The organism is Bartonella sp. AP30XZML, from assembly GCF_042195945.1.
Classification (GTDB): Bacteria; Pseudomonadota; Alphaproteobacteria; order Rhizobiales; family Rhizobiaceae; genus Bartonella.
Genome location: NZ_JBHIPJ010000077.1, coordinates 1 through 57671, shown reverse-complemented (window position 1 = coordinate 57671; position 57671 = coordinate 1). Strand labels below are relative to the sequence as shown.

Genomic DNA, 57671 nt, shown 5'->3' with positions numbered 1-57671 from the left:
GTGTAATAGTCGCATCTGGAGCAATATAACGCTCAACAGATGAATGGGAAATATCACGTTCATGCCAAAGAGCTACATTTTCCATGGCTGGGAGTGCAAATGCACGTACCATACGGGCTAATCCAGTTAAATTTTCTGTTAAAACTGGATTACGTTTATGAGGCATTGCCGATGAACCTTTTTGCCCAGGTGAGAAATGTTCCTCTGCTTCAAGAACTTCTGTTCGTTGTAAATGGCGTATTTCTATTGCTAGCCTTTCAATAGAGGAAGCAATAACACCAAGTGTTGCAAAAAACATAGCATGACGATCTCTTGGTATTACTTGGGTGGAAACCGGTTCAGCACGCATCCTCAAGGCTTTTGCTACATGTGCTTCAACGCGTGGATCGATATTTGCAAAAGTTCCTACAGCTCCTGAAATCGCGCAAGTAGAAATTTCTTCTCGTGCGGCAAGAAGACGTTTGCGACAACGGGAAAATTCAGCGTATGCAAGAGCAAACTTGATTCCAAATGTTGTCGGTTCGGCATGAATGCCATGACTCCGCCCAATGGTGATTGTCTCTTTATGCTCAAAAGCCCGTCTTTTTAATGCTTCAAGAAGTTGATCTATATCCTCTAGCAAAATATCACTCGCACGCATCAATTGAATGTTCAGCGTTGTATCGAGAACATCAGATGATGTCATGCCTTGGTGGATAAAACGTGCTTCTGGTCCAATGAATTCAGCTAGGTGGGTTAGAAATGCGATAACATCATGTTTGGTAATTGCTTCAATTTCATCAATGCGATTGATATCAAATTTAGCTGCTGCCCCTTTTTCCCAAATGACTTTGGCGGCTTCTTTCGGAATAATCCCTAATTGAGCAAGGGCATCACAGGCATGGGCTTCAATTTCAAACCAAATACGATATTTTGTTTCAGGAGACCAAATTGTTACCATTGCAGGGCGGGAATAACGTGCGATCATCATTTTTTTCCTTGTTGTGAGAGGATTGCGGCTTGCCGCAATGCATTAATACGTGTTTTGTAAAGCTCTTTATTTCCATCTTTATAAATTGCAGAGCCTGCGACAAATACATTTGCACCAGCTTTTGCAGCTATCCCAATTGTATCAACGGTGATACCACCATCAACTTCAAGATCAATAGGGCGGTTTGCAATCATGCTTTTAACGCGCTTAATTTTATCTTTTATTTCTGGAATAAAACTTTGTCCACCAAAACCGGGATTGACCGTCATGATGAGAATGAGATCTAATTGATCAAGCAAATATTCAAGGATATGTTCAGGGGTGCTTGGATTGAGTGCGATTCCTACTTTTTTCCCCATTTTTTTGATTGTTTGTAATGAACGATGAAGATGTGGACCTGCTTCAGCATGAATAGTTATAATATCTGAACCTGCTTTTGCAAAAGCTTCTAAATAAGGGTCTACTGGTGCGATCATCAGGTGGACATCAAATATTGCTTTTGTTAATGGGCGCAGAGCTTTGACAATTTCAGGACCAAAGGTGATGTTAGGAACAAAGTGCCCATCCATAATATCAAGATGAAGCCAATCTGCACCAGCATCAACAACATCTAACATTTCTTGTCCAAGTTTAGAAAAATCAGAAGCCAAGAGAGAAGGCGAAATGAGATGTGCATGGGGCATTAAAATCTCCTTAGATTGGCAGTTTTTATCATATCGCTGTGTATACACAAATATTTTTTGTGTTATGACGGAAAAGAAAAAATATGTATTATAGGTCTTTTTATGGAAAGATTGCTTAAAATTTTAAAGCTTTATAAGTGAAAGATATGTCGAATCATAAAACATATTTGATGCCTGAACTTCAACATAAACATACTATTGCGGTTTCTTCCCAAGAATATCGAGATGCCATGAGTCTTTTTGCAGGAGCTGTGCATATTGTGACAACAAATGGTATTAAGGGAAGACGTGGGGTGACTGTTTCGGCGTGTTGTTCTTTATCTGATAATCCTCCAACCCTTCTTGTTTGTCTCATGCGTCATAATTTAAAGAATCAGGTGTTTATGGAGAATGGAAATTTTTGTGTTAATAGCTTGGCAGGAAAACATCGCTCATTAGCGGATGTTTTTTCGAGGCGTTGCAATTCTACACAAAATGAGCGTTTTGATGTTGCTCAATGGGGAGCTTTGCAAACGGGGGCGCCCAGTCTTTCAGACGCTCTAGCGTCGTTTGATTGTCGTTTGATTTGTTGGCACGAACACGCAACTCATTGTGTTTTGATTGGTGAGGTTGTTGCAATTAACTGTAATAAAGAAAAAGATGCTTTGATGTATTTGAAACGTGAATATCACACTTTGCCTTTATAAAGATTTTATTTTTTTGCATTGATGAAATGATTTATTGTTGCTTCATTTAGATTTTAAACAATGTAGAGAGTAGGGGAGGGATGGCTCTGATATCTGATTTCCTTCTTTTTAAGGTTTTTCAATAAGCGAGAAAAATGATTCTGGATGAGATTTGATCAAGAATCCAATCTACATAAAAAAGCGATCAAACCTAAACAGTGCATTTAGATATATTCGTCGATTGTTATGAAAAAACATTTTACTCTTGTGTTGATGGGTATTGCACAATATATAGACCGCACATAGCATATGTGGAGGTTTTTTATTGCATGAGCGAAGAGATTGATGGTCAATATCGCCCTAGTGAAGATGAGCCTTTTATGAATGAGCGGCAAAAGGCGTATTTTCGTGCTAAATTGGTTTCTTGGAAGAACGATATATTAAAAGAAGCTCGTGAGACTTTGGAAAATTTGCAGGAAGAGAATGTTGGTCAGCCCGATTTGACTGATCGGGCTTCTTGTGAAACTGATCGTACAATCGAATTACGTGCTCGTGATCGTCAGAGGAAACTTATTTCAAAAATAGATGCTGCTTTAGAGCGCATTGATAATGGGACATACGGTTTTTGTGAAGAAACCGGCGAACCCATTAGTATAAAGCGTCTTGAGGCTCGGCCGATAGCCGTTTTGTCATTGGAAGCGCAAGAACGTCATGAACGACGTGAAAGAGTTTATCGCGATGATTAAGGTTATTGAGATGATAAACAAACGAAATTCGTGGTGATAAAATTGTATATTTTATTTTTGAGGGGTAGGAATGAATAAAGATGGTTCTTGCCGCCCCTCAATTTCGGCGGTGATGGCTGAATCTTTTACTGCTTGATTCGTAAAAGGAGAGGGACTTTTATCCGATATATCGTTTCTTTCTGGAAGGGCGGAATTTAGATGTGTGTGTGTTTCTCTTTTTTGTATTTTTGATGTACCAGTAATATCAGATTCTACAACCACATCTGTTAATCCGCCAATAAGGAGCAAATGTTCTTTATTATCGCAACGGACTAAAACAAGGCGGCGTGCCCGATCTATAGAAATTACTTCACATAATGCTAATCGTGATAGACTTTTTTTTCTATTAATGCTGTATCTTCCCGTACCTAAGCGACGTAAAAACACGATAATTACGGTAATAGCTGCGATTGTTATTATAAAAAGCAAAAAGCTTATCGTTATGTTTGCAGCAGATACACCTATTTGCTCTGATAACCAGATATACATAGATTTTCTCCCATTTTGGATGGAAATATTATTTTTTATTGAGATAAATTTATAAACATACCCTCAAAAGGTTCACTTATAATGGTAAGAAATAAACTTTTGAATATTAAGCGAGCTTATCTTAGATAATATCATAGTATATACTTTATAACAACATAACAACGAATATAAAGGAAGTTTTGTGACATAAGAAATAGCTATAAGCTAAGGCAAAGAGAGATGGATAAAGATTTTGAGAATAATGAAAGATCAGCGTCTTCGTTTCATCGGAGAGTTGTGATTTTTGGTGTTGTTTTTGTATTAGGTTTTCTTTTCATTGTGGGTATTTTAGGTTTTTTTTATACACAAAACTATTTGCAACAGGCGATATCAATATCTTTTTTGATTCTAGCAATGATCGGTGTTGCAACACTCGTTTTGTGTGGAATGGGAATTTTAAGATATCATGTGTGGTCGCATGAAGATTTTGATTTTAGCATCTTTAATAGGAGCGATGATACAATTGTAATCTCTGATCTTTCTGGTTTTGTTTATTATTCTAATAAAAACTATCGAAAAATTCTGACCTATAAGCCTGAAGTGTCTTGTTATAGGGTTATTGCGGATCTTCCAGGAGCTGGTGCACTCTCGTACCGCTTAAAGGTTGCAGCCTGTAATAATCTTGCAGCGCAAGAGGAATTAAGAGTAGAACAGCCAATTTTTACTGATTCTACACCAAAAAAATCTGTTTGGTATAATATTTCCGTTCAACCTATCACAAAACAGAAAAAAAAGCTTTTATTTTGGCGTATTACTGATATTTCGCACTTACAACAAACGCGAGAAGTTTTTTTCTCGAACCTTCAAGAGGCTATCAATCACTTGGATCAAGCTTCTATTGGTTTTGTATCCGTTAATAGACAAGGAACTATTCTTTATGCCAATGCGCCTTTTGCAGAATGGTTCTCAATTGATTTAGCGAATTTCTCAATTGGTCAACATAATTTTGATTCGTTATTTGATAGCGTTGGCGCTAAGAGCTCATGGAGTGATATCTGTTTGCAAACCAACAGATATCAAAGTTCAGGTTACTCTTTACCTTATAGGTTTTCGTTATGTTTAAATTCACACACGACTTGTGAGAAAATATTCCATTGTCTTATATCTGTTTCTTCTCTCTTAGAAGAGGAGGCCATTTATCGTATTGTGATCATTCCACAACAAATACAAAAAGAAGAAGATGATCAATTAAAATTACCCAGTATATTAGGAGAATATTTTGATGCTAGTCCTTTTGCAATAGCTGTGGTGGATCATGCAGGGCAATTGGTTCATATGAATAAAGCTTTTTCATCACTTACGGGATGTATGGACAAAGCTGTCAATTTTTATGATGTTATTTCTCGTCGTGATTGTGTGCAGTTAGAGCGTTCTTTTCAGAGAATTGCGACAAATAAAAATTATTTTGTTTCTCTAGAAACTGTTTTAGAAAAAAATGAAGAATGCCATTTACGGCTCCATATTATGTCTGTACCGCCCTATCACGGTGATGCATTGCAAGATTTGCTTATTATCTCTGTGATTGAAACAACCGAACAAAAAACTCTTGAAGATAAAATGATGCAAAGTCAGAAGATGCAAGCTGTAGGACAATTGGCTGGCGGCATTGCTCATGATTTTAATAATGTTTTAACAGCAATTTTAATGTCGTGTGATCTTCTTTTAAATACGCATCGTAGTTCTGATCCTGCTCATGCTGATCTGATCAATATTAAAAACAATGCTAATCGTGCAGCTGCTCTTGTCCAGCAATTATTAGCTTTTTCTAGAAAGCAAACACTTCGACCTGAAGAAGTTGATTTTACTGAATTTTTATCAGATATCCGCAATCTTATTTTACCACTTTTGGGGAATAATATTCAGTTAAAAATTATCCATGGAAGAGATTTGTGGAGCGTTGAAGTTGATCAAGCATCTTTTCAGCGTGTTATTATGAATTTGGTTATTAATGCGCGTGATGCCATGTTAGATGGAGGTATTGTTACGATTGCGACAAATAATATTACAAAGCAACAAAGTGCTGAACTTAATCATCTTGGATTAGCAATTGGCGAGTATGTGCAATTGACTATTTCAGATACAGGGGCTGGTATATCTGCTGCTATACAAGAAAAAATGTTTGAGCCATTTTTTACAACAAAAGAAGTTGGAAAAGGAACAGGACTTGGTTTATCAATGGTTTATGGAATTATCAAGCAGAGCGGTGGGTATATTTATTGTGAAAGTAAAGAAGGTGAAGGAGCAACATTTCATATTTTTCTTCCCCGTTATATCCCCAATATAAAAGGAGAAATTTCTCAAAAGATTGAAAAAGATGAAGAGAAAGATAAAAATATAGACTTAACAGGATCTGCGACTGTTTTATTGGTTGAAGATGAAGATGCGGTCAGAATGGGGGGGGTAAGAGCTCTTCAAATGAGAGGATATACGGTTTTAGAGGCAGCAAGTGGGGTGGAAGCACTCTCTATTCTTGAGGAACAAAAAGGAGATGTTGATATTATTGTTTCCGATGTGGTGATGCCAGAAATGGATGGACCCACTTTATTGAAGGAAGTCCGTAAAAACTATCCTGGTATCAAATTTCTTTTCGTTTCTGGATATGCAAAAGATGCTTTTGCTAAAAATCTTCCACAAGATGCTGTTTTTGGTTTTTTATCTAAACCTTTTACACTCAAACAGTTAGCTCTAACAGTTAAAGAAACACTTTCGTCATGAGCAAAAAATTATGCAATAGAAAATTGCGTATTTTAAGATTTTTTAGGCGAAATACGAGAGTATTTTGATAAATAGTGTTTATGATAATGTCATAGAACTGAATAAAGAAGAATTTTGAAAATGAACTAAAATTCAAAAACACCACATATTTTGTGCAAAAATTTATGAAGAGATGGACTCTATTATGTCAACATTTCATAGAGATTTTCAATTGTAGAAACTGAGCAAAAACTATGTGTAAAGCATTGAAATATGCTGATTAATAGATTGTTGATACACTCAAAAAGATAAAAGCTGTTGTTGCGTATCTATCATTTTGCTCTTTCCTTCAATAAATGCTTTTAAAGCTTCGGGGTAGAGTTTATGCTCTACTTTAAGAACTCTTTGTGCTAAGCACTCAGCAGTATCATGGGGATAGACTGGAACGGCTGCTTGGGCAAGGATTTTTCCTGCATCCATGTCTTCTGTAACAAGATGAACAGTGCAACCCGTGATTTTTACACCTGCTTGTAAAGCTTTTTCATGTGTGTTTAAGCCTTTAAATGAAGGCAAAAGAGAAGGATGAATGTTTAAAATTCGTCCTTCATAAAGTTTTACAAAACGTGGTGAGATAAGACGCATATACCCTGCAAAGCAGAGAAAATCCGGTTTATATTGATCTAAAATCGTAAAAATATTTTCTTCATGCTCTTCTTTTGTTTTGTAAATTTTACGATCAACAATATGAATAGGTAAGTTATGGTTTTGCGCCTTTTCAATACCGTTTGCGCGCGGATTATCGCAAATAACCGCGACGATTTCAGCAGGATATTCTTTTTGTTGACTAGCTTGAGCAAGGGCGACCATATTGGACCCATTACCAGAAATAAAAACGACAATTTTTTTTTTCATAAATGCAGTACCCCTTTATAAAGTATTCCTTTATTTTGATCTTGGCATTTTGTTAAAATGCCAAGGGGAGTTACAGTTTCTCCTTTTCTTTCAAGAGCTTGTGTAATTGTTTCAGCTGCATGCTGTGCTACGATAATGATCATGCCAATACCACAATTGAATGTTCTTAACATTTCTCTTTCTTCTATTTTACCTTGTTTGGCAATCCATGAAAATACTGCTGGAACATTGATGGTAGAAAGATTAATTTCAGCGCAGAGAGAAGATGGAAGGACACGTGGAATATTTTCAGGAAAGCCTCCACCCGTAATATGAGCAAGAGCTTTAATCCCTTCATATTTTCGCATGATGGGAAGAAGCGATTTTACATAAATGCGTGTTGGTGTAAGAAGTGCTATACCAAGGCTGTTTTCGGGAGAAAAAGGGGCAGGGTTATTCCATTTGAGATAATTTTGCTGGATGATTCGTCGAACAAGCGAAAAGCCATTGGAATGAATTCCAGAGGAGCTTAGACCTAATATAACATCACCTTCTATCAAATCTTTTGAAGGGAGTAGCTTGCTGCGTTCGCATGCTCCTACAGCAAAACCGGCTAGATCATAATCTCCCTCTGCATACATTCCTGGCATTTCTGCAGTTTCTCCTCCAATAAGAGCAGCACCGGCTTGTTTACATCCTTCTGCAATACCAGAAACAATCGCAGCACCTTGTTCAGGGTCGAGCTTTCCAGTTGCAAAATAATCCAGAAAAAAGAGAGGTTCAGCTCCTTGTACGAGTAAATCATTGACACACATAGCTACAAGGTCAATACCTACAGTGTTATGGTGCCCCACTTCAATGGCAATTTTTAATTTTGTTCCCACACCATCATTGGCTGCTACTAGGATAGGATCTGTAAAGCCAGCTGCTTTTAAATCAAAAAGGCCACCAAACCCGCCAATTTCTGCATCTGCTCCGGCTCGTTTTGTCGCGCGTATAAAGGGTTTAATTTTTTCTACCATAGCATTACCCATATCGATGTTTACACCGGCTTTTGCGTAGGTAAGACCAGCTTTGGATTTATCCCCAGCCTTGGATTTATTATTTGTAAGATCTTGATTGCTCATTGGAGCCTTCCTTTAATGGAAAATCAGGTTTTGATATTATGCAATGCCATGATAGAGTTCTCTCTGCAAGAGATATTGATAAGAAAATAAGCAACTTTTCTTGTACCTTATTTTGAAGTTGTTTATAATTTTTTGTGAAGATTTTTTTAGGATATTTTATGAGCAAGATATCAGATAATCACGAACAGTCTTCTTGGCAACTTATGAGAAAGAAAGTGAGTGAGAATACATCTCGTGATCGTTATAAGACTTATGTGCCAGCGTATACTCAATTACCGTTGCCGAATAATATGAAAAGACAAATCTTTTTTTGGCTTGGTACGCTGATTTTTTTCATTCTTTTTATGTTTGTTTTTGGATCGATTTTGCTTCCTTTTGTGGCAGGGATTGTGTTGGCTTATTTTCTCAATCCCATTGTTCAATTACTTGAAAAATTTGGTATTCGTCGTGTGTTTGGGACTGTCCTTATTACCTTATTTATTGTTATTACCTTTGTTGCTGCTTTAGTTATTTTGATTCCTGTTATTAGTTGGCAAATACAGCAATTTATGAGTGATGGTTTACCTGTTTATATTAATCGTATTCAAACCTTTTTTGTTGAGCATGATTTTGATTGGTTAAGGCGCTATTTTGGAAGTGATCCAAATGAATTACGGAATAATATTAAAGGATTTTTGGGCGAAGGTTCGGATTTTATTACGTCTCTTTTGAATTCACTTTTAAAGTCAGGAAAGTCAATCGTTAATATCGTTAGCCTATTTGTTGTGGCACCTGTGGTGGCATTTTATATGTTATTAGATTGGCCACGTATGGTAACAGCAATCGATTCGTTAATACCGCGTGATCATCTTGAAACCGTCCGTAGTATTTTTCATGAAATGGATAGAGCTATTGCAGGCTTTGTTCGTGGACAAGGAACAGTTTGTCTCATATTGGGAGGCTATTATGCTATTGGTTTAACGATTGCAGGACTCAATTTTAGTCTTTTGATTGGTATGTTTATTGGTCTTATTAGCTTTATTCCTTATATCGGCACAATGAGTGGTTTGGTCCTTTCTGTTGGTATTGCATGGGTCCAGTTTTATCCCAATAATTGGGGGGGAATCATTGTTGTGATGGCACTTTTTTTAATTGGTCAATTTATTGAAGGTTATATTCTTCAACCCAAGCTTGTAGGTTCATCAGTGGGATTACATCCTGTATGGTTGATGTTTTCACTTTTTGCTTTTTCTTCACTCTTTGGTTTTACTGGTATGCTTGTTGCTGTTCCTGCGGCAGCGGCTGTTGGCGTTTTAGTTCGTTTTGCTCTTCATACTTATCTGAGTTCTCAGATGTATTCGCGAAGCGGAAATTCGGAGCCGCTAAAATGAATGGGCGTGAAACGCAATTATCTTTAAATTTTCCTTATGATCCGATTTTTCAATTTGAGGATTTAGTGGTAACGGAAAGCAATCGTATGGCTTTTCAGCTTATTGATCACTGGCCCAATTGGAGCTTACCTATTGCAGTTTTGGTTGGTAAAGAAGGATCTGGAAAAACGCATTTTTCTAATATATGGCTCCAAAAAGCAGATGCTTTCAGGATTCAGCACAATGAACTTGATCAGGCTGTTACTATGGCTTCTTTAGGCAGATCATTTTTAATAGAGGATATTGATACAGGTGAAATCAATGAGACAGAACTTTTTCATTTAATTAACAGTATTAAGCAAGCAAATCTTGATGCACGACAAGCTACTTTATTGATGACGGCACAAACACTTCCTTCCGCTTGGAATTTAATGTTAAATGATCTAAAAAGTCGTCTTAATTCGGTGATGTTCGTTGAAATTAATCAGCCTGATGATGCATTGTTAACAGCTGTTGCATTTAAGCTTTTTTCCGATAGGCAACTTATTGTACATCCAGATACGGTTTATTATCTTGTAAGCCGTTGTGAACGTTCTTTATTTTCATTGAAGCGTGTTATTGATTCTGTTGATCAGTTGGCATTACAAAGAAAAAGAAAAATAACACGTGCTGTTATTGCTGAAGTTTTAAATAGAAGAAATCCGTAAATACTCCTTATCATGGCTTACTTATTCTGTCCTTCTATTATCGTTTCAATATGTGGAAGACAAGTCATTTAAATTTTTTCTTTTTGGATATCTATATAAGAGTAAAAAATAGTATTTTTTACTCTTATCGTGTTTTTATTTTAAATAGCTTTGAGATTTTATTGTATGATGTTGAATTCTTACCATCTTCGTATTTGAAAATTTTTCTAAAAAGAGCGCTGTATTTTATTTATAATAAAACCTTTGTGCTTTGAAAAAATGTTTGTTGTTTATGGATTTGGATTGTAGAAGATTCTAGAATTTTTAATAAAAGAGTCTTTGGGAAGATAGAAAAAGAGGGGAAAAAAGCTTAATACAGCTGAATTTTTTGGCTTATGTTCTCTTTGGGAAAGTTTTTCTATAATATTTAAGTCATTTTTTTCTAAAATTGTATCTGTGGAATGTGTTTTGATACAATGAGAGCTTGCTTAAAACAGGATAAAAATTATGAAATCCTTATAGAGAAATTCGTTATTTTTTAATATAGATTGGATTTTCTTACGGAAGTTATTTTCTACTATTTGTCAATAAATTTGTTATTGAGTAGAGGGAAAAATTAAAAAATGTGCTTTTTTGTAAAGAAATACAACAAAATTAAAAAAAAGTGTGTTTTTCTCTTGCACTTCTGTTGTGAAAATTTTAGGAAATGTGCATCAAGTAAATGTAAATGGCGGAGCGTAGCGCAGCCTGGTAGCGCACCTGATTTGGGATCAGGGGGTCGTAGGTTCGAATCCTATCGCTCCGACCATATTTGATTGAGTGTGTGAGAATGACCCAATTGGGTACGTGTGGTGAAAACTATCATCCAAGCGTTGTGTAATCTGAAGGAAAAAGGCATGATCGCACGTATTTATAGTCCTGCTAAGACAGCTATGCAGTCAGGTAAGGGGAATACAGGTTTTTGGATTCTAGAGTATGAGCCAATGAAAGCAAAAATGCTTGAACCTCTTATGGGCTACACAGCAACGTCTGATATGAATAATCAGGTAAGGATTCGATTTAATAGGAAGGAAGAAGCGATTGCTTTTGCACGTAAGAATGCTATCTCTTACCGTGTAGAAAAGAAACATACATCGATTCGACGTGCTATTTCTTATTCTGATAATTTTCGCAGTGATCGGCAGCATTCTTGGACACATTGAATTGAAGATGCTATTTTGAATTGAGAAAATAATCAGTTGGGTCCCGTAGCTCAGCTGGATAGAGCAACGGCCTTCTAAGCCGTGGGTCACAGGTTCGAATCCTGTCGGGATCACCATGTTTAAATGATATTTATAGGCTATAAAAAGTTAGAGAGTTTTCCTTTTATTCTATTAGCTTATTTTTCTGTATAATCCCGAATCTTTTTGATGTTTTTTGGTTTATTTTGTTGCTAAACGTTTTCTGTTGACTGTTTTAGTATAAAATGATGCTGTTTTCTCTTTTTTCAGTAAAAATTGCTTTTGATTGCTGAAACTTTAGCATTGCATATTCTTGCCGCGTGTTGCTACTATATCACATGCTTTAGGAAACAGATTACAAAAACTCTTTTTTATGAGCTTCTTTTCATCTTTCTGAAAATGAATATTTTATTTCTTAGATTAGATTTAAGCATTGCGGCTAATGCTGGTGAAATTGCCCAAAAACATCTATTGTGATTTTTTTATTTTTTATGAATAATATTATTACGTTTTTTAGCATGATCTTTGGTAAGATCGATTTTGATTAGATACAAGGCATGATGGATTCGATTTAGAACAGTTTATGAAACATTGAAGAATAAAAACGATATCTGTTTATGATGAGAATTTACAGATGGCACAAGAGGTGGAAAATATCTTCTTGTCTTGGAAGCTGTGATTCATAACGAATTACTTCTTTATAGTTTTTTCGTATAAAAAGATGTTATATGTGCCGTCCAGATAAGATATTGTTTTTTTCAATGAGAGACACTTGCGGACAATTTGATTTAACATGATTGTCACTGTTTCTCAGGTAGGGTTATAGGTTTCATCAATGTTTAGGTTTTCTTAGTCTTATAGGTTTAAGAATGTATACTGTATATTTATATGAATGAAGATAGATTGTATCTTAGAGTTAAATTTTAGATTTCATATTTACATTTTCAAATGTTTTTTCTTATTTCTTTATAGTTTGTACATCATGTTAGAAGTATTTTAATATTGGATAACAATCACATTAAAATGTTATACAGATGAGCTCTGAAGATCTAAACTCGCACGGTTCAAGGTGATCATTATTTCAATAGGAATACAGTGTGAGGAGAATGCCATTTTACAGGCTTTGTTTTAAGAGATATCTCTTAAAGCTCACTTCACTCTGGCGCTCGTGAATGGTACAATGATAAATCCATTGAGCTCCATCATCTTTACACTTATGAAGAAATAAGCTGACATTATCATACACTTTGCCTATTTGTCAGCCTCCGATGTTGCAATAGATCTCAGCACTTGAGGCATTTATCGGCATTTTTGTGCTTTTTTATACAATTTTTACTTAATACTAATTCCTCTTATGACGTGTAAGAGAGACGGTTTTGTTTGATTCAATATAAATAGGTTTGAAATGAGAAAACATTACGATATTCGGATTTCTCATTCAACATGGCAAACAATAAAACATGATTATAAATCAATGTATTTTTAGAATGAAAAAATTTGCTTTTACCGTGTTTTTTACTCTTTTTAATATTTTATTATAATCTGTAATTGGTAAACTCAAAATACAGCTCTAAGGTTAAGTGTTTTATATCTATCGAAGTGACTGTTGTTATATCTAACTGTTTAGACAACAAGTGTATACCAATAGACATGAAAGAATTAAGAAAAACAGAGGATAGATCAGGAAATAAACAATATTTTTTAGAACGGAAGCCTATGCTTGTGGAAAGAATTTTAAAATCAAACTTCTAATCTGTTGAAAAATGAGGCTGTTATTACGTTTGTGATACTTTTTCCCCCAAGAGGCGCTATCAGAACGTAAAAAATATTAGAAACACTCCGTAAAGTATGCCCTTTGTAGAGGCATGTTGCAAAATCTTATTTCCGAATCTTTATTTACGCATCCCGTACCTTGGAAGAATACGATAATTCGATAATTTATTTATACTATAAAGTTGAATGGTGGGCGTGACAGGGATTGAACCTGTGACCCCTACGATGTCAACGTAGTGCTCTCCCGCTGAGCTACACGCCCATTCATTGATGTTGCATACACCATATAGAATGCCAAACGTCAATGCCTAATTTTATTTTCTCTTTCAACAGATGCAAATAACTTTAAAAAAATACTTTTTAAGCAGCGATAAGGATCTTTTCAACTTCATTGACAAGTTCACGTAAGTGAAATGGCTTAGAGAGAACCTTTGCATCAGGAGGGGCATCACTATTTGAATTGAGTGCTACCGCTGCAAAACCCGTAATGAACATTACTCGTAAATCGGGGTCAATCTCAGTCGCACGTCGTGCAAGTTCGATTCCGTCCATCTCTGGCATCACAATATCAGTCAGGAGAAGGGAAAATGGCTCTTCTTGTAAACGTTCATATGCGCTAATACCATTATCGAAATCGGCGACTTCGTAGCCTGCACGTTCTAGGGCTTTTACGAGAAAGCGACGCATATCGTTATCATCTTCTGCGAGCAGGATTCGTTTCATGATTATATTCCAATGGCTCCATTTGTCAGAGTTTTGCCGCATCAATTATACAATATAGAGTATTTATAAAAAAGATGGTAAAATGCTCATAATTGAAATGAATGGCAAAATGGTTAATTCTTACATTCTGATTCAAAATACAGCATATTCGTTGTGAGTTGGTTAAATTCGAAATATATGTGATTTTGAAAAAAGAAGGGGTTCTCTAAAACTACTAAGATGATTCATTACTATCTTTTCTTTTAAAGTTACTGATTATTATCAGAATTCCATTAAAAAACTTATGAAAACCGTTATTGTAGGGTTTTCATATATCGAGAAATTAGAAGAATATTATGTTAATTTATTGTTTTTTAAAAGTTCTCCTAAGAAATAGAAATTTTATAGTTATTTGTTTTTATAGAGATTTGTAATAAATATTATAAATGCGCTTTATTTCAATTTTTTTCTTAAATAGATGAAAACTATTGTTTTCCTAGATATAATATTAAATTATCACTTAATAAAAGATCAAAAATAGTATTTTGATGATTTATTTGTAAATATGTATCATGTTACATTAAGATATATTTATTATTTTTATTTATATAAATAGTTTTTTTATTAAGTTATTTTTTATGATGTAAAATAATATTATTTAATGTAATGATATACTTTGTATATTAGTTTTTTATTAGAATGCGTGGTGAATATTTAGGTCATGGCTTGCCTGTAAAGGCTAGAAAACGAATCATATGAGTGGTTGGAAAGAAAAATCTATTATATTTATAAAGTGTTTGTAGATCCAATGCTCGTAGAAATTTTCTTTTTTGATGGGGTGGAGCGGAAATTAAGGTTTAGTGTTATTTTACAGATACATTATCGGGAATAAAGGCATCAAATACAGCCCAAAATTGTTTTTTATAATCTTCGTTAACCATAATTGTATCCAGTTCAGCGCCTGTAATAGTAATACTTTCTGTTAGACGTGTGTGTTGGCATAATTGCCGCACTTCAATGTTGTTTGCAATATTGTTTTGATTGGCAAGAATAAAGAGTGTTGGGATTCGTAAATTTCCATGAAGTACATTTCTCTTCATAGAATCAATCGCATTAAATACTGAAGCCATCCATTGGGATGTTGGGGGCTTAATGGAAGGGAGCGGCACTTTATGTATGTGTCCCAATTGTATATTTTTTTGTTTTGTCTTGTTTAATTTTTTCCCATCTTTCACTGGTATAAAGCCAAGACCTATATCAGAAAGAAATTGTGTTAATTTATGTTGAAAACTATTCGTTTTATTGCCGAATGGAGCAAAAAGAGGAGAAACACAGAGCAATCTATTAAACTGATGATTAATGAGATCTAATCCGCTAAGTGCTATCAATCCACCTATGCCATAGGTGAGCATAGAGTAAGGCGGCGGATAATTAGGATAAACAATATTTTTAAGAAATTTATATAAGTCATTAATATCATTATTTATATCAAAACAATGATGTCGACTTTGTTTTCTTATCTTGAAGGATATTTTTTCTTGATCAAAGCAGTCAAGTATTGCTGTATGAAAACCGCGTTTAGAAATTTCATTCATTAATAAAAAATATTTTTCTAAAGTATTTGCGTAGCTTTTGAGAATAACAATTGTTCCCTTAGATTTTTCCACCTCAGGATATGTTATAGCAAAACGAATTTCGTGATCTATTGCTATTTTAAGAGTATCATGATGGATATTAAGAGAAGTGGAACCCCAGTCTATGGGATAAAGAGGTGTTTCCAATTGAAATCCTTTACAGTGTATTTGCCGTTTAGTGCTTTGACATTTATGTAATGAAGAAAGAGGATTAAAAAAGGGGTATATTGCTTTTTAGATAGTTTTTATCAATTTAGGTCCCAAAGAGTTGAAATAAAGAAAAACAATTACTAGATAATTAGTGCGGTTGCCATGATGGGGCCGCAGGTTCACAAGTAAGTTTGCCATGTGGGAACTTTGTGAATTAATTATAAATTATAGTCGCTCTAGAGGAGGGCAATATTATGCGTCAAGTAGATTTTTCACCATTTTATCGTTCCACAGTAGGTTTTGATCATCTTTTTAACTGGTTTGATTCTAGAACACAACCAGACGAAGTTTCTTCTTATCCCCCTTATAATATCGAGCGTTTAACTGAAGATTCTTATAGAATTTCTATGGCTGTTGCTGGTTTTTCTCAAGATGAAATTGATATTGAAACGCATTGTAACCAGCTGATCGTTAAGGGAGACAGAAAGTCTAAAAATGATGATGAAGAGCGAGAATTCCTTTATCGAGGTATTGCTTCGCGTGCTTTTGAACGGCGTTTTCATTTGGCTGATCATGTTAAGGTTATTGGGGCAGAACTTGGAGATGGGCTTCTTCATATTCAGCTTAAAAGGGAAATGCCAGCTGAATTAAAACCCAAAAAGATAACCGTACAGATGTCACCATCCATTACAAAAAATGATAACAGCGACGTTATCGTGTAAAGAAAATTTAGAAAATATGAGATCGGATAATTATAAATTTTTCTGAAGAATAAAAAACGCGAGGCAAAAGGTCTCGCGTTTCGTATGTGTTTTCCTAAGAGCGAAGCGCATTTTAATAAAACAGCTTATCTCGAATTTATGATAAAATATCATTGCACATTATTCTACGTTGAAGAAAAAAATCATGTGTGTGCAATTGAAATGCATAATAATTCACTTTTTAAGTAAGCTTATTTTATAGCATTTTAAAAATGGTCGGAGCGGCGGGATTTGAACCCACGACCCCTTGACCCCCAGTCAAGTGCGCTACCAAGCTGCGCTACGCTCCGAGTTCGTGTAAAACGATTAAATGACTGTTTCTTTAAAGGCAAGAGAAAAAATAAACAGAATAAAATCTAAAATGCTTTTGCACTTAGAGCTTTTGAAAGTAAAAATTTTGGACATCAATATTTTGTTGTTAATTCAAGATAAATAACGAATTTGTAAAATTCTTTGTGATCATTAAATTTTTAGCTTTATAGTTAATAGATGTATGCATTTAATTACTTTTGAGATTGTGAGGAGGGGGGTAAGATTGGTGACTTTAGGGGTATGAATTGGAGCAAATGAGTGCGGAAGGTATATTGTTTTCTTACCTAATCGTTACTTTTCTAAAAAGATAAGGATTTTCAAAAGAAGAGGAGTGAATGTATGGTTTTGAAAAGTTTCGTTTTTTTAGAGTTTTATAGATGAGGTATTTTGCATTTTATGTGGATAAAAAATTGTAAGTTCTGGATTGTATAATTACAAATCTCATTTTACGGGTATGTATTTTTATCCAAATAAACAAGGTCAGAATGCTTTAATTTATGTTTCGTTTTTTTTCTAAAAGATCAGATAAAATATTATAGAGGAAAAACTTTCAAAGTGTCTATTGAACTAAGAAAAGAGTAAACTATGAGCCGTTTTTCGGTAATAAATTTGACGCAAGCAGCAGTGGATCGTGTTAAAGCGATTATGGATGCAAAAGATGCACAGGGTATTCTTGTTGGTATCAAAAAAGGTGGTTGTGCAGGGATGGAGTATACAATTACTCTTGTCAAAGAAAAGGGGATAGCTGCGGATGTTGTTGAAGTGAATGGTGCCCGTGTTTTTGTAGCACATGATGCGGTATTATTTTTATTAGGAACGCAGATGGATTATGAAGTGACAACGTTGCGGTCTGGTTTTGTCTTTAAAAATCCTAATCAAGTTTCAGCATGCGGGTGTGGCGAATCGGTGGAACTTCGTCCTGCTACGCAGGATCAATATAAAACAAATTGAGCTGAGCTAAATTATAATTTAGTAATTTTAGAGGGGCTTGTTCTTTTAGGTAGAAGAAATCTACTATTTTTTATCGTTCATTTTTAGCTTGCTTCCAAAGTGCTTCCATTTCATTCAAGGATGCGTCAGTGAGTGTTTTAGATTGAGTGGATAGCTTTTCTTCAATATAGGCGAAACGATTTCGAAATTTTATATTCGTTTTTTTTAATGCTTTTTGTGAATCAATCGCTAAGTGGCGCGCGAGATTAAGAAGTATAAAGTAGAGATCTCCAAACTCTGCTTCTATTTCTGAGTTTTGTTTACTTTTGATGGCTTCTTTGAGCTCTTCCAGTTCTTCTTCTATTTTTTCAAAAACTTTATCACTTTTTTGCCAATCAAAACCTACTTTAGCTGCTGCTTCTTGTAAAGCAAGTGCCTCTTGGTTTGCTGGCTGGATTTGTTTTACTGTTGCGAGTATGCTTGTGGAGGAATTGTTGTTTTTTTCTTCGCACATTCTTTTTTGTTCAACCTGTTCTCTTTTTTTTATATATTCCCACTCCTCTTTTATAAATCCTCGTTTTTTTTGCTCGGCATTTCCAAAAACATGAGGATGGCGTCGAATCATTTTTTCCGTGATTGCATAAACAACATCTTCAAAAGTAAAGCTGCCTTCTTCTTGTGCTATGGTAGCATGATAGACAACTTGTAAAAGAAGATCCCCAAGTTCTTCACAGAGATCCTTTCGATTTTTTCGTTCAATGGCATCGATGACTTCGTAAACTTCTTCGAGCATATAGGGTATGAGGGATTCAAAAGTTTGTTTTTTATGCCAGATACAACCATTATCAGAGTTTCGTAATGCAGTGATAATTGTAGTGAGATCTCTGATATCTTTTGAGGCTAACATTTTGCACTTCCTTTGTAAGCAATAGAGCTTATGTTAGATGTCCCAACGTCTATGTAACCACATCCATTGTCCAGGATATTCACGGACCCAAGATTCAACAATATCATTTAATTTTTGCGTAGAAGCAGCTATATCGATATCATTTTTTTCATCACGTGGAAGTTCTACATGTTCATATAACTCTAAACGATGACGTCCACTAGGCAAACGAATACAACGTGCTGGATAAATATCACAGTCATATTGTCGAGCAAGTTTTATAATTAAGGGGTTTGTTTTAAGAGGTCTGTTAAAAAATGTTCCCATGATACCGCGGCGAAATTTTTGATCAACGAGCATACCAACATTTTCACCTTCTTCTAATTTGGCTGCTAATGCCCATGCTGCACCGGCCTTGGAGGGAACAAGATGTCCCATAGAAGTTTGTCGTGCTTTAAGGATTCGTTTGGCAACATAGGGATTATTGGGTGGTCTAAATAATACCGTAACATTAAGATCAAAACTTTGTGCACAAATAGGCAGAAGTTCAAAATTGCCAGTATGTGCGGTGAAAAAAATATGTGGTTTTTTTTCATTTTTTAATCGCTCAAATATTTCAATGCCTTTAACCTCAATGAAACCTGGCTCGTCTGCATGAGGATCAAAATCAAAAATTTTATCAAGAAAAATATATTCAGCTAGGAAACGTCCTATATTTTCCCACATTTCTATTGCAATCGCACGGAGTTCTTGCTCTGTTTTTTCTGGATATGCACTCCTAAGGTTTGCAAGTGTGATTTGATGACGATGTACAAGGGGACCAATTTTTTTTGCTAACCAAGCAAAAAAAGAAATTCCCATTTTGGCTGGAAAACATTTTAGAATAAATAAAGAACCAAAGAGTAGATATGCCCATAACAAGTAGGATATTTTTTTAGCTATAATTTTAATACGATATATGAGATTTTTAAGAGAAAGCTTCATCATGATTTAATCGATTTTAAGGATAATTTTACCAAAAACATCACGACTCTCCATTCGTTTTAAAGCTGTATCAATTTCATCCAGCCCAACGATTGTATCAATGACAGGGTGTACGGCTTTTTGTGCCATTTTTTGCATGGCATTTTTCATATTTTCCATACGGCAGCCAAATGAACCGAATATCTTGAGCTGTTGCTGGAATAATTGCATGAGATTTATTGGTGCTGAAACACCAGAGGTAGAACCGCAAGTCACTAAGCGTGCTCCTTTTTTCATACATAACAGAGAACCGTTCCATGTATCGACACCAACATGCTCAAAAACAACATCAACACCTTTTTTTTGGGTTAATTTACGCACTACACCTTCAAAACGATCTTTACGATAATTAATCACATGATCTGCCCCAAGAGAGTGCGCTTTTGCAATTTTTTCATCTGAACCTACAGTTGTGATAACTGTACAGCCCATGTGTTTTGCAAGTTGAATGGCTGCAGAACCAATACCTGAGCCACCAGCCTGTACCAGGATTGTTTCTCCTGCTTGTAGTTTTGCGTTATCGAAAAGCATATGTTCTACGGTACCAAAAGTAATTGGAGCAACTGCTGCTTGCAATTCATCACATTGGGGAGGTGATGGAACTAATAAACGTGCTGGCAAATTGACAAGCTCACACGCAAATCCATCAAGGTGAAAACCATAGACTCCCTTTACATTACTGCAAAGATTATCCCGTCCTTCATGACAAGCTTGGCATACTCCGCAGGTTTGTGCACCATAAATTGAGACAATCTGTCCAAGTTGGAGATGTTCAACGCCATCTCCTATTTGTATAACCTCACCAGAGGCTTCTGCACCAATGATGAGTGGCATTTTTCTTTTCGCAAAAGCCATGCCACGCCATCCCCATACATCAATATGATTAAGAGCAACGGCTTTTATCCGCACAGTTACTTCACCTATACTAGGTGAAGATGGCGGGGAAATATTGGTGATTTCAAGCCGACGATCATCGAAGAGTTTCAGTGCACGCATTATCATCCCCCTTAAATATATTATTGGTTAGCGTTATAAAATTTTATTATTAAAGGATTATCCTTTATATGCAGTGATAACAAGACTCATATTTTGACCACCAAATCCAAATGAGTTTGACAAAACCGCATTGACACAGGACTTACGGCTATGATGAGGAACAACATCTAAAGGGATAGTAGGGTCAGGATTATCATAATTTATTGTCGGTGGAAGTATTCCCGATTGAATGGTTAAAAGCGAAAAAACCGCTTCTATTGCACCAGCAGCAGTTAATGTATGCCCAATCATTGATTTATTAGAAGAGACAGGAATATGCTCTAAAAGATCACCGAATACTGTTGATAATGCAAGATATTCCATTTTCTCATTTTCAGGTGTTGAAGTTCCGTGGGCATTAATATAGTCAATTTCATTGATGGTTATTTTTGCATCGTCTAAAGCTTTGCGAACGGATTCAATTGCTGGTGATGCATCGGGTTTTGAACGTGTACGGTGAAAGTCATCGGCGGTTTCTCCACAGCCAGCTAAAATTCCTAAAACTGTAGCATTACGGTTTAATGCGCTTTGAAGAGATTCAAGAACAAGAGCGCCTGAGCCTTCTGCCATAACAAAACCATCTCGATCACGGCTAAAGGGTTTTGCTGCTTTTTCTGGAGGCTCATTCTGAGTTGAAAGAGCAGATAGTAGCGAAAAACGAATAAGAGATTCTGCTGAAACTGATCCATCTGTCGCAATTATGAGAGCTCTATTTGTCTCTCTCCGTCTAATAGACTCAACACCTAATTGAATTGCTGTTGCACCAGATGCACAGGCAGTGGAAAGTGTAACAGGAAGTCCTTTTGTGCCAAATGTTTTTTGAAGTTTTTCTGCAATTGCACCAAATTGTGTGGATTCAAAAAGCGTCTCATGGAGTTTATCCTTACAGACTTTAAGAAGATGTGCATAAGAAGGCTCATTATTGAATTCTTCCTCTTGATCAAGACTAAAACGTGCTTTCCATTCAAGTTCAACAGGAGGAGCAGCTAGAAAGAGTGGTCCATTAAAATTTTTTTTATCAATAGTAGCTTGTTCTAAAGCTTCTTCAGCAGAAAGATGTGCAAGCTTCTCAGAGAGAGCTGAAGCACCAAGTGTACTTTCTTTAAGAAAATCAATTGTTCCAGCAATATATGTATTTAATCCCTCAACGGGAAAACGTGTTATTTTGTGGATACCACTTACACCGCTAGTTAATTTTTGCCAATTTTCATGTTTCCCTTGTCCCAGTGATGTGACAATGCCTGCACCAGTTATTGCTACAAGTGGACGCCCAAAATGATCATGATATTTCACTATAGAAATTCCCCTTCAAACAGCAGTAAGACGCACAATACCTTCAGCTCTTTTTATACCAATCGTTGTAACAAATATTTCACGTACTTCTTTAGAAAAAGGTTTTTCATGAGGACTTAACACTGGAAAACCGCGTTTTTTTTCAATTGAAAGTGCTGCAAGAGCTAGAGCTAGAGGAAATTGTGCTTCCCGCATATAACCAAATAATGTTGTAATGCCACGGTAAAATAGATCAGCATTATCAAGAGCATTTTGTTCTGCTTTTGTTGCTTCGTGAGCTCCTGAGGCTGCTGAAATGGCTAAGGCAGATTTAGCGCCCGCAGTTTTTAACATTGTTGCAATTGAATCTCTAAGTGGAATTTTGGTTCTATCTGTTTGGTCTGTAATAATTTGGCTAATTTCAGCATAAGCACGTGCGTTGCGTTTTTTGGCATGTTCTCCACTTTCAATAACTAGGAAGATCCCACCAGAACCTGCTATGACACCGCCGCCTGGATAGATTCCACGATCCCACACTGGGCTCCATCCATTATGGGTTAAAAGACCACCAAGCTCATGCGCCAACAACATATCATAACTTTGTGCATTATAGGAACTTCCTACAAGAGCATGGGTACTTTGACCTGATTTAATACGAGCTACAGCAATTTGAAGTGCAGAAAGACCACTGCCTTCTTCTCCCATAAATGTACGAGATGATCCAGTGACTTTATGAACAATTGAAATGTTTCCTGCCAAAAGGTTTGAAAGTTGTGCCAAAAATAATGTTGGACGAAGTTCAGTTGAAAGAGCAACATTTAACATAGAAGCATGATCGGCAACTGCGCGCGCTTTAGAAAGAATCTGTGTATCAACAGTAATATCACGTTCTCCCCCACTTGCCGCTACGATCATATCCATTGTTGAAGTGAGTTGTTCATTATTTTTTATGCCGGCATCATCAAGAGCAAGACCAGCCGCATAGGTACCAAGACGCTGCCATGTTCCCATTTGCCGTTGATCACTTTTTTTAGGAATTTGTAAACTCCAATCAATTTCGGGCAATTTATGAACCGTGTAAGGTGAAAAAGTTGTATAATCTAGGTTTGGTGTACGGATTGGATCATTTAAGAGATTCCAATGTTGATCAGTTCCTGCCCCCAGAGAGCTTATGAGACCTATACCAGTAATGAATACAGATTGATCAAGCATGGCGAAAAAACTACTCCGCCTGTTTTAAGGCAACGAGATCATCAATTTTTGCACAAAGGTTTTTAAGAACAAAGTATTCTTCTGTTGCAACGGTACCTTCGTTGACTTCTTGTGTCCATTGTTCTAGAGGGACTTTTATTCCGAAAGCTTTATCAATAGCGAAAACAATATCAAGAAAATCAAGACTGTCGATTCCTAAATCGTCAATTGTATGACTCTCAGGTGTAATTGTATTGCGATCAATTTCACTGATTTCTGCAATGATATCAGCAACTTTATCAAACGTGGAAGGCAATGTACGGATTCCTTATTATAGAGTTAGTAAATTCAAAATACATTTAATATTGTTCTTCTAGCCTTTTTTCTCTTTAAAAAAAAGACTTAATCCAGAATATAGCTGTCTTTATCTATAGAGAAAAGAGGTTTACAGTACATGAAATACTATATCTCAATATTTAAAAAACTTTGAAATTTTATTGCGCATTTATTTTACAAGACTATTTTTTCTATTGGCAGCAAGGACAGCAAGGGCTGTTATATTAACAACTCCCCGGGAAGTTACTGAAGGCGTTAAGATATGGGCGGGACGTGCTGCCCCGATTAGAATAGGACCAACATGGAGTGCATTTGTGAGGCTTTTAACAGTGTTGAGCGTGATATTGGCTGAATCAAGTGTTGGAAAGACAAGCAAATTAGCTTCACTTTTAAGACGAGAATTAGGAAAAACACGATCACGAAAAACTTTGGAAAGGGCAGCATCAGCATGCATTTCACCATCTGCTTCTAAATCAGGGTGTAATTTGGCAAGAATTTCTGTTGCACGTCGCATTTTACGCGCACTTTCTGTGTTTTTAGAACCAAAGTTTGAGTGTGATAATAAGGCTGCTTTTGGTGTTATTCCAAATGCTTCAACTTCTTGAGCTGCCAACACAGTCATTTCAGCGATTTCTTCTGCAGAAGGATTTTCATTGACGTAAGTATCTGTGAGGAAAAGAGTACGTTGTTGAGAGATAAGCAAACTCATAGCAGAAAAACGGTGAACATGAGGATCAAGACCGATAATTTGTTCAATCAATTCAAGTTGACGTTCAAAGCGTCCTTCTAAGCCGCAAATCATTGCATCTGCTTCTTCACGCATAACGGCAAGGGCAGCAATAGCCGTTGTTGATGTTCTCACTACTGTTTTTGCCATTTCAGGCGTAACACCACGCCTCCCTGTATAATGAAAAAATAAATTAACATAATCACGAAAACGTGGATCATCTTCAGGGTTTGTTAATTCAAAATCTATACCAGGACGAATTCTTAAACCAAAGCGTTTTAATCTTGCTTCTACGACATGTGGACGGCCGATAAGGAGGGGCGTTGCTGTTTGTTCTTCAATGACAACTTGTGCTGCACGAAGGACGCGTTCATCTTCACCATTGGCATAGATGACGCGTTTACGTTTTGCTGTTTTTGCTGCAGCAAAAACAGGTTTCATTGTTAAACCAGAAAGAAAGACAAATCGATTGAGGATATCATAGTAGGCCTCCATATCTTCAATGGGACGAATGGCGACACCAGTTGTCATTGCTGCTTTAGCAACAGCGGGAGCAATACGCAGTATTAAACGCGGATCAAAAGGAGAGGGGATCAGATAGTCTGGTCCAAAATTGGGTGGTTCTTTCGAGTATGCACGTGCTACAACATCTGAAGTTTCTTCACGTGCAAGGGCAGCAATCGCATGAACAGCGGCCATTTTCATTTCTTCATTAATTGCACTAGCACCTACGTCTAATGCACCACGGAAGATATAGGGAAAACAAAGGACATTATTAACTTGATTGGGATAATCAGAGCGTCCTGTGCAGATCATTGCATCTGGTCGTATAGAGCGTGCTTCTTCAGGCATAATTTCTGGTACTGGATTAGCCAGTGCTAAAATGAGTGGATTTTGAGCCATTCTTTTAAGATATTCAGGCTTTAAAACACCACCCGCAGATAGGCCTAGAAAAATATCCGCATCATCAATAATATCAGATAAAGTTCGTGCGTCCGTTTTTTGTGCGTAATTGATTTTCCAACGATCCATAAGGGTCTTGCGACCTTCATAAACAACTCCCTCTAAGTCACTAAGCCAAATATTTTCAACTTTTGCCCCAAGACGAACCAAAAGATTAAGGCAAGCGAGGGCAGCAGCACCTGCACCTGAGGTAACTATTTTTGCATTTTCAATTTTTTTTCCTGAAAGATTTAAGGCATTTAATACAGCCGCAGAAACGATAATGGCAGTTCCATGTTGGTCATCATGAAAAACTGGAATTTTCATTTTAGCACGAAGTTTTTCTTCGATGTCAAAACATTCAGGAGCCTTAATGTCTTCAAGATTAATACCACCAAATGTAGGTTCTAAGGTCGATATTGTTTGTACCATTTGTTCTATATCGGATGCATCAATTTCAATATCAAAAACATCAATATTCGCAAATTTTTTAAATAAAACGGCCTTGCCTTCCATAACTGGCTTGGAAGCGAGTGGACCAATGTTCCCTAAACCAAGAACAGCAGTTCCATTGGATATAACAGCGACTAAATTAGCACGGGAGGTATATTGAGCAGCAAGATTGGGATCTTCATGAATCGCAAGACATGGTGCTGCAACGCCTGGAGAATAAGCAAGAGCTAAATCACGTTGATTATCAAGAGGTTTTGTTGCTTGTATTTCCAATTTTCCAGGTTTTGGGTGTTGGTGATAAAAAAGTGCGGCACTGTCAAGTTCAGCTTTTGGTGAACTGAAATCACTATTTTGTTCTCTAGACATTTTTATGATATCCAAGTTAGCGTATGTGTATATGAGATGTTCCATCTACGATAAGGTTTTGTCCACTAATAAATCCTCATTTCTCTGAATATCAAAATGTATGAGTATGAGAAAACTCTTCTGGATCGTAAAACCAGTTTGATAATTCTTTTTGTTTGTGTGCATGAATAATTTCATTGATAGCAGCACGATTAGTTTTTTCTTTCCTTAATAAAACCCGTAAAAATTGATTAGTCTACAAACGAATAAAATATTACTAATAATTACATTACCAAGCCATTATTTTTTTTGCAATGCTTACAACTTAAGGAAAGAAAAGAAGAGTGCTTTCTATTAACTTCATCTTCTTTATTTAAATTTCTATAGGGAGGTAGAAGAAATTTTAAATAACAATTTGCAATTTATAAATTATTTTTGCAGCTATTTAAAAGGAAATTGGAACTTTAAAAATGGGAGTTGTTTTATTTATTATTCAATTGAACTCTTAATAATGCGAACTTTATAATTTATAATGAATCATCTCGTATGTTGAATGAGAAATTTGAATACAATAAGATTCTTTTAGCTCAAATTCACCTAATATAATAAAAAATATTTACTTAGATAATTCAACGAGAGTAATATGTGGATAAAAAACATTAAAAAAAATAAATAGAAGTGTTTCTATGAGCTATTTTAATACAAAAGCATGAATTTTTTTCACAATTAATAAAAATAATTATTACCGATTTTGTACCTTTATGAAACTATGAAAAATAAAGGAGTTAAGAAAAAGATAAGGAAATAGAAGACATGCTTTATCATTCTTAGAATGATACGTTGTTTGATAAGCCATTACGCTTCTTTAGGGTTATTGCTTAGGATGTCAAAGAAAACCGCATGCCAATTATCCCAACCTTTGAAGTACAAAGCTACAGTTGAAAAAAAAGCATTCTATGATGAGCCATTAAAACAACTGGAGAGAGAAAGTGGAAAAATATCTTTTTCCACTTTCTTATTTGTTATTGGATTCGACCACTTGCATGAGCAAGCATAGTATAAACTTTTCCGGTATCTGATATCAAGTACTTGCGAACTGAGTTGGAAGAGCCAGAACTGCGCGATATATCACGTAAGAGCTTTTCGAAATCCGTAACATATTGATTCACTGAACGTTTAAACCCAAAATCGCTCATATATTTTTTCTTAATCATTTCAAATATTTTTTGTCCATTTAAGGTATAAAGGCGTTCTGTTACGATGTTTTTTTGTCCACGTTGATAATGATCCCATAGCTCAACAATGGCATTGTGATTAATAGCTTGCACTATACCAGAAGCTAATGAATTAAGAGAGCAGTTTGCAGGAGATGGTTTTGTTTGCACTGATGTTAAAACATCATCACTAGGGGGAGCATCATAAAATGTTTCTTCACGTGAAGCTCTTTCTAAGAGATTTGATACCCATTTATTTGGTCTTTTTTTGCTTTGATCTTGTTGCAAAATAGGCTTAGGTGGCACAATCTTTTTAACAGACTCAGTGGAACTGTCACTTTTTTGATTAAACATTGATGATGTAGGAAATGCTGATATTAGCTGTTTTTGTGCGCTCTTTTGATCATTTTGTATAACACTGACTAAATCTTGTAACGCTGTAATCTGTTCATTCAAAGCTGTGCGAATTGTTTGCGTTGTTTCTTTTGTTTTTTCTGGAAGTTTTTTTACATTTTCATTGATATCATTATTAATCTTTGAAAGCTCTAAACGAACTTCATCAGCGGAGCGACGTATATCTTCTGCTGCTTCTGAAAAACGCGTTGATGCTTCACTAACAAGCTTATTAAGTGATTGTTGGAATGAATTTGTGGAGTTACGCGCATTCTTATCAGAGCGTTCAAGTGCTAAGTTGAAGATTTTTTCATAATGCCCAATCATTTGATTAATTTCATGAGACTTTGAAACAAGAGCATCGCTTAATACAGAAAGCGTATTATGTTTTTCTTCAAGTGTTGCACTAAGTGAATTTTCAGACTGTTCAAGAACATGAATAGTTTGGGAAAGTGTCTTTGCATGTTCACCAAAACTACTCGTTATATGATTAATTTGTTCAAAGGTACTCTTTGAAAGTCCTTGCAGAATTTCAACATTAGTATTGAGCGCTTGATTTGAGGCTGACAAACGCTCTGCTACTTGGTCCGTGTTGCGGAAAAAATTATTCGTACTCTCATTAAACTGCCCATCAATATTTTGAACAGCCGATAATAAAACATTACTATTTTCCTGAAAATTGTAAATTGATTGATTCAACTGTGTTAAGATGGATGAGACATTATTAACAAGCTCTTCCTTCATAATCGTTATTGTTTGAAGTGTTTCAGAGTTAGCTTTGGTTAAGCTATTCACTAAAGATTCATTATGTGCATAAATTCTTTGTTCAGCATTTTGTGTGGAAAGAGAGAGTTGTTCACCGATATGCTGTGTTAAAGAATCAATTGATTCTGTCGTATTTTGCGCTGCTTGATTTAAGTGATTTGTAAGCTCTGTTATTTTTCCAACATGTTCTGAAATTTGTGTTGTTGTTTGATTTCCAGCATCTTCCAGACGGCTCGTTACATCAGAGAGTTGATATCCTAAATTATTTTTAAGATTTTGCATAGAGTGATGAAGAACATCACAGCGTTCATTAAGAACTTGTTCTATTGCTGTTGTTGATGTGTGAATAGTTTCATTCAATAATGCTTGTGCATTATGACTGGCTGTTGCGAAAGCTTCGACAGTATGCGCTGTTTGTTCAGACAGAACTGACAGAACTTTTTCACTGGTATCATAAACAGTTTTTTTGACATTTGATACAATGCGATTGCCTGATTCTGAGAGAATATTTTCTGCTTGTGCAGTAACATTTGTAACAGATGAAAGAATTTGTTCACTCGTAGAAGAAAGAATATCAGAAGCTTTTATAATCTTATTATGCAGGTTATCTGTCACTGTATTAACAGAGTCTTCTAAGGTTACACGCATATTGTCAACACTGCTTTCCAGCGCTTGTTGAATTATCTGACTTTGCTCATTATTAATCATGAGAGACGTTTTTAATGTGTCAGAACGTTCCTCAATAACAGATGTTTGCATATCAATGGCTTCACAGATTTGGCTAAATTTTTCAGATAATGTTTCCTCTAGCGTTGTTGTCCGTTCAAAAATTTTGTGTGCACGATCTTCTAGATCTGTATCGAATGATTCCATACGTGTTTCAAGGGTTTCAAAGAAAACACCACTCGATTGAGAGAGCGTATTCTTTAAAATTTCGGCATGGCTTTCAAGGTTTTTGATATGATCTTGAACCGTTTCAGTAATGTTTTTATTATTGGCGACAATTGCACTCTCAACTAAATCTATTTGTTGTTTCAATGCAACATCGACACGTATATCACTTTTTGCAATGAGATTATGGATTGTTTCCATGCGTTGTTCAAGTGTGCGTGCTTGATCGGCAAGAACTTCATTGAGAGAAAAACTATTAATCGCTAAAGAGTCGCGCAGAGCATCGGCACGGATATCAATATTTCTCGCTTGTGCTTCTAAAGCATCTTGGGTTGTATTACAACTTTGTACAATGACATCTTGTAACTTTTCAGTGCATTGAATGATGTTTGTAATATGATTTTCAGCTTGTTTATCAACGACTTGAACATTGTCAGCCAAAACTTTTTCAATATGAGAAGTATTTTGGGATAAAACATCAATTTGATTTCTTAATGTATCCGCAATTTTATTCTTCTCGTTATCGAGCATGTCTGCCATAAGAGCTCGTTGATCAGAAAGTTGTACTTTAAAATCTTGTGAACGTTCTTGTATGATATCAACAATGGCATTGTCGACATATTGAATTTCTTCTCTCAGACTTTCTTTACTTTTATCAATTGCAGAAAGAATAGCTTCACGTCCATTTGTAAATGCATGGGTAATGTCTGCTGTTTTTTCTTGGAGGTTCTCATTTATTTTCAAGACATGAGCTTCCAAGAAGTTACCAAGTTTTTCAGCATTATCCTCTAAAGCCTGACTGCGTTCTATAAAGGAATCAATGATGGAATCACTATGTTCTTTAAGAGAAAGATCAACCGTTGCTAAACGTTGTTCAAAGGCTCCAATTGCTTGCGAGGTTACGTTATCAAATTTAGAAGAGAGTTTATGTGCTTGGTCGTCGAGCTTTAAGATCTTCTCATCAAAATTCTGTAGAGATTGATTATTACGATCAATAAGAGCTTTATCCAAGGCTTTAAACTTTTCATCGACAGCGTGCAAAGTTTGATCTGTTACTGCTTGTATATGTGTTGCAATTTTAGCAACATGTACTTCTGCTTTTTCAGCTGTTTCATTAAAAGTTTTTTCTATTTGTTTTTCATTATGATCAAATCGTTTTGCAAAGCCATCGAAGTTTTTTCCTAATTCATGAAAAAATTCCGTGTTTTTCTGCTGAATTTGTGTTGTTGTTTTGTTAAATTTTTCAACAAGCTGATTTGTTACGCCATCACCAGCATAGGAAAGTTTTTCAACGAGGTCTTCGCCTTGTTTTTGTAAAGTTTGAGAAAGGGTTTGTGCAAGCTTTTCAACATTGGTTACAATGTTAGAGGTAACCAAACCAAATTCATCACTCAGTTGTTCTTGGGTTCCTTTAATTGTTGATTGTACGCGATCTGCATGATTCAAAATGGCTATGCGTTCATTACTCAATTCTTTGATTAATGTGTGAATGCGTGATTCATTTTCAGCATAGGCTTGTTCTAGATTATGAACTTCACCTTGTATGATTGCTTCAAGTTCAACAGCACGTCCGAGGGTACGTTCAATACCTTCGTTCATTGCTGCTACTTCTTCACGAATGGTTTGCCCTATAGCAATAGCTTGTTTTTCAGATAGATGTTGTGGTTCACTAAGGCGCTGTGCAGCATTGGTCATAAGAAGCGCAATATTATGCAAGTCGTTTGAACGTTTTGTTAATTGAGCAACGCCCCAAGATATAAGGATAGGAATTGCTGTTCCGGCTGCTACAGCAAGTCCTGTTGGGGATGTAACAAAAGTGCTGATATTGGATAAGGAGCTGAGTCCGGTAGGTGCGAGCTTATGCGCAATAAAAGCTCCTCCCGTTGCCCATAAAGCACTAAGCGCTGTTGTATACCAGTAGACTCGAGAGGAAGAACGCTGCTTGAATGGTCCAAAATTTACAGGGGTTGTTATATCATCATTTGCGGGAAGAAGTTTTGTAGGCAATAATGTATTATGAACAGTTCCACCTGAAATATCAGGTGAAGGTTTTGGAGCAAAAAGCTGTTCAACAACGGATTTATCAATAACAGCTTCATCATGAATATTAGAAACAAAAGTTGACGTACCGTTTTCAGCAAAAAATTCTTCTTCTGCCATTGCAATTTTTTGAATCAGATCATCGACATTAACAACATTTTCAGAATTATTGGATGATATTGTTTCAAATCCTGTGTCATCGAAATCAAAGTTCATAGCTTTTGTGAGGGCTTCTTCAACTTCAACTTCAAATGTTTGCAATTTTGTTCTGCGTGCCATACTCGCCTCGTACTCTTACAGCCGGAAAAGGGATACGTCCTCTTCCACATAATTTCTACATACTAGCTGTTAATTATTTAGAAAGGAATATGCTTAGGGAAAAATTTTAAAAACTTATCAAGATAAAGTTAACGCGGTTTCTTATACCCTGTTTAAAAATGTTATAAAATATAGTGAAAACAATTTATTATTTAAATCTAACTAAAACAAAAATACTGTTTACAACTTGTGTTTATAGAAAGCTTTATAAGCCGGCAGTCTTTGAAATAAGGACTTTAATAGCGGTTATATATACAGTAAGGTGCAAATGCCTCTCTTTAATATCGATAATCGTTAATAAATGTTGTTGTCCGCTTACTTTTATTGATTCTAAACGAAGCAGATTCATCATCACATATAGTCTGTAATAGCTTAGGATGTATAAAAGTATGCCTTTGAATTGTAAGCTCATAAAAAAGTAAACGTGGAAAAATTTTTAATTTAATATAGCTTTTCGTAAGTTGTACTTTATTATTGTCTTAAAGAGCCGTTTTTTCTCTAATTTCAGTTGTTTGTTGCTGAATTTTTAAGCTTCTACGTTGACAATTGGATATTTTTCAGTCGATATGCATGCACGAATATTTTATGCAATCTAGATAAAGGTGTAAGAATAATGGCAGAGCGATCACAACACCTGCAAGATGTGTTTTTAAATACGGTGCGTAAGCAAAAAATTTCCCTTACAATTTTTCTTGTCAATGGCGTTAAACTCACGGGTATTGTAACTTCATTTGATAATTTTTGTGTTCTTTTGCGCCGAGATGGACACGCGCAATTAGTTTATAAGCATGCTATTTCTACGATTATGCCTGGACAGCCTGTACAGATGTTTGAGGGTGAAAGTCCTGAGTAAACATATCATTTTAAGATAGACCTCTTATCCCATTTAAAAGTACTTAGATTGCTATGATAAATGAAAATGAGAGATTAGGAGGGGTATTTTCGCAGAATACAGGACAGGTGCGCGCACTTGTTTTGATACCGATTTTTCAAGAAAATAGAAGTGAAAGCTCTTTGAGAGAGTGTTCTATATCTTCTCGTGTTAAAGAATCATTGGGGTTAGCACGTGCTATAAGGTTAGAAGTTGTTAATTATGAAACGATAAATATTGCAACGCCTCGCTCTGCGACTCTCTTTGGAAAAGGTAAAGTAGATGCGTTAACCTGTTATATAGATGAATATTCTATTGAGCTTGTGATTGTAGATCACTTTTTAACGCCAGTACAGCAGCGTAATTTAGAAAAATTGTGGAATTGCAAAGTTATCGATAGAACGGCTTTGATTCTTGAAATTTTTGGGGACCGTGCACGAACAAAAGAAGGAGTTTTGCAAGTAGAGTTAGCGCGTTTGTCCTATCAAAAAGGGAGGCTTGTGCGGAGTTGGACGCACTTGGAAAGGCAACGGGGGGGGCGTGGCTTCCTAGGTGGACCTGGTGAGACGCAAATTGAAGCAGATAGGCGTCTTTTACAAGAAAAAATTATTCGTATTCGCCGCGAATTGCAAACGGTTATTAAAACGCGTGCACTTCATAGAGCAAAAAGGAAAAAAACATCTTATCCTGTTGTGGCACTGGTAGGATATACGAATACAGGAAAGTCAACTCTCTTTAACCGTTTAAGCGGTGCAGATGTTTTAGCAAAGAATATGTTATTTGCAACGCTTGATCCGACTTTGCGCAAAGTTGTTCTTCCCCATGGAAAAACTGTTCTTTTGTCTGATACTGTAGGGTTTATTTCTAACTTGCCAACGAATTTGATTGCAGCTTTTAGAGCAACCCTTGAAGAAGTGGTTGAAGCGGATCTCATTCTTCATGTAAGAGATATGTCAGATCTTGATCATCGAGCACATGCCCAAGATGTTTTAGAAGTGCTTTCAAGTCTTGATATCGATATTGATGATATGGAGCACATCATAGAAGTTTGGAATAAGATTGATATGTTAGATGAGCAAGCATTGAATGTTTTACAAACAAGCGCAAAGACGCGATTAAATCCTGCTCTCATGGTATCAGCACTTAAAGGGGATGGACTCGATCAATTATTAAGAGCCATTGAAAAGCTAATTTTTGGAGAGGTGCAAAGCATTGAATATCTTTTACAACCTCATGAAATGTCGCTTATTGATTGGTTTTATGAAAACTCTGCGGAAATAGTGCAAGAAGGGCATGATGATGGGTCTATTACCATTAGAGCGGTTGTTACTTCTGAAGCAAAAAAACAACTAGAGAGCCTCAAAAAAATATGAATTAAGTTCTTTAAAAATATTTTTGAACATTTGTGCTTAAATTTTATATTTTTATTATCTCAAAATAATATGACAGCAAGTTAAGAGGATAGTTACTACTTTCTCTTAATAAAACAATATGAAGAAGTATTTTGCTGGTTAAAATAAAGATGAGTCTTACATGTAATAAAAGACTATTCGTACGTACCGTATGGCGAAGCATTTTGATTGTTTTGCTATTACAAATTCTATGTGTATCTTTGATTTGGTTGTATTATTTTGTCCAGCCCCGTGGTTACCAAGCAACTTTAACATTTTCATTATCTGATTCTGTAGGAAAGCCATTACCAATTAAAAAGCAAGACAATGTTATCGCTTTTTTGTTTTCACAGCCTATGTTCTTCAATGATTCGAATTTTTCTTTAAGTGCTTCTTATAAGAAAAAAAATCATGAAAATATCCGTTTATCGCGTCATGGTGATTTTATCGATCTTATTTTTGAAGCCGAGACACTTGAAGCAGCTCAACGTGGGTTGGAAACTTGGTTTTCCGCATTTTCACAAGCAATCATAAAACAGAAACAATTCTTGTTAAATGATAAATTAGAAGACAAACAATATGATAATATTGCAATCCTTAATATCGTGCAGGAATTTCGTAAATCTATTGATTCTTTTATTCAGCGTGGTGTAAAACAAACAGAACTTCATAATCTTTTGATGCAATTAACGCAAGCAACTTTAAAGCGTATTCATTTAACAAGTTTGAATTCAACGATTAACATGATGCGTGAAAATGGGCAGTCTTTACTGTTTTTATCGTTTATTGCAGGCAATTCAGCAATTGTTTCTCTGGAATCTAAACGTGATCTCTTGGAAACGCAAAGAGCACATATGGCTGCACAATTAGGGTGGACACATCCTCAAATTAAAGCGATGACTGCAGAATTAGAGACAGTTTCTCATCAATTAAAAAATAAAATTTTACAGATTGTTTATCAAGTTCATTCAGATGAGGTTATTGCAACGGAATTGGAAAAACAGCTTCAAAAAAGGGTGAGTTTTTTTATAAGAGATCAATCCCAATCTTTGAATGAAATATTTAATGAATTTGAAAATAAAATAAAAGCAGCGATCGATGTCCAAAATAAAGCGATGAGCAAGTCTGTTCAACGAAGAGAAAAAGTCATTGGTTCATATTGGGGATTGAGTGATAATCCTCTTCTCTTACAAAATACAAATATCCACGTGGTTATGCCAATAACGTTAGCACCAATTTCTTTTATGGCTCTTTATGGAAAAAATATTCTTGTGAGTGCATTGGCCAGCTTCCTTACTCTTTTGCTAGGAATCTTGTTATTCTATCCGTGCTTTAAAAGGAAAAAAGACCAAATCTCAGAAGAGGATTTGAGATCAAAAGAAAATTCTCTTAAGAAGAATGAGAATATTTTAGTCTCTCAAGAAATGAAAAATTTTGAAGCTTTTATTACGATAGAGGGATTATCTGATGTTTTGAAATGGCGTGCTTCAACCATTATTTCAATCATTGGACCAGAGGCTGCACGGACAGCGGCAAAGCTTTCACTTCATCTCACAAAAGAGAACAAAACAATTTTGTTGGTCGATATTTCTGGTCAACAAATAGAGAAAGTCATTGGTCCACATCGCGGACTGAGTGATATTTTAACGGGCAATGCCAAGTTGCATGATGTTATTTACCGTGATTATGATACGGGGGTTGATATTCTTCCTCAGGGGGTAACAAGTGCCATTTCAGCACAAGATTTTTCAAATGATATTTTTCATATATTACAAGAATTTAAAAAAGAATATGATTTTATCATCCTAGAGATGGCAAGCGAACCAAAATATGGGTTTGAGCAATTTGCAGAGCTAACAGACTATTATATTTGTAATACTGTTCTTAATGAACAAGAATGGATGATGCGGATGGTAGACAGCTTTCCAAAGACTGTTTATCGCATTGTAGCATCATAAGCTTCGTAAAGTAAAAAAGAAATATGTATCGCATGTTATAGTGGTACGCTTGTTTTTTGCTAAAGTTGTAGTACATACTAAAATAGACAAAGAGTTAATGTTTAAATTTTAAAATGTATTTTAGTTGGAGAGAAGCGTGGGGCAATCAGAGATGGTAGTAAAGAGATTAAACAATAGCATTTTAACGCCTGTGCAAAAGGAAAATAGAAAACATATACAGGTGTGGCTTTACTCTATTTTATTGCTGTGTTTGGCAATTGTCTTAGTGGGTGGCGCTACTCGTTTGACGGGATCAGGATTATCTATAACGGAATGGAAGCCAATACACGGCGTTATTCCACCGATTGGTGTGGATCAATGGCAAGAGGAATTTTTAAAATATCAACAGATAGCACAATATAAGCTGCTTAATCCTGATATGACCTTAAGTGCTTTTAAGGTCATTTTTTGGTGGGAATGGGCGCATCGTGTTCTTGGGCGTCTTGTTGGTCTTGTCGCTTTATTGGGGCTCATTTGGTTTTGGGCGACTAAGCGTGTTGAAAAAAATATCTTACTCCCGCTTATTGTTGTACCTATTCTTATCGCCTTTCAAGGCTTTATTGGTTGGTGGATGGTTGCTTCAGGGATTGGGCAAAGTAGTTTAACAAGTGTGAGCCAATATCGTTTGGCATTTCATCTTATAACGGCATGTTTTGTTATTGTTTTTGTTACTTATTTATCTCGAGGGCTTGCAGAATATTCAGAAAAGCCAGCAAATCAAAAGGTGCAATATTTTGCGGCTTGGCTTGTTATTCTCGTCTTGATAGAGATTTATTGGGGTGCTTTGGTTGCAGGGCTTCATGCAGGAAAAGTCTATAATACATGGCCCCTTATGGATGGTCAGATTATTCCTGATGGATTGTTACAGCATCGTCCTGTTTGGCTCAATTTATTCGAAAATCCCTTAACGGTTCAGTTTATTCATAGATTTTTTGCTTATTTTTTATTGATTGCCTCGGCTATTCATGCTTTCTATGTACAAAAAAATGTTCCCCGTTCAACCCACTCTCGTCGTGCATTTCTTATCTGTGGTATGATTATTATCCAAGCACTTTTAGGTATTTTGACACTGTTACATGAGGTTCCGATAAGTTTGGGGCTCATTCATCAAAGTATGGCATTAGTCGTGTTGTGTTTTGTTGTTGCGCATTGGCGAGCAACAAAAGGGGCATATTGTGCTGTTGAATAAAGCTTGTATCTAGATGAAGTTTAGTTGCCTGAAAGCATTAAATCAAGGTTTTGGACAGCAGCAGCTGATGCGCCTTTTCCTAAATTATCGAATAGGGCGCTGAGATTAAAAATGCCTTCACGATCATTTCCAAATACGAACAGTTTCATACCATCTTTGTTGGCTAAACATTCTGGATTAAGTCTTTCAAGTGAAACAGTTTCTTCTTGTGATGCTACTAAAATGGTATTTTGTCCATCGTAATGGTTTGCGAGAATTTCGCGCAAATCAGAACAGTTTGCTGATTTTGTGAATAAATGGCGATGCAGAGGAAGATTCACAATCATTCCTTGGGGAAAACGACCCACACTTGGTATAAAAATTGGGGTTTGATTGATTTGTCCATAGATTTTGATTTCTGGCACATGTTTGTGTTCAAGATTAAGACCATAGATAAAATAATTGTCCTGAATATTTTGTTGAGATTGATTTTCCATTTGTAAAATCAACTGTTTTCCACCACCGGTATAGCCGGAGATTGCATTAATCGAGATGGGATAATCGGCGTCTAGCAGTCCTGCTTCACGGAGTGGACGAATCAAACTAATGGCACCGGTAGGATAGCATCCGGGATTGGTTATATAATGTGCTGCTTGGATGCGCTTTCTTTGTCCTGCTGTCATTTCAGGAAAACCGTAAACCCAGTCTGGTGCAACACGGTGGGCTGTCGAGCTATCAATAATCCTAATGTTTTTATTTTTTTTAAGCCAATGAACTGTTTCGCGTGCAGCATCATCTGGAAGACACAAAATAGCAATATCGGCTTGATTAAGATAGTCTTGTCGCAGATGAACATTATGGCGATCTTTATGAGCAAGAGAGAGTAGTTTTAAATCTGTACGCCTTTCTAAGCGTTTTTGTATTTGTAGTCCGGTTGTGCCATGTTCACCATCAATAAAAACTTTGATTAGCATTCTTATTTGCCTTCGTATTAACTTTGCCTATTATATTCAGCTTTTCACATTATAAATTATTTTTAATCATTAAATTATTGAATTTCTTTAGATTATAGATACCTTTTGTAAAAGGTGTAAACAAATAAGAGTGTAAAAAAAAGAAATGTAATCTCATTTTTTACCATTCTCGAGAGGGAAGTTTTTCGTTGTTTTTATAACAAAGAACTAAGATAAATATTTACCTCATTATTTTTGAGTGTAAGTAGTTTAAAATGTTTGGTTTGCATGGTTTGCTGTGTTATCGTTCCTTGACTTTATTTTTTTATGTTAGGAATGTGTTTTATGACTCAGCAAGAAAATGACGCACAAAAGCGCTTTTTTAATGATAATTTACAAACTGTTGATGGTGCAATTTTTGACGCAATTAGAGGGGAGTTTGAGCGTCAACAACATGAAATTGAGCTGATTGCTTCAGAGAATATTGTTTCAAGAGCGGTCCTTGAAGCGCAGGGGTCTGTTTTAACCAATAAGTATGCAGAAGGTTATCCAAGAAAGCGCTACTATGGTGGGTGTCAATTTGTTGATGTCGTTGAAGATTTAGCTATTGAAAGGGCGAAACAGCTTTTCGGTGCTGCGTTTGCGAATGTACAGCCTAATTCTGGTAGCCAAATGAATCAAGCTGTCTTTTTAGCTTTACTTCAGCCTGGTGATACATTTATGGGGTTGGATTTAAATGCTGGTGGTCACCTTACGCATGGTTCACCTGTTAATATGTCAGGAAAATGGTTTGATGTTGTTTCCTATGGTGTGCGTCAAGAAGATCAGATTATTGATATGGATGAGGTTGAGCAGCTTGCAAAAGAACGTAAGCCAAAACTTATTATAGCAGGGGGCTCATCTTATCCACGGCTATGGGATTGGGAAAGATTCCGTGAAATTGCAGATGAAATCGGTGCTCATTTACTCGTTGATATGTCTCATATTGCTGGTCTTGTTGCTGGTGGCGTGCATCCTTCACCTGTTCCACATGCGCATATTGTAACAACAACAACACATAAATCGCTTCGAGGTCCACGTGGTGGTTTAATATTGACAAATGATGAGGCTTTATCCAGAAAAATTAATTCTGCAATTTTTCCTGGTCTTCAAGGTGGTCCTTTAATGCATGTGATTGCCGCAAAGGCTGTTGCGTTTGAGGAGGCTTTGCGTCCCTCTTTCAAGAGTTATAGTGCTAATGTTGTCGCTAATGCGAAAACTTTAGCAAAAACATTACAGGGTAATGGTTTTAATATTGTTTCTGGTGGTACAGATAATCATTTGTTGTTGGTTGATTTACGTTCCAAAAATCTAACAGGTAAACGTGCTGAATTGGCTTTGGGACGCGCTCATATTACCTGCAATAAAAATGGCATTCCTTTTGATTCTGAAACGCCATCTATAACATCAGGAATTCGTTTGGGATCACCTGCTGCCACGACGCGTGGTTTTTTAGAAAAAGAGTTTATTCAAGTTGGTCATCTGATTTCAGAAGTTCTTGATGGTCTTCGGAGTGCAAAAAGTGATGAAGATAATCATGTCGTTGAAATGGCTGTTGAGAAAAAGGTAAAAGATATAACGAATCAATTTCCTCTTTACTCTTATCTTACCACTCGTTAAGGATACAAAGGATGCGCTGTCCTTACTGCCAATATGAGGATACACAGGTCAAAGACTCACGTCCAGCAGAAGAGGGGGCAGTGATTCGCCGCCGCCGTGTGTGTTCCGTTTGTGGTGGTCGTTTTACAACTTTTGAACGTGTTCAGTTGCGTGAGCTCTTGGTTGCTAAAAAAAGTGGACGATGTGAACTCTTCGATCGTGATAAGTTAATGCGATCAGTTGATGTGGCTGTACGTAAGCGCAATATTGATCCTGATCATATTGAACGAGCAATTTCTGGCATTGTACGCCAGCTTGAAAGTTTGGGAGAACCAGAGATTGCTTCAGAAAAAATTGGGCATCTTGTGATGGAAGCATTGAAAAGAATTGATGATATTGCTTATATTCGTTTTGCTTCTGTGTATCGAGATTTTCGTAATGCAAGCGATTTTCACGATGTTATAGATGAATTGTCAAAGGGTATCGCGGATACAGAATCTCGTTTTGATGAATAAAAAAGTGCAAGATGAACGGTTTATGGCTGCAGCTATTCGTTTAGCAGAACGTCATGTCGGTCTTACAGGTGAGAATCCTTCCGTTGGTACGTTAATTGTGCGAAACGATAATGGTGCTGTGGGGGCTTTTATTGTTGGCTATGGCGTAACAGCTATTCATGGGAGTCCTCATGCGGAAGTGCAAGCTTTACACATGGCAGGTTCTTTGGCTCAAGGAGCGACTGCTTATGTTACTTTAGAACCTTGTGCGCATTATGGAAAAACTTCGCCGTGTGTGAATGCGCTTATTGATTCAGGTGTTTCTCGAGTTGTTGTTGCGCTGACTGATTGTGACAAGCGTGTTGATGGTCATGGTATTGCTCTTTTGCGAGCAGCGGGTATTGAAGTGGTTGAGGGCATTTTAGCTGAAGAGGCTTTTGAATCCTTATGGACGCATTGGTGCATAAGGAAGATACAACGCTGTGCGGTCACTTTTAAAATGGCAATTTCTGCCGATAATGGTGTTGGAAAAAGAGAGAAGGGCAGCGTAAAAATTAGTGGAACACTTTCTCATGCTCATACGCATATTCTACGTGCTCAAAATAATGCTATCCTCGTTGGTATTGGTACTATATTAGCAGATGATCCACAACTCAATTGCCGCTTGCCAGGGATGGAAATGCGCTCACCAATTCGTATTATTTTGGATGCAGATTTATCTATCCCCCTTGATGCAAAAGTTGTCCAAACAGCCATAAAAATTCCTACATGGGTTATTTGTGATGTGGATCTTTCAAAGAAAAGCAAAAAAAATGCATTGGAGCAATATGGTGTGTCTGTTTATTCGGTCGAGATGAACAATGGTTGTGTAGAACCCTTTGCTCTTTTACAGATGCTTTATAAACATGGGATTAATAGTGTTTTATTGGAAGGGGGCGTCAAGACAGGGGAAAAATTTTTGAATGCTGGTTGTGTTGATCATTTGATATGTTTTCATACCCCTATTGTTTTAGGCAAAAATCGTATTGAAGCCCCTCATTTTGGAAATTATCTCTCGCAGTTTCATGAGATTGAGACAAGAATGTTTGGAAATGACCGTTTTTATAAGTGGAGACGTAAGACATTATGTTCACAGGAATTATAACGGATATTGGTTGTGTTGAAGATGTTCAACCTTTAAAGCAGGGGATGCGTTTAAAGATTTCTACCCGCTATGCTATAGAAAGCTTAGCAATTGGCGCGTCAATTGCTTGTTCAGGAATTTGTCTGACAATTGTAGAGCGAGGATTAAAGCAAGAAGATACCAATTGGTTTGTTGTTGAGGCGTGGGAAGAAACATTACGTTTAACGAATCTTGCACAATGGATAAAAGGAACTTTTGTTAATTTGGAACGTTCGCTTCGATTGGGTGATGAAATGGGAGGACATTTAGTTTCTGGTCATATTGATGGTTTGGCTGAAATCATTGATCAAAAAAATGAAGGGGATGCAATTCGTTTTTATTTAAAAGTTTCAAGACAATTTATGCCTTTCATTGTTAATAAGGGATCTATTGCACTTAATGGGACATCTTTGACTGTTAATGGTGTTGAGGATTGTGTTTTTGATGTTCTTATTATTCGCCATACACTTGAAATGACAACGTGGGGACAAGCTAAAATTGGAGATCGGGTCAATTTGGAAATTGATCAACTTGCTCGTTATGCTGCAAAACTTTTTGCTTTAAAAAGAGAAGATGAATAAGCCAACACTCTATTGATCGTTTTCAGAATTTTATGCTTTATAACTTTGATTTTTTTGATTCGTTTTTTGTGGAATTCCATTATGATGAAAGAGATAGGTAAAAAGCCTCACGTATTGATTGTTGAGGCACGTTTTTATGAGGGGATTTCTGATGCACTTTTGAGAGGTGCAGTGAATACTTTGCAAAAAGCTGAAGCAAGTTATGATGTTGTAACGGTTCCTGGAGCATTAGAAATACCAAGTGCAATAGCTTTTGCTGAACAAAACAAGATATCGTATGATGGTTATGTTGCTCTTGGTTGTGTTATTCGAGGTGAAACATATCACTTTGAAATTGTTGCTAATGATTCTTGTCGTGCATTGATGGATTTAACTGTTCATCAGCACTTGGCTATTGGAAATGGTATTTTGACTGTTGAAAACGAAGAACAAGCATGGGTGCGTGCAAAATTAGATGACAAAAATAAAGGTGGTTTTGCGGCTGAAGCTGCTTTATGTATGATCGCTCTAAAAAAGAGATTTGGAGATAATCGTTAAATATGGCTGATATAAAAAGCAGACATTTTCCGCGTTCAGCCAATAAACGTGGAGCAGCAAGACTCGCTGCAGTTCAAGCACTCTATCAAATGGATATCGTGGGTTCGGGGGTGATGGAAACGGCAGCTGAGTATGAGGCTTATCGTTTGGGAAAAGATATTGATGGAGACCAATATCTTGAAGCTGATTTTCAATGGTTTTTGGCTATTATAACGGGTGTTGTAAAAGATCAAAAGCAGCTTGATCCTCTGCTTCATCAACAGCTTTCTGCAGAGTGGTCTCTTTCACGTCTTGATTCTATATTGCGAGCAATTTTACGAGCAGGTTTATGGGAGTTGATCAACCGTAAAGATGTTCCCGTTGCGGTTGTCATGAATGAGTATGTTGACATAGCAAAGGCGTTTTTTGAAGGTGATGAGCCAAAACTTGTTAATGCAGTTCTTGACAGTATGGCAAAAAAAGTTCGCCTCTAAGAGTTACAAATCCCCCTATTATAGATCTGATATTATCAGACCTATAATATTGAAACGGTATGCAGACTATATAATTCAGTTATGGGGTGGCAAATTCGCAGGGCCTTTTATAATTTGAATTAAGAAAGGATGTTCTTTTGTTACAGTTGGCGTTGTTTGTGTAATAAAATCAAACACTTGACCGTCTTGTAATCCGTAATTTGCAACTTTTGCAACCTGATTATTTTTATTGAAGTAAATGGCTAAAACTTTGCGATCAATAATCTTTGTTTTCATAAACTGCATCCCACGATAACGTGTCTGTGAGATGTAATAAAAAACTTCATTATCATATTTTGTTTTTAATGAGGGGGTCCCTAAAGTTAAAAGAACTTGCTCTTGACTTGAGCCAATAGAGATAGAACTTAGAGCATTTTTATCAAGAACATAGCCTTCTCTATAAATTTGGCTCGAACCTGAAGAATCAAGAAGGCTACACCCAGAAAGCATTCCTATGCTTGCTATTGATAGACCAATCAATAATTTACGTTTGATTAAGGCTATTATGTGAGGCATTTGAAACAATAGTATCTCCTTTTTATACTGAGATGTAGGACAAGAAGGCAACCTCAAGTTTTTTCTAATTTTAACTTAATCTACCGTAGCTTACACTGAGTTTCCCTGTTATAAAGCAAATTATGCCATATAGAATTTCTTTAGAAAAGAAAAAAATGCATAAATACTTGAGATAAATAAAAACATAGTGCTTTACGCGTTTTTATGTTTGGGAGTTGTCAATGAATGTTCAAAATGTTCCTCAAATGACATTTGCTTTGGCTTATCCAATATCTGTACGTTCTCTACCTGCTAAAGGTATAAGGGTTCATTTTTGTGCAAACAAAAAAGAATGTACACATTTAGCCCAGAACCATGATTTAATTGAAGTAAAATCTTGTGAGGGAAAATTCCATATTTTCCCGTGGAAAAAACGCGGAGTGCGTATAAAAGGTCTGTTGCAAGCGCGTATACTACAGTTATGTGTTGTTACATTAGAACCATTAGAAAATATCCTTTGTGAAAATATTGAGGTTGTTTTTGTTCCTGAAGATTCAAATTTGATGAAGCCCAAAATATCAGAGGATACAGGGGAATTGTTTTTAGATGTGGAGGGGCTTGATACTCCTGAAGTATTTTATGATGATAAAATTGATATTGGCGCAATCATGGAAGAGTTTTTTGAGTTGTCTATTAATCATTATCCACGTAAAGAAGGGATAAAGATGAATATGGGTGAAAATTTAGAAGAAGCAGAGCGAAAATTCTCTCCATTTTCTGTTTTGAAAAATTGGAAGTGATTGTAAAAACATACAAAAAATATCTATTGTATGCTAAACGGTATTTTCTGCGAAGCGATTTTCGCAAGATGTGCTGTGTGAGTATTCAGGAGCCAAAAATCATAATATGTATTTAAAGATGTAAATGAAAAGATGTGGGATATGCAAGCGTGATTAGAATTTCTGTGGATGTCATGGGCGGTGATTACGGTCCAGAAGCAGCTATTGCAGGAGCAGCAATTGTACAAAAATATTTATCAAATATTTATTTTCTATTTTATGGAGTAGAGGAGGCTGTTCGTCCGGTTTTAAAAAAATATCCCTGTTTGGATTCTGTATCGCGCTTTTGCCCTACAGAAAGTTATACACGCATGGATGAAAAGCCAAGCCAAGCACTTCGTAATGGACGTGGTAAATCATCAATGTGGTACGCCATTGAAGCGGTAAAAAATGGTGAAGCTGATGCTTGCATTTCTGCTGGTAATACGGGTGCACTCATGGCCATGTCTTATTTTTGTTTGAAAATGCTTGCAGAGGCTGAACGTCCTGGTATTGCGGGTATCTGGCCAACACTGCGCAGTGAGAGTATTGTTTTAGATATTGGAGCAACAATTGGTGCCTCTGCTAGTCAGTTGGTTGATTTGGCGGTTATGGGAGCAGGTATGTTTCGCGCTTTATATCACACTGAAAGACCAAGTGTTGGGCTTTTAAATGTGGGGGTGGAAGAGGTTAAAGGACTTTATGAAATAAAAAAAGCAGGAATGATATTGCGTGAAGTGCAATTAGAAGGATTGGAATATAAAGGATTTGTTGAGGGCAATGACATTGGAAAAGGAACAGTCGATGTTGTTGTGACAGAGGGGTTTTCTGGTAATATTGCTTTAAAAACCGCAGAAGGAACCGCGCGACAGATAGGAGAGATTTTAAACTCTGCAATGCGCAGTTCTTTTTTAACATCTCTTGGTTATTTTTTATCACGGGGTGCTTTTCGTATACTGAAACATAAAATGGATCCTGATAGGGTGAATGGAGGAGTGCTTTTAGGTTTGAATGGTGTTGTTATAAAAAGTCATGGCAGTGCTAATGCTAATGGCTTTGCTTCTGCTATCCGCGTTGGTTATAAAATGGTTAATAATGGACTTTTACAAAAAATAACGGCTGATTTACGGCGATTTCATGAAAATAAAGAAACACTTTTTGACCAAGAAGATGAAGCGGTGATGAATGGAGAGTCCTTATGATAAGCTCTTATAATAGAAATGAAAAATTTGAAGAAAAGGTAAGAGCTGAATGATTCGGTCAATTATACGTGGTGTAGGAAGTGCTTTGCCGAAAAGAAGTTTATCAAATGATGAGATTGCAAAGTTTGTTGAAACGTCAGATTCATGGATTGTTCAGCGTACAGGAATACGCCAACGTTATATTGCCAGTGAAAATGAAACAACTGTTTCTTTAGGAGTTGAGGCTGCGCAAGCAGCACTTACAAATGCTGGTTTAACAATAAAAGACATCGATTGTATTATTTTAGCAACGTCTACCCCGAATCGTACTTTTCCTGCTTCTGCTGTTGAAATTCAGCATGCTTTGGGAATGAGCCATGGATTTGCTTTTGATATTCAAGCTGTTTGCTCTGGTTTTATTTTTGCTTTAACAACAGGAGATTCTTATTTACGGTGTGGGGGAGCTAAAAGAATTTTAGTTATTGGATCCGATACATTTTCTCGAATTTTAGATTGGGAAGATCGTACGACATGTGTTTTGTTTGGTGATGGTGCGGGTGCTGTTATTTTGGAAGCACAAGAAACTGAGGGGGATATTGCTTTTGAGCGTGGTATATTGTCTGCGAAATTGCGCTCTAATGGTGCTTATATAGATAAGCTATATGTTGATGGTGGACCTTCAACAACACAAACGACAGGCTATTTGCGTATGGAAGGACGAGAAGTTTTTAAATATGCTGTTGGTATGATAACGGATGTGGTTGATGATTGTTTTGCAGCTGCAGGTATGGATTCTTCACAACTAGATTGGTTTGTACCTCATCAGGCTAATAAGCGCATTATTGAAGCATCTGCTAAAAAGCTAGGAATTTCACTAGATAAAGTTGTGATTACCGTTGATCAACATGGTAATACGTCTGCTGCATCAGTTCCGTTGGCTTTAACAACAGCTGTTTGCGATGGAAAAATAAAAGAAGGAGATCTTATCATGTTAGAAGCCATGGGAGGTGGATTTACATGGGGAGCAATTCTTATTCGTTGGTAAATTATGGCTACTTGACCATATTTCAAGAAAACGTATAAGTCATTTTGTAATTTTTAATATTTTAATAGGTGGTTATAATGACAAGTAAGACAGTAACGCGTGCAGATTTAGCGAGCGTAGTTTGTAAAAGAGTGGGCTTGTCACATACTGAATCAGCAGCTTTAGTCGAATTGGTTTTGGATGAGATTTGCAACTCACTTGTAAGAGGTGAAGCGGTTAAATTATCTTCTTTTGCAACTTTTCAGGTTCGCAGTAAAAATGAACGTGTTGGACGCAATCCAAAAACAGGTGTTGAAGCACCTATTCCGCCGCGACGTGTTGTGACGTTTAAGGCTGCCAATGTTCTTAAACAGAGAATTTTAGATTCGTATCGTGCAAAACAGAAAAAATGATATCTCATAAATAAATGCCATGGTATGTTTGGTATTTGTTAAAGAAATGTATAAAATAAGGGTCTTTGTTTTTTAGAAAAAGACTGGTGAGTAAGGTGTCAATGATGGTCTTATTTTTGACTAATCTTGTTGAGAAATTGAGACAGAATGAGTCATTGTAAAGTAATTTATTTTGTTTTAAATAAGGTGTTACAAAATGGATAAAAGCTCTGATGCTTTTCGCACAATTAGCGAAGTAGCGGAGTTATTGGAGCTTCCGCAGCATGTCTTAAGATTTTGGGAAACACGTTTTAGGCAGATTAAACCAATGAAACGTGGGGGAGGAAGGCGCTATTATCGTCCGGTCGATGTTGATTTGCTCAATGGTATTAAGCAGTTACTATATGATCAAGGTTATACGATAAAAGGTGTGCAACGCCTTTTGAAAGAAAATGGTGTTGCTTTTGTAACTGCATTGGGTAATGGTGATCTTGATGCTATGAATGTGGTCATAGAGAAGAAACATGCAGGACAAACTTCTGAAAATGCTAGCAATAAGCCTAAGAAATCTTCTTTTGGGCTTTTGAGTTTCATGAGGAGTGAAGGAGAAACATCTGTCGGTTCTGTGAATCTTTACAAAGATAAAACTGATAAAGCATTGTTACAAGAAATTCTGTTTGAACTCATTGAATGTAAGCGTGTTCTTGATAGAGCACGATAATAATATTTTTTTGTTTTATATGTGTTTCGTAGATATTTAGATGTTTTATGGATGTGCCCAGAATTTTATACGTTCAACGAGTAGTCATATATCGTATGTGTATATTTAACGAGTTTTTTATAAGAGTTTTTCATTTGGTAAAACATGAAGAAGAGAAAGAATAAACGCTGAGTTTTGCCATTTTTTTGATTTGGCTTTATAAAAATTAAGGCAATATCTCATCAGTGTAGATTGCGGGATGTAGAATGCCATTAGCTTACCAATTCATGTGCTTGTTTTAAAGAGATGTTTCTTAAGGCTTCTTAATCTTATTTTACCATAATGCCTCGTGAATGATTAATGGTAAACTCGTTGAGTACCGCTATTTTTATACTTATGAAGGTTCAAGTCGGCATCATCATTATAGTTATAGCCTGTTCTCAATGACTGCAACAATCCTTAGCACTTTAGGCGGCTCATTGTAGGCATTTTAAAAGTCCTTTCTCAATAATTTTTATCCATACACTCATTCCGCTTGTTTCGTGCAAGCAAATGATTTTGATAGATTCAACATAAACATATTAAAAATAAGAGAAGCCTATGATATTCGAAACCTTATTTAATATGAATAACGATATATTATCATTATAAATCAATATCTTGTCCTTTTTTATAAGGGCTTATCTTACGAATAAGAAATATCATTGTTCAGCTAATTTTACATATTTTTTATTAATAAATATAATCTTGTTTTCAGTTTTCTTGCTTGATGTTACTATAATTATTGTAATGATCTATCCATGATAGTAGCAGAATCTTTTCATTATAAAGGTAAAAGATTAATGTTATTATTAATATTCAATTGTCTATGATTTTTGCATTTAAACAGCTCATAGCTTACATTCAACTTTTTCACCAATCCACCTTGTAGAGAGAGAGCACGTTACTCTTTCTGATGATAGGTCATTGTGCATGAAACAAAAACACACTACAATATCAAATTATTTCATTTTGTACAAAAACTGAAGATTTATAGTAAAAAATTAACGTATTACCATCTTCTGTGATATTATGCATTTATGACACGTCGCAAATCTGGAGGTGTTGCTTCATTTGAGAGTTGTTTAATCACATCTTCTACAGATAAAAGGGTTTGATTTGTACTTCCTAAGCGGCGTATATTTACGCTGTTTGTTTCAGCTTCACGTTTGCCACATACCAAAATTACGGGGACTTTTTGTAAAGAATGTTCTCGTATTTTATAGTTAATTTTTTCATTGCGGAGATCTATTGTTGCGGAAAGCCCAACAGCTTTAAGTTTTGCTGTTATTTTTTGGGCATATTCATTTGCTTCGGATGTAATTGTTACAACAACAATTTGTTCAGGAGCAAGCCAAAGTGGCATATGTCCAGCAAAATTTTCGATTAATATACCAAGAAAACGCTCCATTGATCCCAAAATAGCACGGTGGATCATAACAGGTTGACGTTTTTCTGAATCTTTATCAATATAGAATGCACCAAAACGTTCAGGGAGATTAAAGTCTATTTGTGTTGTTCCACATTGCCATTCACGACCGATAGCATCCTTTAATGTATATTCAAATTTTGGACCATAAAATGCTCCTTCACCTGGAAGGATGCTTGTTTTGATTTGTCCTGCAAATTTTGTTTCAATCGTTTTAAGGACAGATTCCATGATACTTTCTGCATGATCCCATAATGCATCAGATCCAACTCGTTTTTCTGGACGTGTTGAAAGCTTAAGACTAATTTCTTTAAAACCAAAATCAGCATAAGTTGATAAAATAAGATCATTAATACTGAGACATTCATCGGCTAATTGTTCATCAGTACAAAAAATATGCGCATCATCTTGTGTAAAACCACGCACACGCATAAGACCATGTAAAGAGCCTGAAGGCTCATAACGATGAACAAGTCCAAATTCAGCAAGTCTAATAGGCAAATCACGATAAGATTTTAAACCATGTTTAAAAATTTGCACATGACCAGGGCAATTCATTGGTTTAAGGGCATAAACATTCCCATGATCTGAATCTTCTGCTGCTGAAATTACTTTGAACATATTCTCCTTATACCAACCCCAATGGCCAGATATTTCCCAGAGTGACCTATCGAGAACTTGTGGTGCATTAACTTCAGCATATTGATGATCATCAAGGCGTCTACGCATATAGCTGATCAAATTTTGGAACATTTTCCAACCTTTTTTGTGCCAAAAAATCATTCCTGGCCCTTCTTCTTGAAAGTGAAATAAGTCCATTTCACGTCCCAAGCGGCGATGATCACGTTTTTCAGCTTCTTCTAGCATATGGAGGTAGGCTTTTAAGTCATTTTCATTTGCAAATGCTGTTCCATAAATTCTCGTGAGCATTGGATTATTGGCATCGCCACGCCAATAAGCTCCTGCAACTTTCATTAATTTGAAAGCATTCCCAATTTGCCCTGTAGATTGCATGTGCGGTCCGCGACAAAGATCAAACCACTCCCCTTGATAATAGATTTTTAAATCTTGATTTTCAGGAATGCTATCAATAAGTTCAACTTTATAAAATTCTTTTTTCTCAGAAAAAACTTTTCTTGCTTTTTCACGAGACCAAATTTCTTTTCTAAAAGGTTTATTGCGTTGGATAATTTCACGCATTTTCTGTTCAATGACGGTGAGATCATCTAATGTAAAAGGTTGTTGGCGTGCAAAATCATAATAGAATCCATTCTCAATGACAGGACCTATTGTTACTTGCGTTTCAGGAAAGAGCTCTTGCACTGCTTCAGCAAGGACATGGGCGCAATCATGCCTTATGAGCTCAAGAGCGCGTGAATCTTCTCGGGTAATAATCTCTACTTGACCAGATTGTCCCAATGGATCCGATAAGTCTCGCGTGATACCATCAAGACTATAGGCGACTGCTTTTTTTGCAAGTGATTTAGAAATAGATTCTGCTAATTCCAAGCCTGTCATTTCGGCGGGGTAATTACGTTTTGAACCATCGGGAAAAAAAAGAGAAATAGAGCAAGACATAAAAACACCCTTTTAATCCAATTCCGCTAACGATTGCGGATGGTTTCGTGAAAATTGAGTAAAAAGCTTATAGACTAATTTTTTTATCAATACATGTGAAAAAAGAAAAGGATTATTTGTTGTGTTTGTCAGAAATTTTCCAGTAACACCAAGGTTTATAAAAACAGCAAGAATTTCCAAGCGATGGAGGGACTGGATCAAAGCCATCTGTTCCAAAGGGTCCACAACGCATGATACGAAAGAGTCCCATCCATGCACCAGCCCAAAGCCCATGGCGTGCAATCGCTTCATATGTATATTCTGAACAAGTCGGGGCATGGCGGCACTGATTACCTATAAGGCTCGAAAGTGTTATTTGATAGAAACGTATTAAGAAAACACCCAATAATCGTCCGGGTGTTTTTTGCCAAGTGCCTGTGTAATTCCGAGTCAACTTTTTTTGTCTAGATTGTGATTTGAACATTTATTTTTCTTCAATTTTTTGAATGCAGTCTATCGTTGCATCAAAGGGTAGTAGTGTTGCTGCATGGCGCACTTTATAGTCTTTAATGGGCTGTAAGCAAGAAAAATCCTCAAATGGAGCTTGAGGAGAAGGACCATTTTGCGTTAGCATTTGGTAGATAACTTCACGCAATATTTTAAGATCTTGAGTTGTTTGTCCGATGATATGAGATGCTAAAAGTGAAGCTGAAGCTTGCCCTAGCACACATGCATGTATTTCGTGAGCAAAATCGGTAATAATACCATTTTCCACTTTTAAATCTACAGTGATTGTCGAACCACAAAGGTGTGCATGTTTTCTTGATGTTGCATCAGGATTATTAAGACGCCCAATTTTGCCTATATGTGCAGCATATTTAAGTATTTTATCATTATAGATATTATCAATCATGCGCTATTGCCTGAAATTTTGAGAGTCGTGATTGTTTAAACTTTTAATTCGCTTATATAGAGATTATACAAAATGAGATAGGTATGGAGCAAATGCTTTGTATAGAGTAAGCTTGGAGTTTTTGAATGCGTAATGTTGTTAAAGAAGACACAAATTTATCTGAAGAAAAGCGTCCGAGTATTGAAGAGGTGGAAGAGGCGATTCGTACATTACTCTTATGGATAGGGGAAAATCCAAATAGAGAAGGGCTTTTAGATACTCCAAAACGTATAGCCAAGGCATATCGCGAGCTTTTTAATGGTTATAGTCAATCGATTAAAGAAACCTTAGGTACAGTTTTTGAAGAGGTTTCAGGATACAATGAAGCCGTAATCGTAAAGAATATACCTTTTTATTCACACTGTGAGCATCACATGATCCCAATTATTGGGAAAGCACATATAGCATATCTTCCTAATGCAAAAATTGTTGGTCTTTCAAAAATTGTACGTGTTGTAGATATTTTTTCTCGTCGTTTACAAACTCAAGAAGCTATGACAGCGCAAGTGGCTCACGCGTTAAAAACGTATCTGAAGCCTCATGGTGTAGCAGTATTGATTGAGGCTGAGCACATGTGTATGGCTATGAGAGGAATCCAAAAACAGGGCTCTACAACAATTACAAAAAACTTTCATGGTTATTATGAAAAAGATCAAGCGGCACAAGCACATTTTATGATGATGGTTCAAAGGTCATAGTAAAGCCCATATTTCTCGTAATCTTTATTAAGTTATAAAGCATCCGGATAAAATAAATTATGAGAAAAAGAAAATTGGCTTGTACCTTTCTTTATGATTTGTTAAAGGCTAAAAACCAAGATTTTTTCTTTCCACGTGCGGTCGTGGCGGAATTGGTAGACGCGCAGCGTTGAGGTCGCTGTGGGGCAACCCGTGGAAGTTCGAGTCTTCTCGACCGCACCAGTTAGCAGTGAGTCTCTCCATAATGAGATGAAGTTATGTTAGAGAGAGGGGATTTATAGGCATTATAGAAAAATCTTTTTTGTATGTTATTTGTTGGTGTGTTGCCAATAATGTTTCGTTTTTATTACTTTATCTATGCATTTGAAATGTTATATTTTTATAAGGTGGGGTGAAGTTGCAGTGAGAAGTATAATGATTCTGAGATATTTAACACTTCTTATTTGTATTTCTTTATTATCAGCGTGTAGTGATTCACGTGCTGTACTTTGGCATGGGGTGCATGCAACACCTTCTATGACTGCCGTAGAAAGGGAAGTTGAAGGGAAACCAGTTTCTCCAAAAGCCATCGTTCCAGTGTATGTTGCAACGAGTCGTATGATGCAAAATAATTACGCTCAACCTTATGGTGCAGAGCGATCAAATAAAGTTCATTATAATCGTGTTGACGTAGGAATTCCTCAGCAACATGTAAAGGGAGTTGTTGAAATAAATGCCTATAAACCTACGCATGATAAGTATTTTGCAGCAGTAGCATTGCAAAAATACGATAATAAAGAACAGTTTAAACAGCGATTAAATGCTGCTTTAGCAAAAAAGCCAAAAGGAAAAAGAGAAATTTTTCTTTTTATCCATGGGTATAATAATAATTTTGCAGATGGTACATTTCGTACAGCACAGTTTACACACGATTATTCTTTAAATGTTGTCGCTGTGCATTATTCTTGGCCTTCGGCCGGATCAGTTCCTCTTTATATTTATGATCGTGACAGTGCTAATTTTGCCCGTGACGGATTGATAGAGCTTTTAACACTTATTAGTGAAACCAATGCTGATCAAATTTCGGTTATTGCACATTCTATGGGCAATTTTGTTATAATGGAAGCATTTAGAACGTTAGCGTTACAGGGAAAATATAGGCCTATTCGTCGTATTACAAGTTTATTAATGGCTGCACCAGATATTGATGTTGATGTATTTGAGCGCCAACTTAATGATATAAAAAAACTCCCGCAGCCAACCGCTATTTTAGTATCCAGAGCGGATAAAGCTCTTGCGGTTTCAGGACGTCTTACGGGTGGACATCATCGTGTGGGCGATGGCTCAGATATTGAAATGTTGCGTAAAAATGGAATAGCTGTTCTTGATTTCTCTCATGTGGATGGGGGAGCACACAATGTCTTTGCATCTTCGCCAACATTGATGGCTCTTTCTCGAGAAGGTTCTTTGGCTTCCACAATTATGCAAGGTACAGAATTGTCACCTAGTCAAGCCCTTCTTGCTGATGGTAGTAGTGTGTTGGAAAAAACAACACATCTTATCCTTTATACACCTGTACGTTTTCTCTCTCCACGGATTCCACGTTGATCGTGAAAAGAGAGAAGAGGCTCCATCGAATAATGTATTGGAGGTAATATTTTTTAGCACTTTCTTTAGAATGGTCTTATAAAATGAAAAATAAATAGCGGGATGAATGTAAAAAACAGTCATTAGGTGAGTTTGTGATGATTGCACGGAAACGCTATGTTAATACGCCTACAGTTGTTGATTATTTATCTCATTCCGCAATTAAGTTATTAGACATTCATGCTATGCTTGTGAAGGTGAGAAAAGGTGATATGGGGGAAAAACCAAATTTATTGCGTCAAATTGATTCTACAAAAAAACAGTTAGATGAGATAAGCCATGCTCTTATTTTAGAATATCGTAAACGCCAAGAAAATGAGCGTTTTTTTAAACAAATTCTGCTATCCATTTCCGATCAACTTTTTGCACTTAATAATGGTTTTAAGGAAACAGGACGTCTTTTTTTTCAAGAAGTTAGAATACTTCAATCTCAGATGCAATGTTTGTATGAGGGAAAGGAGAGGCTGCATTTGTTGAATAGCCAAGAATCTTTTTGTTCTCCATCAAAGATTGATGAAGTCATTAAACAGTTACAAAAAGCACGAGAAAAGCTTATTCTTGAAAGCCCACATCTCTTTGAAAAAAGCACAAAAGCTAAACAATGAAAGTTCTTTAGTTGAGCAGATCGATAATTTGAATTTTACAGCAAAAACGCTGTTAGATAGAAGGCTATAACCTTTTTAAAGAAAAGAATTTGCTTTAATAAATGAAACGCATGTATTTTATAATCTCACTCTTTATCGCATTAAAGCTTTAGAAGACTTTGGTTATATCTTTGCTAAAGTTAAGGCTGATGAATTAGGTGGCTTTATTGAAAATAAATGTTTGTGGAAAGAATTTTACAAAAAACTTTCTGATTCTTTTAATAATAGCCCGCCGGATAATTTTACCAATGTTATGAAGTTGTTAGTATATTCATTAGGCAAATAAAAAGCAAGTAAAATAAAATAGTTATGTCTAATATAAGGGAATAGGTTATTCCTGATTCTATTGAGTTTTTTTGCCTCTATCCCTCATCTTTTTGAAGCTTTTTTATGGCTTCAAGAGAGAGTTTTTTACGGTCTGCGCTCTTTGTGTAAAGAGATGCCATAGCATCATTTGTCCAGCCAAAAATTGCTTTGAGTTGTGATACTGTTGCACCAGAATTAGCTGCGCGTGTTGCTGCTAATTTTCTTAAGCCATGTGCTGATTTTTTGATTCCCGCTACGTTACAAGCCTCACGAAAAAGGTTGCCAAAACTTTCTTTAACTAGTTTTTTACCTTCTTTACCACAAATGAATGTTTCTTCTCCAATAGGACCAGTTTCAAGCGTTTTGGCTAATTCCGGTAAAATGGGAAGAAAAACATCTGTTTGGAATTTACTTTTCTCTGTTTTGAGATGAATAATATTGTCTTTGACATCTTTCCAGCCAATGCGTACCGCATCACCACGACGCAAGCCCGTATATAAAAGAACATCAATCCAGACACGTTCATGGGTACCATGATGCCATATTTGATAATATTTTTCGACATCTTCTTCTGTCCAAACAGGAAATCTCTCTTTGTTTTTGAGGGGGGGTCTTTTTATTCCTAAAGCTGGATTATTTTCCAAAAGACCTTGATCAATCGCCCAATTAAAAAGTCCATTAAGGGCTTTCAGAAAATTTCTAGCCATTGCTGGTGTTTCTTTACGCCGTTCAACACCGGCTATGATATGTTTCTTTTCAATTGCTTGGTATGGAATGTTTCCTATGGTATCACATACCTTCATAAGAATGAGTTCTTTTTGTTTTGGGTGACTTTAGAAAGGCTATGCCAATTGGAGCTGTTAAAATACTGTTTAAGGAGCCATGCGAATGAACCTTCGACTAGCTTACCAGTTTTTGATTTAGGAAGTATAAGCCCTTGTAACTCGGCAAGTGCGCTTTTGTAGTTATCAACAAACTCTTGCGTTCCATAGGTGCCGCGTATTCTAATACGTGGTCCATGACCAATACGTACATACCATATAATTTTACCATGACGTGTGACTTCTTTGACAAGATGAGGAGGACGTGGTTTTGGCATGGAGATCACCTATAAGACGATATCAAATTCATAATCATCACGAGATAATTTCCATAATTTATCAGGATTTGCTGTTGAATTTGGTATTGGAATATCGGATTTANGACTTCTTTGACAAGATGAGGAGGACGTGGTTTTGGCATGGAGATCACCTATAAGACGATATCAAATTCATAATCATCACGAGATAATTTCCATAATTTATCAGGATTTGCTGTTGAATTTGGTATTGGAATATCGGATTTAAGATAGATAAGCAGTTCACCGGTAGGTTTGATTTCTATGAGTTCGCATTTTTGCTTTTTTGCTTCTCTTAAAGCTCGTGCAATGTCTGCTTGCGTTATGATAGCTTTACGAGGTGCCATATCTTTTCTCCTTACATTGAGATGCAATTCACGTGTGGCGTGAATCACGCATTACTTGAAAGTGTTAGGAAGGGTGGGGGTGCTCATAGATATGCGGGGAACAAAACACCCCCATAAGGTTAAGCAGCTTTTGTTGAGAGTTGTTTTATCTCTCGTTCTATCTCTGCTAAAAAGGTTTCAACAGCTTGATTGATCTGTTCAATTTGTTGATCATCACGGAGAACACGCTTGACTTTCATGCGTAAGTGAAAGAATTCCCCCGTAAAACGTGGGTCATAGCTTACGAAATCACACCATTTTCGTCCTGTACAAGCCATTTGGAATTGCATTTGTGCGTGATATTCTGGTTTGATTTCGTCACCTATACAAAAGCGCATATGTGTTACTGATCTCGGGCATTTGACTTCGATTAAACCGTCTTCTCCAATGAGACCATCGGGGCTAGCCCCCGCCATTTCTATTGTGGGGTGTTGGATAAAGCCGCACTTTGTTATATTGGCATCATAAATGAAGCCATATTCTCTCAAGGCATCTTCTTCATGTTCAATACCCCATCTCATATCTTCAGTTTCATAATAAGGGCTTGTTTCGCCTGTTAAGCGCTCTGTTATGAGTTTGATTTTGTAGTCTTCATAAAAGCCTTTTTAATAGGCGGGTTTCCATCTGTATCGTCTTCTTTACTTGCTAAATTAAGAAGCATGCCTAATAGGTATCTTCGTGCGTAGGTAAGTGTGGAACCAAGTGATTGTATGCTATTTTTAGAGCCTGTACTGTCAATTGGAAATGTTCCTTCTGTTGAGATTTGATTGTCTGAAGGATGAGACAGAGTTATTTCTATGGTAACGTTTTTTTCTGTTTGATTTTTAATACGATAAAACAAAGCAAATTTGTATGTTGCAAGCCCTTTCTTTACAGCATCAATGTACTGATCAAGTGTAGCGTATTTGCTGTTTGTATGGTTATTAATGGCGTTTTGTTCGATATTTTTATATGCCATTTGCACAGCCGAAAGATCACGGACAAAATTTTGGCGCTCTTGTCGTTTTATCTCTTGTTCTCTTAAATCAAGAAGACGCTCTAAGCGATCCATATCGACGTCACTGTCTAAGGCTTTATTTAAAATACGTTCCATGACAGTTTGTTCGACGGCTACATGATGTGTTTCTTCAATTTCTATTAGGTTAGTGTTTTGTTCACTCATCTTGATTTCCTACATTGCGCGCAATTCACCCGTGGCGTGAATCACGCTGGTGTTAAAAGGCTGGTTTTTGGGTGTTAGAGTTTTGTCTTTACAGGTTGTACAATCCGATCAATTGGAATGCGTTTTATATATGCACAATGATCAGAATAT

Annotated in this window: 47 protein-coding genes, 5 tRNA genes and 3 pseudogenes (1 of these 55 running past the window's edge); 29 read left to right on the top strand and 26 right to left on the bottom strand. The window is 36.3% G+C overall.

Going from position 1 to position 57671, the window contains the following annotated elements; genetic code table 11:
• On the bottom strand, positions 1-967 hold the 5' portion of the coding sequence (gene purB / locus ACFIL2_RS05670) for an adenylosuccinate lyase (protein WP_375617806.1). The gene continues 341 nt to the left of window position 1, outside the view; 967 of the gene's 1308 nt are visible here — the first part of the coding sequence; the start codon lies at positions 965-967; its stop codon lies off the left edge, out of view.
• Positions 967-1653, bottom strand: a complete 687-nt coding sequence (rpe, locus tag ACFIL2_RS05665) for a ribulose-phosphate 3-epimerase (RefSeq protein WP_375680596.1) — start codon at positions 1651-1653, stop codon at positions 967-969. Before rpe ends, purB begins: the two co-directional genes overlap by 1 nt.
• Before the next feature lie 146 nt (positions 1654-1799).
• Between rpe and ACFIL2_RS05660 the strand changes: the two genes are divergently transcribed.
• Together ACFIL2_RS05660 and dksA are read left to right on the top strand one after the other, a co-directional pair.
• Positions 1800-2339: a flavin reductase gene (locus ACFIL2_RS05660; RefSeq protein WP_375606632.1), complete on the top strand. Its 540-nt coding sequence runs from the start codon at positions 1800-1802 to the stop codon at positions 2337-2339.
• Between the two features lie 308 nt (positions 2340-2647).
• On the top strand, positions 2648-3064 hold the full coding sequence (gene dksA / locus ACFIL2_RS05655; RefSeq protein ID WP_015856486.1) for an RNA polymerase-binding protein DksA: 417 nt from the start codon (positions 2648-2650) through the stop codon (positions 3062-3064).
• 51 nt (positions 3065-3115) lie between these two features.
• Here the strand turns inward: dksA and ACFIL2_RS05650 are convergent, their stop codons facing one another.
• Positions 3116-3592 carry a hypothetical protein gene (locus ACFIL2_RS05650; RefSeq protein ID WP_375634478.1) on the bottom strand — a complete coding sequence of 159 codons (477 nt, stop codon included), beginning with the start codon at positions 3590-3592 and terminating at the stop codon, positions 3116-3118.
• Between the two features lie 219 nt (positions 3593-3811).
• Between ACFIL2_RS05650 and ACFIL2_RS05645 the strand changes: the two genes are divergently transcribed.
• The gene (locus ACFIL2_RS05645) at positions 3812-6346 is read left to right on the top strand and encodes a response regulator (protein ID WP_375680595.1); all 2535 of its coding nucleotides are present in this window, start codon (positions 3812-3814) and stop codon (positions 6344-6346) included.
• A 279-nt stretch (positions 6347-6625) separates the two neighbouring features.
• On the opposite strand, the gene purN is transcribed toward ACFIL2_RS05645, so the two are convergent.
• Positions 6626-7237, bottom strand: a complete 612-nt coding sequence (purN, locus tag ACFIL2_RS05640) for a phosphoribosylglycinamide formyltransferase (RefSeq protein ID WP_375633163.1) — start codon at positions 7235-7237, stop codon at positions 6626-6628.
• The gene (purM, locus tag ACFIL2_RS05635; protein WP_375617796.1) at positions 7234-8343 is read right to left on the bottom strand and encodes a phosphoribosylformylglycinamidine cyclo-ligase; all 1110 of its coding nucleotides are present in this window, start codon (positions 8341-8343) and stop codon (positions 7234-7236) included. Before purM ends, purN begins: the two co-directional genes overlap by 4 nt.
• Before the next feature lie 158 nt (positions 8344-8501).
• On the opposite strand from purM, the gene ACFIL2_RS05630 reads away from it, so the two are divergent.
• From ACFIL2_RS05630 to ACFIL2_RS05610, 5 genes are all read left to right on the top strand, one after another.
• Positions 8502-9713: an AI-2E family transporter gene (locus ACFIL2_RS05630; RefSeq protein ID WP_375617797.1), complete on the top strand. Its 1212-nt coding sequence runs from the start codon at positions 8502-8504 to the stop codon at positions 9711-9713.
• A complete protein-coding gene (hdaA, locus tag ACFIL2_RS05625) occupies positions 9710-10399 on the top strand; it encodes a DnaA regulatory inactivator HdaA (RefSeq protein WP_375617798.1) in 690 nt (229 codons plus the stop codon). The genes ACFIL2_RS05630 and hdaA overlap by 4 nt, the downstream gene beginning before the upstream one ends.
• Before the next feature lie 710 nt (positions 10400-11109).
• Positions 11110-11186 (top strand) — tRNA-Pro (locus tag ACFIL2_RS05620).
• Between the two features lie 88 nt (positions 11187-11274).
• A complete protein-coding gene (locus ACFIL2_RS05615) occupies positions 11275-11580 on the top strand; it encodes an ETC complex I subunit (protein WP_375617799.1) in 306 nt (101 codons plus the stop codon).
• A gap of 39 nt (positions 11581-11619) precedes the next feature.
• Positions 11620-11696: transfer RNA gene (locus tag ACFIL2_RS05610), tRNA-Arg, on the top strand.
• A gap of 1862 nt (positions 11697-13558) precedes the next feature.
• On the opposite strand, the gene ACFIL2_RS05605 is transcribed toward ACFIL2_RS05610, so the two are convergent.
• The 3 genes from ACFIL2_RS05605 to ACFIL2_RS05595 all read right to left on the bottom strand — a co-directional run bounded on the left by ACFIL2_RS05605 (position 13559) and on the right by ACFIL2_RS05595 (position 15854).
• Positions 13559-13633 (bottom strand) — tRNA-Val (locus ACFIL2_RS05605).
• A 98-nt stretch (positions 13634-13731) separates the two neighbouring features.
• Positions 13732-14094, bottom strand: coding sequence for a cell cycle two-component system response regulator CpdR (gene cpdR / locus ACFIL2_RS05600; RefSeq protein ID WP_005773448.1), 363 nt, complete (start codon positions 14092-14094; stop codon positions 13732-13734).
• Positions 14095-14936: 842 nt separating this feature from the next.
• Positions 14937-15854: a serine aminopeptidase domain-containing protein gene (locus ACFIL2_RS05595; RefSeq protein WP_375680594.1), complete on the bottom strand. Its 918-nt coding sequence runs from the start codon at positions 15852-15854 to the stop codon at positions 14937-14939.
• 257 nt (positions 15855-16111) lie between these two features.
• On the opposite strand from ACFIL2_RS05595, the gene ACFIL2_RS05590 reads away from it, so the two are divergent.
• Positions 16112-16579 carry an Hsp20 family protein gene (locus tag ACFIL2_RS05590; protein ID WP_375613075.1) on the top strand — a complete coding sequence of 156 codons (468 nt, stop codon included), beginning with the start codon at positions 16112-16114 and terminating at the stop codon, positions 16577-16579.
• A 252-nt stretch (positions 16580-16831) separates the two neighbouring features.
• On the opposite strand, the gene ACFIL2_RS05585 is transcribed toward ACFIL2_RS05590, so the two are convergent.
• Positions 16832-16908 (bottom strand) — tRNA-Pro (locus ACFIL2_RS05585).
• Positions 16909-17515: 607 nt separating this feature from the next.
• Here ACFIL2_RS05585 and ACFIL2_RS05580 point away from each other — a divergent pair.
• Entirely contained in the window at positions 17516-17881 is a 366-nt protein-coding gene (locus tag ACFIL2_RS05580) for an iron-sulfur cluster assembly accessory protein (protein ID WP_375633160.1), read from the top strand.
• Positions 17882-17951: 70 nt separating this feature from the next.
• Here ACFIL2_RS05580 and mazG read toward each other — a convergent pair whose 3' ends face one another.
• From mazG to ACFIL2_RS05540, 8 genes are all read right to left on the bottom strand, one after another.
• The gene (gene mazG / locus ACFIL2_RS05575) at positions 17952-18767 is read right to left on the bottom strand and encodes a nucleoside triphosphate pyrophosphohydrolase (RefSeq protein WP_375633159.1); all 816 of its coding nucleotides are present in this window, start codon (positions 18765-18767) and stop codon (positions 17952-17954) included.
• 33 nt (positions 18768-18800) lie between these two features.
• Positions 18801-19730, bottom strand: a complete 930-nt coding sequence (locus tag ACFIL2_RS05570) for a lipid A biosynthesis lauroyl acyltransferase (protein ID WP_273791402.1) — start codon at positions 19728-19730, stop codon at positions 18801-18803.
• Positions 19731-19736: 6 nt separating this feature from the next.
• Positions 19737-20765: a zinc-binding dehydrogenase gene (locus ACFIL2_RS05565; RefSeq protein ID WP_375633158.1), complete on the bottom strand. Its 1029-nt coding sequence runs from the start codon at positions 20763-20765 to the stop codon at positions 19737-19739.
• 57 nt (positions 20766-20822) lie between these two features.
• Positions 20823-22097 carry a beta-ketoacyl-ACP synthase gene (locus tag ACFIL2_RS05560; protein ID WP_375633157.1) on the bottom strand — a complete coding sequence of 425 codons (1275 nt, stop codon included), beginning with the start codon at positions 22095-22097 and terminating at the stop codon, positions 20823-20825.
• A gap of 15 nt (positions 22098-22112) precedes the next feature.
• Positions 22113-23288, bottom strand: coding sequence for a beta-ketoacyl-ACP synthase (locus tag ACFIL2_RS05555; protein WP_375634480.1), 1176 nt, complete (start codon positions 23286-23288; stop codon positions 22113-22115).
• A 10-nt stretch (positions 23289-23298) separates the two neighbouring features.
• On the bottom strand, positions 23299-23583 hold the full coding sequence (locus ACFIL2_RS05550) for an acyl carrier protein (protein WP_005773457.1): 285 nt from the start codon (positions 23581-23583) through the stop codon (positions 23299-23301).
• A gap of 189 nt (positions 23584-23772) precedes the next feature.
• Complete coding sequence (locus ACFIL2_RS05545; protein WP_375618513.1) at positions 23773-26091, bottom strand: NADP-dependent malic enzyme; 2319 nt, start codon at positions 26089-26091, stop codon at positions 23773-23775.
• Between the two features lie 1001 nt (positions 26092-27092).
• A complete protein-coding gene (locus tag ACFIL2_RS05540; protein ID WP_375633155.1) occupies positions 27093-31652 on the bottom strand; it encodes a hypothetical protein in 4560 nt (1519 codons plus the stop codon).
• 652 nt (positions 31653-32304) lie between these two features.
• Here ACFIL2_RS05540 and hfq point away from each other — a divergent pair.
• The 4 genes from hfq to ACFIL2_RS05520 all read left to right on the top strand — a co-directional run bounded on the left by hfq (position 32305) and on the right by ACFIL2_RS05520 (position 37139).
• The gene (hfq, locus tag ACFIL2_RS05535; protein WP_005773461.1) at positions 32305-32544 is read left to right on the top strand and encodes an RNA chaperone Hfq; all 240 of its coding nucleotides are present in this window, start codon (positions 32305-32307) and stop codon (positions 32542-32544) included.
• 53 nt (positions 32545-32597) lie between these two features.
• Positions 32598-33935: a GTPase HflX gene (gene hflX / locus ACFIL2_RS05530; RefSeq protein ID WP_375633154.1), complete on the top strand. Its 1338-nt coding sequence runs from the start codon at positions 32598-32600 to the stop codon at positions 33933-33935.
• A gap of 149 nt (positions 33936-34084) precedes the next feature.
• Positions 34085-35911, top strand: a complete 1827-nt coding sequence (locus tag ACFIL2_RS05525) for a hypothetical protein (protein WP_375680593.1) — start codon at positions 34085-34087, stop codon at positions 35909-35911.
• Between the two features lie 151 nt (positions 35912-36062).
• Complete coding sequence (locus tag ACFIL2_RS05520; RefSeq protein ID WP_375634488.1) at positions 36063-37139, top strand: COX15/CtaA family protein; 1077 nt, start codon at positions 36063-36065, stop codon at positions 37137-37139.
• Between the two features lie 20 nt (positions 37140-37159).
• Here the strand turns inward: ACFIL2_RS05520 and argC are convergent, their stop codons facing one another.
• Entirely contained in the window at positions 37160-38092 is a 933-nt protein-coding gene (gene argC, locus ACFIL2_RS05515; RefSeq protein ID WP_375634484.1) for an N-acetyl-gamma-glutamyl-phosphate reductase, read from the bottom strand.
• A 324-nt stretch (positions 38093-38416) separates the two neighbouring features.
• Here argC and glyA point away from each other — a divergent pair, with 324 nt between their 5' ends.
• The 6 genes from glyA to nusB all read left to right on the top strand — a co-directional run bounded on the left by glyA (position 38417) and on the right by nusB (position 42956).
• Entirely contained in the window at positions 38417-39730 is a 1314-nt protein-coding gene (gene glyA, locus ACFIL2_RS05510; protein ID WP_375634485.1) for a serine hydroxymethyltransferase, read from the top strand.
• An 11-nt stretch (positions 39731-39741) separates the two neighbouring features.
• Positions 39742-40224: a transcriptional regulator NrdR gene (nrdR, locus tag ACFIL2_RS05505; protein WP_375633149.1), complete on the top strand. Its 483-nt coding sequence runs from the start codon at positions 39742-39744 to the stop codon at positions 40222-40224.
• Positions 40217-41347, top strand: coding sequence for a bifunctional diaminohydroxyphosphoribosylaminopyrimidine deaminase/5-amino-6-(5-phosphoribosylamino)uracil reductase RibD (gene ribD / locus ACFIL2_RS05500; RefSeq protein ID WP_375633148.1), 1131 nt, complete (start codon positions 40217-40219; stop codon positions 41345-41347). The genes nrdR and ribD overlap by 8 nt, the downstream gene beginning before the upstream one ends.
• A complete protein-coding gene (locus ACFIL2_RS05495; protein ID WP_375633147.1) occupies positions 41329-41946 on the top strand; it encodes a riboflavin synthase in 618 nt (205 codons plus the stop codon). The genes ribD and ACFIL2_RS05495 overlap by 19 nt, the downstream gene beginning before the upstream one ends.
• Before the next feature lie 81 nt (positions 41947-42027).
• Positions 42028-42483, top strand: a complete 456-nt coding sequence (locus tag ACFIL2_RS05490; RefSeq protein WP_375611572.1) for a 6,7-dimethyl-8-ribityllumazine synthase — start codon at positions 42028-42030, stop codon at positions 42481-42483.
• Positions 42484-42485: 2 nt separating this feature from the next.
• Positions 42486-42956, top strand: a complete 471-nt coding sequence (gene nusB, locus ACFIL2_RS05485) for a transcription antitermination factor NusB (protein WP_015856452.1) — start codon at positions 42486-42488, stop codon at positions 42954-42956.
• A gap of 75 nt (positions 42957-43031) precedes the next feature.
• Here nusB and ACFIL2_RS05480 read toward each other — a convergent pair whose 3' ends face one another.
• Positions 43032-43511 (bottom strand): outer membrane protein assembly factor BamE, encoded by a 480-nt coding sequence (locus ACFIL2_RS05480; RefSeq protein ID WP_375618522.1) that lies wholly within the window; start codon positions 43509-43511, stop codon positions 43032-43034.
• A gap of 221 nt (positions 43512-43732) precedes the next feature.
• Here ACFIL2_RS05480 and ACFIL2_RS05475 point away from each other — a divergent pair, with 221 nt between their 5' ends.
• From ACFIL2_RS05475 to ACFIL2_RS05455, 5 genes are all read left to right on the top strand, one after another.
• Positions 43733-44290: a DUF177 domain-containing protein gene (locus tag ACFIL2_RS05475; RefSeq protein WP_375618504.1), complete on the top strand. Its 558-nt coding sequence runs from the start codon at positions 43733-43735 to the stop codon at positions 44288-44290.
• Positions 44291-44439: 149 nt separating this feature from the next.
• On the top strand, positions 44440-45510 hold the full coding sequence (plsX, locus tag ACFIL2_RS05470; RefSeq protein WP_375618503.1) for a phosphate acyltransferase PlsX: 1071 nt from the start codon (positions 44440-44442) through the stop codon (positions 45508-45510).
• 49 nt (positions 45511-45559) lie between these two features.
• A complete protein-coding gene (locus tag ACFIL2_RS05465) occupies positions 45560-46534 on the top strand; it encodes a beta-ketoacyl-ACP synthase III (RefSeq protein ID WP_375607115.1) in 975 nt (324 codons plus the stop codon).
• A gap of 77 nt (positions 46535-46611) precedes the next feature.
• Positions 46612-46926 (top strand): integration host factor subunit alpha, encoded by a 315-nt coding sequence (locus ACFIL2_RS05460; protein ID WP_375633144.1) that lies wholly within the window; start codon positions 46612-46614, stop codon positions 46924-46926.
• A gap of 196 nt (positions 46927-47122) precedes the next feature.
• The gene (locus ACFIL2_RS05455; protein WP_375633143.1) at positions 47123-47626 is read left to right on the top strand and encodes a MerR family transcriptional regulator; all 504 of its coding nucleotides are present in this window, start codon (positions 47123-47125) and stop codon (positions 47624-47626) included.
• Positions 47627-48674: 1048 nt separating this feature from the next.
• Here the strand turns inward: ACFIL2_RS05455 and thrS are convergent.
• The 3 genes from thrS to ACFIL2_RS05440 form a co-directional block, all read right to left on the bottom strand.
• Positions 48675-50651, bottom strand: coding sequence for a threonine--tRNA ligase (gene thrS, locus ACFIL2_RS05450; RefSeq protein WP_375680592.1), 1977 nt, complete (start codon positions 50649-50651; stop codon positions 48675-48677).
• Between the two features lie 112 nt (positions 50652-50763).
• Positions 50764-51114, bottom strand: coding sequence for a membrane protein insertion efficiency factor YidD (yidD, locus tag ACFIL2_RS05445; RefSeq protein ID WP_375633141.1), 351 nt, complete (start codon positions 51112-51114; stop codon positions 50764-50766).
• On the bottom strand, positions 51115-51543 hold the full coding sequence (locus tag ACFIL2_RS05440; RefSeq protein ID WP_375679302.1) for an iron-sulfur cluster assembly scaffold protein: 429 nt from the start codon (positions 51541-51543) through the stop codon (positions 51115-51117).
• 125 nt (positions 51544-51668) lie between these two features.
• Here ACFIL2_RS05440 and folE point away from each other — a divergent pair, with 125 nt between their 5' ends.
• From folE to ACFIL2_RS05420, 4 genes are all read left to right on the top strand, one after another.
• On the top strand, positions 51669-52280 hold the full coding sequence (gene folE / locus ACFIL2_RS05435; protein ID WP_375680591.1) for a GTP cyclohydrolase I FolE: 612 nt from the start codon (positions 51669-51671) through the stop codon (positions 52278-52280).
• 137 nt (positions 52281-52417) lie between these two features.
• Positions 52418-52502: transfer RNA gene (locus tag ACFIL2_RS05430), tRNA-Leu, on the top strand.
• Between the two features lie 192 nt (positions 52503-52694).
• Positions 52695-53867: an alpha/beta hydrolase gene (locus ACFIL2_RS05425; RefSeq protein ID WP_375618498.1), complete on the top strand. Its 1173-nt coding sequence runs from the start codon at positions 52695-52697 to the stop codon at positions 53865-53867.
• 137 nt (positions 53868-54004) lie between these two features.
• Complete coding sequence (locus tag ACFIL2_RS05420) at positions 54005-54511, top strand: hypothetical protein (protein ID WP_375680590.1); 507 nt, start codon at positions 54005-54007, stop codon at positions 54509-54511.
• A 401-nt stretch (positions 54512-54912) separates the two neighbouring features.
• On the opposite strand, the pseudogene ACFIL2_RS05415 reads toward ACFIL2_RS05420, so the two are convergent.
• The 4 genes and pseudogenes from ACFIL2_RS05415 to ACFIL2_RS05400 form a co-directional block, all read right to left on the bottom strand.
• Positions 54913-55955, bottom strand: a pseudogene (locus ACFIL2_RS05415) (tyrosine-type recombinase/integrase).
• 152 nt (positions 55956-56107) lie between these two features.
• Positions 56108-56320, bottom strand: a complete 213-nt coding sequence (locus tag ACFIL2_RS05410) for a hypothetical protein (RefSeq protein WP_375680589.1) — start codon at positions 56318-56320, stop codon at positions 56108-56110.
• Positions 56321-56439: 119 nt separating this feature from the next.
• Positions 56440-56955, bottom strand: a pseudogene (locus tag ACFIL2_RS05405) (lambda exonuclease family protein); the annotation flags it as partial.
• Positions 56955-57521, bottom strand: a pseudogene (locus ACFIL2_RS05400) (ERF family protein); the annotation flags it as partial. The pseudogenes ACFIL2_RS05400 and ACFIL2_RS05405, both read right to left, overlap by 1 nt.
• Between the last annotated feature and the right edge of the window lie 150 nt (positions 57522-57671).

What these genes read in the sequence shown, in the direction of transcription:
- ACFIL2_RS05440 (WP_375679302.1), bottom strand. Translation starts at nt 51,543, where the DNA reads ATGATTGATAATATCTATAATGATAAAATACTTAAATATGCTGCACAT.
- hfq (WP_005773461.1), top strand. Translation starts at nt 32,305, where the DNA reads ATGGCAGAGCGATCACAACACCTGCAAGATGTGTTTTTAAATACGGTG.
- ACFIL2_RS05590 (WP_375613075.1), top strand. Translation starts at nt 16,112, where the DNA reads ATGCGTCAAGTAGATTTTTCACCATTTTATCGTTCCACAGTAGGTTTT.
- ACFIL2_RS05660 (WP_375606632.1), top strand. Translation starts at nt 1,800, where the DNA reads ATGTCGAATCATAAAACATATTTGATGCCTGAACTTCAACATAAACAT.
- ACFIL2_RS05545 (WP_375618513.1), bottom strand. Translation starts at nt 26,091, where the DNA reads ATGTCTAGAGAACAAAATAGTGATTTCAGTTCACCAAAAGCTGAACTT.
- argC (WP_375634484.1), bottom strand. Translation starts at nt 38,092, where the DNA reads ATGCTAATCAAAGTTTTTATTGATGGTGAACATGGCACAACCGGACTA.
- hflX (WP_375633154.1), top strand. Translation starts at nt 32,598, where the DNA reads ATGATAAATGAAAATGAGAGATTAGGAGGGGTATTTTCGCAGAATACA.
- ACFIL2_RS05555 (WP_375634480.1), bottom strand. Translation starts at nt 23,288, where the DNA reads ATGCTTGATCAATCTGTATTCATTACTGGTATAGGTCTCATAAGCTCT.
- ACFIL2_RS05420 (WP_375680590.1), top strand. Translation starts at nt 54,005, where the DNA reads ATGATTGCACGGAAACGCTATGTTAATACGCCTACAGTTGTTGATTAT.
- ACFIL2_RS05540 (WP_375633155.1), bottom strand. Translation starts at nt 31,652, where the DNA reads ATGGCACGCAGAACAAAATTGCAAACATTTGAAGTTGAAGTTGAAGAA.
- ribD (WP_375633148.1), top strand. Translation starts at nt 40,217, where the DNA reads ATGAATAAAAAAGTGCAAGATGAACGGTTTATGGCTGCAGCTATTCGT.
- ACFIL2_RS05565 (WP_375633158.1), bottom strand. Translation starts at nt 20,765, where the DNA reads ATGCGTGCACTGAAACTCTTCGATGATCGTCGGCTTGAAATCACCAAT.
- purN (WP_375633163.1), bottom strand. Translation starts at nt 7,237, where the DNA reads ATGAAAAAAAAAATTGTCGTTTTTATTTCTGGTAATGGGTCCAATATG.
- ACFIL2_RS05465 (WP_375607115.1), top strand. Translation starts at nt 45,560, where the DNA reads ATGATTCGGTCAATTATACGTGGTGTAGGAAGTGCTTTGCCGAAAAGA.
- cpdR (WP_005773448.1), bottom strand. Translation starts at nt 14,094, where the DNA reads ATGAAACGAATCCTGCTCGCAGAAGATGATAACGATATGCGTCGCTTT.
- ACFIL2_RS05475 (WP_375618504.1), top strand. Translation starts at nt 43,733, where the DNA reads ATGAATGTTCAAAATGTTCCTCAAATGACATTTGCTTTGGCTTATCCA.
- ACFIL2_RS05645 (WP_375680595.1), top strand. Translation starts at nt 3,812, where the DNA reads ATGGATAAAGATTTTGAGAATAATGAAAGATCAGCGTCTTCGTTTCAT.
- folE (WP_375680591.1), top strand. Translation starts at nt 51,669, where the DNA reads ATGCGTAATGTTGTTAAAGAAGACACAAATTTATCTGAAGAAAAGCGT.
- rpe (WP_375680596.1), bottom strand. Translation starts at nt 1,653, where the DNA reads ATGCCCCATGCACATCTCATTTCGCCTTCTCTCTTGGCTTCTGATTTT.
- mazG (WP_375633159.1), bottom strand. Translation starts at nt 18,767, where the DNA reads ATGTTAGCCTCAAAAGATATCAGAGATCTCACTACAATTATCACTGCA.
- nusB (WP_015856452.1), top strand. Translation starts at nt 42,486, where the DNA reads ATGGCTGATATAAAAAGCAGACATTTTCCGCGTTCAGCCAATAAACGT.
- ACFIL2_RS05410 (WP_375680589.1), bottom strand. Translation starts at nt 56,320, where the DNA reads ATGGCACCTCGTAAAGCTATCATAACGCAAGCAGACATTGCACGAGCT.
- purM (WP_375617796.1), bottom strand. Translation starts at nt 8,343, where the DNA reads ATGAGCAATCAAGATCTTACAAATAATAAATCCAAGGCTGGGGATAAA.
- ACFIL2_RS05580 (WP_375633160.1), top strand. Translation starts at nt 17,516, where the DNA reads ATGAGCCGTTTTTCGGTAATAAATTTGACGCAAGCAGCAGTGGATCGT.
- glyA (WP_375634485.1), top strand. Translation starts at nt 38,417, where the DNA reads ATGACTCAGCAAGAAAATGACGCACAAAAGCGCTTTTTTAATGATAAT.
- ACFIL2_RS05570 (WP_273791402.1), bottom strand. Translation starts at nt 19,730, where the DNA reads ATGAAGCTTTCTCTTAAAAATCTCATATATCGTATTAAAATTATAGCT.
- yidD (WP_375633141.1), bottom strand. Translation starts at nt 51,114, where the DNA reads ATGTTCAAATCACAATCTAGACAAAAAAAGTTGACTCGGAATTACACA.
- ACFIL2_RS05425 (WP_375618498.1), top strand. Translation starts at nt 52,695, where the DNA reads ATGATTCTGAGATATTTAACACTTCTTATTTGTATTTCTTTATTATCA.
- ACFIL2_RS05615 (WP_375617799.1), top strand. Translation starts at nt 11,275, where the DNA reads ATGATCGCACGTATTTATAGTCCTGCTAAGACAGCTATGCAGTCAGGT.
- nrdR (WP_375633149.1), top strand. Translation starts at nt 39,742, where the DNA reads ATGCGCTGTCCTTACTGCCAATATGAGGATACACAGGTCAAAGACTCA.
- ACFIL2_RS05495 (WP_375633147.1), top strand. Translation starts at nt 41,329, where the DNA reads ATGTTCACAGGAATTATAACGGATATTGGTTGTGTTGAAGATGTTCAA.
- hdaA (WP_375617798.1), top strand. Translation starts at nt 9,710, where the DNA reads ATGAATGGGCGTGAAACGCAATTATCTTTAAATTTTCCTTATGATCCG.
- ACFIL2_RS05480 (WP_375618522.1), bottom strand. Translation starts at nt 43,511, where the DNA reads ATGCCTCACATAATAGCCTTAATCAAACGTAAATTATTGATTGGTCTA.
- ACFIL2_RS05630 (WP_375617797.1), top strand. Translation starts at nt 8,502, where the DNA reads ATGAGCAAGATATCAGATAATCACGAACAGTCTTCTTGGCAACTTATG.
- thrS (WP_375680592.1), bottom strand. Translation starts at nt 50,651, where the DNA reads ATGTCTTGCTCTATTTCTCTTTTTTTTCCCGATGGTTCAAAACGTAAT.
- ACFIL2_RS05520 (WP_375634488.1), top strand. Translation starts at nt 36,063, where the DNA reads ATGGTAGTAAAGAGATTAAACAATAGCATTTTAACGCCTGTGCAAAAG.
- ACFIL2_RS05490 (WP_375611572.1), top strand. Translation starts at nt 42,028, where the DNA reads ATGATGAAAGAGATAGGTAAAAAGCCTCACGTATTGATTGTTGAGGCA.
- ACFIL2_RS05460 (WP_375633144.1), top strand. Translation starts at nt 46,612, where the DNA reads ATGACAAGTAAGACAGTAACGCGTGCAGATTTAGCGAGCGTAGTTTGT.
- ACFIL2_RS05650 (WP_375634478.1), bottom strand. Translation starts at nt 3,592, where the DNA reads ATGTATATCTGGTTATCAGAGCAAATAGGTGTATCTGCTGCAAACATA.
- ACFIL2_RS05455 (WP_375633143.1), top strand. Translation starts at nt 47,123, where the DNA reads ATGGATAAAAGCTCTGATGCTTTTCGCACAATTAGCGAAGTAGCGGAG.
- dksA (WP_015856486.1), top strand. Translation starts at nt 2,648, where the DNA reads ATGAGCGAAGAGATTGATGGTCAATATCGCCCTAGTGAAGATGAGCCT.
- ACFIL2_RS05525 (WP_375680593.1), top strand. Translation starts at nt 34,085, where the DNA reads ATGAGTCTTACATGTAATAAAAGACTATTCGTACGTACCGTATGGCGA.